Origin of the sequence: Pedococcus bigeumensis (assembly GCF_006438965.1) — a bacterium.
Lineage (GTDB): Bacteria > Actinomycetota > Actinomycetes > Actinomycetales > Dermatophilaceae > Pedococcus > Pedococcus bigeumensis_A.
On record NZ_RCZM01000001.1, the window covers coordinates 228,857 to 286,378 of the forward strand.

General features: G+C 70.7%; 48 protein-coding genes (2 of these 48 only partly in view). 23 read left to right on the plus strand and 25 right to left on the minus strand.

The genetic code is table 11. The features are described 5' to 3' along the window. On the minus strand, window positions 1–1,132 hold the 5' portion of the coding sequence (locus EAH86_RS01030) for a glycosyltransferase family 4 protein (RefSeq protein WP_206665694.1). The gene continues 26 nt to the left of window position 1, outside the view; only the first 1,132 of its 1,158 coding nucleotides appear in the window; the start codon lies at window positions 1,130–1,132; the stop codon falls past the left edge of the window. Window positions 1,133–1,232: 100 nt separating this feature from the next. Here EAH86_RS01030 and EAH86_RS01035 point away from each other — a divergent pair, with 100 nt between their 5' ends. Next, window positions 1,233–2,324, plus strand: a complete 1,092-nt coding sequence (locus EAH86_RS01035; RefSeq protein ID WP_140736774.1) for a mannose-1-phosphate guanylyltransferase — start codon at window positions 1,233–1,235, stop codon at window positions 2,322–2,324. A gap of 90 nt (window positions 2,325–2,414) precedes the next feature. On the opposite strand, the gene EAH86_RS01040 is transcribed toward EAH86_RS01035, so the two are convergent. Together EAH86_RS01040 and EAH86_RS01045 are read right to left on the minus strand one after the other, a co-directional pair. Beyond that, window positions 2,415–4,004, minus strand: coding sequence for an ABC transporter permease (locus EAH86_RS01040; protein ID WP_140736775.1), 1,590 nt, complete (start codon window positions 4,002–4,004; stop codon window positions 2,415–2,417). Beyond that, window positions 4,001–4,930, minus strand: a complete 930-nt coding sequence (locus EAH86_RS01045; protein WP_140736776.1) for an ABC transporter ATP-binding protein — start codon at window positions 4,928–4,930, stop codon at window positions 4,001–4,003. Before EAH86_RS01045 ends, EAH86_RS01040 begins: the two co-directional genes overlap by 4 nt. Window positions 4,931–4,983: 53 nt before the next feature. On the opposite strand from EAH86_RS01045, the gene EAH86_RS01050 reads away from it, so the two are divergent. The 10 genes from EAH86_RS01050 (at window position 4,984) to EAH86_RS01095 (ending at window position 16,774) form a co-directional block, all read left to right on the plus strand. Beyond that, complete coding sequence (locus EAH86_RS01050; protein WP_140736777.1) at window positions 4,984–5,484, plus strand: GbsR/MarR family transcriptional regulator; 501 nt, start codon at window positions 4,984–4,986, stop codon at window positions 5,482–5,484. Window positions 5,485–5,553: 69 nt separating this feature from the next. Beyond that, window positions 5,554–7,149 (plus strand): acyl-CoA mutase large subunit family protein, encoded by a 1,596-nt coding sequence (locus EAH86_RS01055; RefSeq protein WP_140736778.1) that lies wholly within the window; start codon window positions 5,554–5,556, stop codon window positions 7,147–7,149. A 109-nt stretch (window positions 7,150–7,258) separates the two neighbouring features. After that, entirely contained in the window at window positions 7,259–8,473 is a 1,215-nt protein-coding gene (locus tag EAH86_RS01060) for an amidohydrolase (protein WP_140736779.1), read from the plus strand. Window positions 8,474–8,620: 147 nt separating this feature from the next. Next, a complete protein-coding gene (locus tag EAH86_RS01065) occupies window positions 8,621–9,664 on the plus strand; it encodes a BMP family lipoprotein (protein WP_241668113.1) in 1,044 nt (347 codons plus the stop codon). Between the two features lie 294 nt (window positions 9,665–9,958). Next, window positions 9,959–11,425 carry an ABC transporter ATP-binding protein gene (locus EAH86_RS01070; RefSeq protein WP_241668114.1) on the plus strand — a complete coding sequence of 489 codons (1,467 nt, stop codon included), beginning with the start codon at window positions 9,959–9,961 and terminating at the stop codon, window positions 11,423–11,425. Beyond that, a complete protein-coding gene (locus EAH86_RS01075) occupies window positions 11,422–12,540 on the plus strand; it encodes an ABC transporter permease (protein ID WP_206665695.1) in 1,119 nt (372 codons plus the stop codon). The genes EAH86_RS01070 and EAH86_RS01075 overlap by 4 nt, the downstream gene beginning before the upstream one ends. Further along, a complete protein-coding gene (locus EAH86_RS01080; protein ID WP_140736782.1) occupies window positions 12,537–13,802 on the plus strand; it encodes an ABC transporter permease in 1,266 nt (421 codons plus the stop codon). The genes EAH86_RS01075 and EAH86_RS01080 overlap by 4 nt, the downstream gene beginning before the upstream one ends. Further along, window positions 13,803–14,306, plus strand: a complete 504-nt coding sequence (locus tag EAH86_RS01085) for a cytidine deaminase (protein ID WP_277752313.1) — start codon at window positions 13,803–13,805, stop codon at window positions 14,304–14,306. 158 nt (window positions 14,307–14,464) lie between these two features. Continuing rightward, complete coding sequence (locus EAH86_RS01090; RefSeq protein ID WP_241668115.1) at window positions 14,465–15,370, plus strand: hypothetical protein; 906 nt, start codon at window positions 14,465–14,467, stop codon at window positions 15,368–15,370. A 114-nt stretch (window positions 15,371–15,484) separates the two neighbouring features. Then, window positions 15,485–16,774, plus strand: a complete 1,290-nt coding sequence (locus tag EAH86_RS01095; protein WP_140736783.1) for a thymidine phosphorylase — start codon at window positions 15,485–15,487, stop codon at window positions 16,772–16,774. Here the strand turns inward: EAH86_RS01095 and EAH86_RS01100 are convergent. Both EAH86_RS01100 and EAH86_RS01105 read right to left on the minus strand, forming a co-directional pair. After that, complete coding sequence (locus tag EAH86_RS01100) at window positions 16,755–17,642, minus strand: alpha/beta hydrolase (protein ID WP_161988537.1); 888 nt, start codon at window positions 17,640–17,642, stop codon at window positions 16,755–16,757. The two genes, EAH86_RS01095 and EAH86_RS01100, sit on opposite strands and share 20 nt — an antisense overlap. 171 nt (window positions 17,643–17,813) lie before the next feature. Beyond that, window positions 17,814–18,413 carry a TetR/AcrR family transcriptional regulator gene (locus EAH86_RS01105; protein ID WP_140736785.1) on the minus strand — a complete coding sequence of 200 codons (600 nt, stop codon included), beginning with the start codon at window positions 18,411–18,413 and terminating at the stop codon, window positions 17,814–17,816. A 52-nt stretch (window positions 18,414–18,465) separates the two neighbouring features. Here EAH86_RS01105 and EAH86_RS01110 point away from each other — a divergent pair, with 52 nt between their 5' ends. The 4 genes from EAH86_RS01110 to EAH86_RS01125 all read left to right on the plus strand — a co-directional run bounded on the left by EAH86_RS01110 (window position 18,466) and on the right by EAH86_RS01125 (window position 24,579). After that, window positions 18,466–18,831: a cupin domain-containing protein gene (locus tag EAH86_RS01110; RefSeq protein WP_140736786.1), complete on the plus strand. Its 366-nt coding sequence runs from the start codon at window positions 18,466–18,468 to the stop codon at window positions 18,829–18,831. Then, complete coding sequence (locus EAH86_RS01115; RefSeq protein WP_170212754.1) at window positions 18,828–19,991, plus strand: adenosine deaminase; 1,164 nt, start codon at window positions 18,828–18,830, stop codon at window positions 19,989–19,991. The genes EAH86_RS01110 and EAH86_RS01115 overlap by 4 nt, the downstream gene beginning before the upstream one ends. A gap of 117 nt (window positions 19,992–20,108) precedes the next feature. Then, a complete protein-coding gene (locus EAH86_RS01120; RefSeq protein ID WP_140736788.1) occupies window positions 20,109–23,342 on the plus strand; it encodes a glycoside hydrolase in 3,234 nt (1,077 codons plus the stop codon). Window positions 23,343–23,385: 43 nt separating this feature from the next. Further along, window positions 23,386–24,579: an ROK family protein gene (locus EAH86_RS01125; protein WP_140736789.1), complete on the plus strand. Its 1,194-nt coding sequence runs from the start codon at window positions 23,386–23,388 to the stop codon at window positions 24,577–24,579. A gap of 75 nt (window positions 24,580–24,654) precedes the next feature. On the opposite strand, the gene EAH86_RS01130 is transcribed toward EAH86_RS01125, so the two are convergent. Continuing rightward, window positions 24,655–25,479, minus strand: a complete 825-nt coding sequence (locus EAH86_RS01130; RefSeq protein ID WP_140736790.1) for an RDD family protein — start codon at window positions 25,477–25,479, stop codon at window positions 24,655–24,657. Window positions 25,480–25,501: 22 nt separating this feature from the next. Between EAH86_RS01130 and EAH86_RS01135 the strand changes: the two genes are divergently transcribed. Beyond that, a complete protein-coding gene (locus EAH86_RS01135; protein ID WP_140736791.1) occupies window positions 25,502–26,497 on the plus strand; it encodes a stage II sporulation protein M in 996 nt (331 codons plus the stop codon). A 1-nt stretch (window position 26,498) separates the two neighbouring features. Here the strand turns inward: EAH86_RS01135 and EAH86_RS01140 are convergent, their stop codons facing one another. The 10 genes from EAH86_RS01140 to EAH86_RS01185 form a co-directional block, all read right to left on the minus strand. Beyond that, the gene (locus tag EAH86_RS01140) at window positions 26,499–27,791 is read right to left on the minus strand and encodes a DUF58 domain-containing protein (RefSeq protein ID WP_140736792.1); all 1,293 of its coding nucleotides are present in this window, start codon (window positions 27,789–27,791) and stop codon (window positions 26,499–26,501) included. Next, window positions 27,791–28,891 (minus strand): AAA family ATPase, encoded by a 1,101-nt coding sequence (locus tag EAH86_RS01145; RefSeq protein WP_140736793.1) that lies wholly within the window; start codon window positions 28,889–28,891, stop codon window positions 27,791–27,793. Before EAH86_RS01145 ends, EAH86_RS01140 begins: the two co-directional genes overlap by 1 nt. Further along, window positions 28,888–30,126 (minus strand): DUF4350 domain-containing protein, encoded by a 1,239-nt coding sequence (locus tag EAH86_RS01150; RefSeq protein WP_140736794.1) that lies wholly within the window; start codon window positions 30,124–30,126, stop codon window positions 28,888–28,890. Before EAH86_RS01150 ends, EAH86_RS01145 begins: the two co-directional genes overlap by 4 nt. Next, a complete protein-coding gene (locus EAH86_RS01155) occupies window positions 30,123–30,770 on the minus strand; it encodes a DUF4129 domain-containing protein (RefSeq protein WP_140736795.1) in 648 nt (215 codons plus the stop codon). Before EAH86_RS01155 ends, EAH86_RS01150 begins: the two co-directional genes overlap by 4 nt. Then, window positions 30,767–31,768 carry a hypothetical protein gene (locus EAH86_RS01160; RefSeq protein WP_140736796.1) on the minus strand — a complete coding sequence of 334 codons (1,002 nt, stop codon included), beginning with the start codon at window positions 31,766–31,768 and terminating at the stop codon, window positions 30,767–30,769. Before EAH86_RS01160 ends, EAH86_RS01155 begins: the two co-directional genes overlap by 4 nt. 328 nt (window positions 31,769–32,096) lie before the next feature. After that, window positions 32,097–32,702 (minus strand): uridine kinase family protein, encoded by a 606-nt coding sequence (locus EAH86_RS01165; protein WP_140736797.1) that lies wholly within the window; start codon window positions 32,700–32,702, stop codon window positions 32,097–32,099. A gap of 25 nt (window positions 32,703–32,727) precedes the next feature. Beyond that, window positions 32,728–33,645, minus strand: coding sequence for an aldehyde dehydrogenase family protein (locus tag EAH86_RS01170; RefSeq protein ID WP_140736798.1), 918 nt, complete (start codon window positions 33,643–33,645; stop codon window positions 32,728–32,730). Beyond that, the gene (locus tag EAH86_RS01175) at window positions 33,642–35,090 is read right to left on the minus strand and encodes an aldehyde dehydrogenase family protein (RefSeq protein WP_140736799.1); all 1,449 of its coding nucleotides are present in this window, start codon (window positions 35,088–35,090) and stop codon (window positions 33,642–33,644) included. Before EAH86_RS01175 ends, EAH86_RS01170 begins: the two co-directional genes overlap by 4 nt. 93 nt (window positions 35,091–35,183) lie before the next feature. Continuing rightward, window positions 35,184–36,200 carry a deoxyribose-phosphate aldolase gene (gene deoC / locus EAH86_RS01180; RefSeq protein ID WP_140736800.1) on the minus strand — a complete coding sequence of 339 codons (1,017 nt, stop codon included), beginning with the start codon at window positions 36,198–36,200 and terminating at the stop codon, window positions 35,184–35,186. A gap of 48 nt (window positions 36,201–36,248) precedes the next feature. Further along, on the minus strand, window positions 36,249–37,490 hold the full coding sequence (locus tag EAH86_RS01185) for a S1C family serine protease (RefSeq protein WP_161988538.1): 1,242 nt from the start codon (window positions 37,488–37,490) through the stop codon (window positions 36,249–36,251). Between the two features lie 228 nt (window positions 37,491–37,718). Here EAH86_RS01185 and EAH86_RS01190 point away from each other — a divergent pair, with 228 nt between their 5' ends. Further along, a complete protein-coding gene (locus tag EAH86_RS01190; protein WP_140736802.1) occupies window positions 37,719–39,092 on the plus strand; it encodes an HNH endonuclease signature motif containing protein in 1,374 nt (457 codons plus the stop codon). Between the two features lie 93 nt (window positions 39,093–39,185). On the opposite strand, the gene EAH86_RS01195 is transcribed toward EAH86_RS01190, so the two are convergent. After that, window positions 39,186–40,892: a phospho-sugar mutase gene (locus tag EAH86_RS01195; protein WP_140736803.1), complete on the minus strand. Its 1,707-nt coding sequence runs from the start codon at window positions 40,890–40,892 to the stop codon at window positions 39,186–39,188. Window positions 40,893–40,905: 13 nt separating this feature from the next. Continuing rightward, entirely contained in the window at window positions 40,906–41,757 is an 852-nt protein-coding gene (locus tag EAH86_RS01200) for a purine-nucleoside phosphorylase (protein WP_140736804.1), read from the minus strand. A 318-nt stretch (window positions 41,758–42,075) separates the two neighbouring features. Between EAH86_RS01200 and EAH86_RS01205 the strand changes: the two genes are divergently transcribed. Next, a complete protein-coding gene (locus EAH86_RS01205) occupies window positions 42,076–43,164 on the plus strand; it encodes a hypothetical protein (RefSeq protein ID WP_140736805.1) in 1,089 nt (362 codons plus the stop codon). A gap of 110 nt (window positions 43,165–43,274) precedes the next feature. On the opposite strand, the gene EAH86_RS01210 is transcribed toward EAH86_RS01205, so the two are convergent. The 4 genes from EAH86_RS01210 to EAH86_RS01225 are packed head-to-tail and all read right to left on the minus strand — an operon-like array spanning window position 43,275 to window position 47,203. Then, window positions 43,275–44,363 carry an ABC transporter ATP-binding protein gene (locus EAH86_RS01210; protein ID WP_140736806.1) on the minus strand — a complete coding sequence of 363 codons (1,089 nt, stop codon included), beginning with the start codon at window positions 44,361–44,363 and terminating at the stop codon, window positions 43,275–43,277. After that, entirely contained in the window at window positions 44,360–45,208 is an 849-nt protein-coding gene (locus EAH86_RS01215) for an ABC transporter permease (RefSeq protein WP_206665696.1), read from the minus strand. Before EAH86_RS01215 ends, EAH86_RS01210 begins: the two co-directional genes overlap by 4 nt. Next, a complete protein-coding gene (locus tag EAH86_RS01220; RefSeq protein ID WP_241668116.1) occupies window positions 45,205–46,074 on the minus strand; it encodes an ABC transporter permease in 870 nt (289 codons plus the stop codon). Before EAH86_RS01220 ends, EAH86_RS01215 begins: the two co-directional genes overlap by 4 nt. Then, a complete protein-coding gene (locus EAH86_RS01225) occupies window positions 46,067–47,203 on the minus strand; it encodes an ABC transporter substrate-binding protein (protein ID WP_140736807.1) in 1,137 nt (378 codons plus the stop codon). The genes EAH86_RS01220 and EAH86_RS01225 overlap by 8 nt, the downstream gene beginning before the upstream one ends. A 158-nt stretch (window positions 47,204–47,361) precedes the next feature. Between EAH86_RS01225 and EAH86_RS01230 the strand changes: the two genes are divergently transcribed. Further along, the gene (locus EAH86_RS01230; protein ID WP_241668117.1) at window positions 47,362–48,768 is read left to right on the plus strand and encodes an NAD(P)H-quinone dehydrogenase; all 1,407 of its coding nucleotides are present in this window, start codon (window positions 47,362–47,364) and stop codon (window positions 48,766–48,768) included. Between the two features lie 201 nt (window positions 48,769–48,969). Then, complete coding sequence (locus EAH86_RS20995; protein ID WP_140736809.1) at window positions 48,970–49,509, plus strand: antitoxin; 540 nt, start codon at window positions 48,970–48,972, stop codon at window positions 49,507–49,509. A 72-nt stretch (window positions 49,510–49,581) separates the two neighbouring features. On the opposite strand, the gene EAH86_RS01240 is transcribed toward EAH86_RS20995, so the two are convergent. Further along, window positions 49,582–51,375 (minus strand): acetyl/propionyl/methylcrotonyl-CoA carboxylase subunit alpha, encoded by a 1,794-nt coding sequence (locus EAH86_RS01240; RefSeq protein WP_140736810.1) that lies wholly within the window; start codon window positions 51,373–51,375, stop codon window positions 49,582–49,584. A gap of 144 nt (window positions 51,376–51,519) precedes the next feature. Between EAH86_RS01240 and EAH86_RS01245 the strand changes: the two genes are divergently transcribed. Further along, entirely contained in the window at window positions 51,520–52,371 is an 852-nt protein-coding gene (locus EAH86_RS01245) for an aldo/keto reductase (protein ID WP_140736811.1), read from the plus strand. 87 nt (window positions 52,372–52,458) lie between these two features. Here the strand turns inward: EAH86_RS01245 and EAH86_RS01250 are convergent, their stop codons facing one another. Further along, the gene (locus EAH86_RS01250; protein ID WP_140736812.1) at window positions 52,459–54,516 is read right to left on the minus strand and encodes a PQQ-dependent sugar dehydrogenase; all 2,058 of its coding nucleotides are present in this window, start codon (window positions 54,514–54,516) and stop codon (window positions 52,459–52,461) included. Window positions 54,517–54,602: 86 nt separating this feature from the next. Between EAH86_RS01250 and kynA the strand changes: the two genes are divergently transcribed. Continuing rightward, window positions 54,603–55,457: a tryptophan 2,3-dioxygenase gene (gene kynA / locus EAH86_RS01255; RefSeq protein ID WP_140736813.1), complete on the plus strand. Its 855-nt coding sequence runs from the start codon at window positions 54,603–54,605 to the stop codon at window positions 55,455–55,457. Between the two features lie 56 nt (window positions 55,458–55,513). On the opposite strand, the gene EAH86_RS01260 is transcribed toward kynA, so the two are convergent. Next, window positions 55,514–56,893: a glucose-6-phosphate dehydrogenase gene (locus tag EAH86_RS01260; protein WP_140736814.1), complete on the minus strand. Its 1,380-nt coding sequence runs from the start codon at window positions 56,891–56,893 to the stop codon at window positions 55,514–55,516. A gap of 73 nt (window positions 56,894–56,966) precedes the next feature. On the opposite strand from EAH86_RS01260, the gene EAH86_RS01265 reads away from it, so the two are divergent. Then, window positions 56,967–57,522 carry the 5' portion of a PfkB family carbohydrate kinase gene (locus EAH86_RS01265; protein WP_140736815.1) on the plus strand. 404 nt of this gene lie beyond the right edge of the window, so only the first 556 of its 960 coding nucleotides appear in the window; its start codon is at window positions 56,967–56,969; its stop codon lies off the right edge, out of view.

Below are 57,522 nucleotides of genomic sequence, written 5' to 3' on the forward strand. Positions count from 1 at the left end.
GCGAGCGTGCGCGCTGCGCGGTGGCGTAGTGGACGAGCAGCTGGTCGGTCAGCGATGCCCAGCTGCGGTCCGCGACCCGGCGCCGTCCCGCCTCGCCCAACGCCTCCCGTTTGACCCGGTCGCCGGCCAGGTGGGCGACCGCGTCGCGCAGGGCAGTCGGGTCGTCGGGGTCGAAGAGCAGCCCGGTCCGCGAGTGGTCCACGAGGTCGAGCGGGCCGCCGCGGGCGGGTGCTACGACAGGCAGCCCGGTCGCGGCGGCCTCCTGGAGGGTCTGGCCGAAGGTCTCCCGGGTGCCGGTGTGCACGAAGAGGTCGAACGCGGCATACGCCCTGGCGAGGTCGTCGCCCTCCCGGCTGCCCAGGAAGACGGCGTCGACGCCCGCTGCGGCGAGGGTGGCGGCGTCGTCGTGACGGGTGGGACCCTCGCCGACCAGGACCACGCGCAGGTTGGGCAGCCCGGCGAGGGCAGCCAGCCGGTGCAGCTCCTTCTCCGGCGCCAGCCTCCCGACGTAGCCCACCAGCAGCTCTCCCGCTGGCGCGAGCGACCACCGCAGGGCGCGGGTGCCGGCGTCGTCGCGCCAGCCGGGGTTGAACAGGGTCGCGTCCACCCCGCGAGCCCACAAGGCAGTGCGCGGTATGCCGTGCGCCTGCAGCTCGTCGAGGGTCGCCGACGACGGGGCCAGGGTCAGGTCGGCCATCTCGTGCATCCTGCGGATCCAGCGCCACGCGGCCCTGGCTGCTCCGCGTCCGACCGCTCCGGGGCCGTGCTGACGGATGTAGCTCGGCATGTCGGTCTGGTAGACCGCGACGGTCGGCAGGTCGAGCCGGGTCGCCGCCGACAGCGCACTGGCTCCGAGGACGAACGGCGACGCGACGTGCACGACGTCCGGCGCGAAGTCGGCCAGCACCGCCTCCACCTCGGCGCCCATCGGCAGCCCGACCGGGAACTGCCGCACAGGCACCGACGCGAGCCCGTGCACGGCATACCCGGCGTAGCTCGACGGCGCCGGACGCGGGGCGAGGATGACGGCTTCATGGCCGCGGTCGCGCAGGCACTCGGCCACGCGGCAGACGCTGGTCGTGACCCCGTTGAGGTGGGGGAGGAACGACTCGGTGACGATGGCGACGCGCACAGGACCAGAGTCCGCACCGCGGGTGAGGGGAGGGCCACGGCTGGGGGTGTGTCGGGTGAGCGGCAGGTGACGGGCTGGTGGGTGGGCTAGCGTTCCGGCCATGTCATCCGCGGCGACGAACGACCACTTCTGGGCGGTGATCCCCGCGGGGGGCGCCGGGACGAGGCTGTGGCCGCTGTCGCGGGCGGGGTCGCCCAAGTTCCTGCACGACCTCACCGGCACCGGGCGTTCGCTGCTCCAGGCCACGTGGGACCGACTGACGCCGCTGACGGGTTCGCGGGTCCTGGTCGTCACCGGGGTCGCGCACCGGGCGGCAGTGGGGGAGCAGCTGCCCGAGCTGCCCTCCGAGCAGCTGCTGGCCGAACCGGCTCCGCGCGACTCGATGGCCGCGATCGGGTGGGCCGCGGCGGTGCTCGAGGCGCGCGACCCGGACGCAGTGCTCGGGTCGTTCGCCGCCGACCACGTGATCGCGGACGAGGACGCGTTCCGCTCCTGTGTCGCGGAGGCAGTGGGTGCTGCGGAGCAGGGCTATGTCGTGACGATCGGCATCGAACCCACCTATCCCGCAACAGGTTTCGGCTACGTCGAGATGGGCTCGCCCCTCGGTGACGGCACCGTGCGGGCAGTCACCCAGTTCGTCGAGAAGCCCGACCGGGCGCGGGCCGAGGAGTACCTCGCCACGGGCCGGTTCCGCTGGAACGCAGGCATGTTCGTCGTGAAGGCGACCGTCCTGCTCGACCTGCTCGCGCAGTGGCACCCCGAGCTCGCGGCGGGGCTGCGGTCGCTCGCGGCCGACCCCTCGCGACTCGACGAGGTGTGGCCGGGGTTGGAGAAGATCGCGATCGACCACGCCGTCGCGGAGCCCGCGGCCACCGAGGGCCGGGTCGCGGTGGTGCCCGGGGGCTTCGGCTGGGACGACGTGGGCGACTTCGGGTCGCTCGGCGCGCTGCTGAGCGATGCCGACGGTATGCCGGGTGTGCGGGTCCTCGGCGACGCCTCCGCGGTGCGCGTGGTCGACTCGACCGGCATCGTCGTGCCGGGGACCGGCCGGGTCGTGGCGCTGGTCGGGCTCGACGACGTCGTCGTGGTCGACACCCCGGACGCACTCCTCGTCATGTCGCGCGAGCGGGCCCAGGACGTCAAGGCCGTCGTCGACGCGCTGCGGTCCGAGGGCCGCACCGACCTGCTCTGACCCGCCCCTGCCCGGGTCTTTGAAGGATCCGCCACGCCAGGACGTGGCAGATCCTTCAAAGACCCGCGGGAAGTGCGGGGGTGGGCGAGGTCAGGTGACCAGGTCGCGGCGGCGGAAGGTCGTGAACCCGGCCGCGCCGATGGCCAGCGCGACCAGGACGAGGGCCACCAGACCGGCGGCGTTGGCATCCCCTCCGGGCAGGCTGCCGAGGTGGTCGAACGGCGACAGGCCCATCGCCCAGTCGGGCAGGCCGAGCAGGGCGCCGAGCTCGCCCAGCAGGACGAACACCGCCAGCAGGCCCCACCCGAAGGTCGACCACCGGGGCAGCAGACCGAAGAGCAGGATCGTGAGTCCCACGCAGACCAGCACCGCGGGAGCCGTCGCGAGCGCCGCCGGGAGCAGGTCGCCCACCCCGGTGCTGCTGACCGCACCGGCGGACAGCCCCGCGCTGACCCCGACGACGACGAGCAGCCACAGCGTGCCCAGGACGGCGATGAGCGCGTGGCTGCCGAGCCACTGCCACCGACTCACCGGCGTCGCGAGCACGATCTCGGCCCGACCTGCACTCTCCTCGGAGCGCAGTCGCAGCGCCGTCGCGATGCCGTAGGCAGCCACCCCGATCGCGAGGAACCGCAGTTCGGTACCGAAGAAGACGTCCACCAGCGAGCCCTGCCCGCCGCTCATCTTCCGCAGCATGTCCTCGACGTCGGGGCTGCTCGCGATCTGGTCCACAGACTTGGCGATGTTGCCCACGGCCAGGCCCACGACGGCATACCCGATGGTCCAGCCGATCAGCGAGCCGCGCTGGAGGCGCCACGCGAGACCGAGCGGGCTTGCGAGCCCGACAGAGGCGTGCGCCGGTCCCGGGCGGGCGGCCCACAGACCCGAACCGACGTCCCGCCGGTGCAGCAGTAGGTCGGCGACGACGAGGAGGACCGCCGTCGCGGCGACTGCAGGCAGCAGCAGCCAGAGCCGGTTCGCGCCGAACGGGCTGACCTTCTGCGCCCAGCCGAGGAACGAGAACCACGCGAGGTCGCGGCCGCCGCCGGTGGAGGTGTCGGCCGCGGCGCGCACGACGAAGGCCAGTCCCAGCGCGCCGATCGCGATGCCGCCCGCGCCACGGGTGGTCGAGGTGAGCTGGACGGCGATGGCGGTGATGCCGGTCATCACGAGGCCGGCGACCACCTCCACGGCACCGAGGGCGAACGAACCGGTGGCGTCCACGCCGGTGCCGAGCAGGCTCAGGGCCGACAGCAGCCCGGTCATGAGCACGGTCAACGAGGCGAGGGCGACAGCGGCCGCGAGCGGGGCGCGGCGACCCACGACACCGGCGGCAACGAGCTCGAAACGGCCGTCCTCCTCCTCGGTGCGGGTGTGCCGCCGCACGATCGCGAAGGCGAGGAACGCCGTGAAGAGGCTGCCCATCATGACCGTCTTGAGGACGCCGATGCCGGCGGCAGTGGCGGAGGGGAGGGGCCCATAGAGGGCGGTCAGTGACGGGTTGTCGACCATCACGGCGGCCCCGGCCGCCGCCTCGGCGTCGGTCGGGTAGAGGTCGAGGGTGGCAGCCATCGACCCGTAGGCCGTGGCCACCAGTGCGAGCACGCTGGCCAGGATGATCCAGCGGTCGCGCCGCCAGGCCAGCCGGAGGAGGGGCCCGGTGCCGGCCAGGGACGTCATGCCGACACCTCCTCCTCGACCTTCTGGCCCGGATCGATCGCGTCGCGGTACTGCGAGAGGAACAGCTCCTCGAGGGTGGGCGGCTGGCAGATGAGCGCCTCGATCCCGTGGCTGCCCAGCCGCTGGAGGACGTCGCCCACCGCGCTGGATTCGACGGACAGGACCAGGCGCTCGCGGTCCTGTCGGGCCGCGTCCACGCCGGGCCACTGAGCGGCCTCGGTCTGGGCCACCGGCCGGGTGAGGGTCGCGGTCACGCTGGTGCGGGTGAGGTGGCGAAGGTCGGTGAGGGTGCCGGAGTCGACGATCCGCCCGGCGCGGACGATGCTCACCCGGTCGGCGGCCGTCTCGACCTCGGACAGGATGTGGCTGGACAGCAGGACGGTCCGCCCCTCCGCCCGCACCTGGGTGAGGTGCTCCTGGAAGACCTTCTCCATCAACGGGTCCAGCCCGGACGTCGGCTCGTCGAGGACGAGCAGCGGCACGTCCGAGGCCAGCGCCGCGACGAGCGCGACCTTCTGCCGGTTGCCCTTGGAGTAGGAGCGGCCCTGCTTGGTCGGGTCGAGCTCGAACGCCTCCAGCAGCTTGTCGCGCTTGCCGGCGTCGATCCCTCCACGCAGCCGGCCGAGCAGGTCGATGACCTCACCCCCGGTGAGGTTGGGCCACAGCACGACGTCGCCCGGCACGTAGGCCAGCTGTCGGTGCAGCTCCGTGGCGTGCTTCCACGGGTCCTGGCCCAGCAGGGTCACGGTGCCGCCATCGGACCGGATCAGGCCGAGCAGCACGCGGATGGTGGTGGACTTCCCCGCGCCGTTGGGTCCGAGGAAGCCGTGGACCTCACCCTCGTGGACGGTGAGGTCGAGCCCGTCGAGGGCGGTCGTGGCGCCGAACTTCTTGATGAGGCCGGTGGCCTCGATGACATGTGCCATGGCTCCGACGGTACACCATTTTCAGAAAATGCTGAATGTTCTAAACTCCAACCATGGTCGCCCCGCACCGCTCCGCCCCCGCACAGCCGCCCACCGCCCAGCACCGCTTCGTCGAGCGGTTCGGCTCGGCCTTGACCGAGGCAGGTCTGCAGCGGCTGCCCGCCCGGGTCTTCGCGGCACTGCTCGCCAAGGACGACGGCCGGATGACGGCCGCGGAGCTCGGCGACGTCCTCTCGGTCAGCCCCGCCTCCGTGTCGGGTGCGGTGCGCTACCTCCAGCAGATGCGGATGATCCACCGCGAGCGGGAACAAGGCAGCCGACGGGACGTCTTCGTCGTGGCCGACGACGCCTGGCACGACATGATGCTCAACACCCCCAACATCTACGCCCCGTTGACGTCGAGCCTGCGCGAGGGGGTCGCCATGGTCGGGGGACCGGGCACCCAGGCGGGGGACCGGCTGGCCGTGAGCGTGGCGTTCCTCGAGTTCGTCACCGAGGAGATGCAGCAGCTCTCCGACAAGTGGGACAAGCGCCGGGCCCAGCTCGGCTACTGACCACCGCTCGGGGTGAGGTGGGCCACGGGCGGTGACCACACGGCATACCGCGCCACTATCTTGGGCGGCATGGCCGCTGATGTCCCCGACGCACGTTCCGAGTCCGACCTGCCGATCAAGGCGGTCTACGACGCGGGTGACCTCGAGGGCTTCGACCCGCAGGAGCAGCTCGGTGAGCCCGGTCAGTTCCCCTACACGCGTGGCGTCTACCCGAACATGTACACCGGTCGGCCGTGGACGATGCGGCAGTACGCCGGCTTCGGGACCGCCAAGGAGTCCAACGAGCGCTACCACGAGCTGGTCGCCAACGGCACCGGCGGACTGTCCGTCGCCTTCGACCTGCCGACCCAGATGGGCTACGACTCCGACGAGGCGATCGCCAGCGGCGAGGTCGGCAAGGTCGGGGTCGCGATCGACTCGATCGACGACATGCGGACGCTGTTCGGCGGGCTGCCCCTGGGCGAGCTGTCGACGTCCATGACGATCAACGCACCCGCGGCCACGCTCCTGCTGATGTACCAGCTGGTCGCCGAGGAGAACGGCGCCGACCCCTCCAAGCTGGCGGGCACGATCCAGAACGACGTGCTCAAGGAGTACATCGCCCGCGGCACCTACATCTACCCGCCGAAGGAGTCGCTGCGACTCATCAGCGACATCTTTGCCTACTGCCACAAGGAACTTCCGCGCTGGAACACCATCTCCATCAGCGGCTACCACATGGCCGAGGCCGGGGCGACTCCCGCACAGGAGATCGCCTTCACGCTCGCCAACGCCAAGGAGTACGTGCGCGCGGCGCAGGCCGCGGGGCTCGACGTCGACGACTTCGCCCCGCGTCTGTCGTTCTTCTTCGTGGCGCGCACGACGCTGCTGGAAGAGGTCGCGAAGTTCCGGGCAGCGCGACGGATCTGGGCGCGGGTCATGCGCGACGAGTTCCGTGCCAAGAACCCCAAGAGCCAGATGCTGCGGTTCCACACGCAGACCGCCGGGGTGCAGCTGACGGCCCAGCAGCCCGAGGTCAACCTGGTCCGTGTCGCACTGCAGGGGCTCGGGGCCGTCCTCGGTGGCACCCAGTCGCTGCACACCAACTCGTTCGACGAGGCGATCGCCCTGCCGACGCAGAAGGCTGCGCGGCTCGCCCTGCGCACCCAGCAGATCATCGCCTACGAGACCGACGTGACGAAGACCGTTGACCCGTTTGCCGGTTCGTACGTCGTGGAGGCAATGACCGACGACGTCGAGGCCGCGGCTCTCGACCTGATCCAGGCCGTCGAGGACCGGGGCGGAGCGGTTGCCGCCATCGAGCAGGGATTCCAGAAGTCCGAGATCGAGCGCTCGGCCTACCGGATCGCCCTCGAGATCGACAACAAGGAACGCACCGTCGTCGGCCTCAACCGCTTCGCCCTCGACGAGGAGGAGCCCTACGAACCGCTGCGCGTCGACCCGCAGATCGAGCACGACCAGCGCGAGCGCCTCGCGGCGCTCCGTGCAGACCGTGACAACGAGGCGGTCGAGCGGGCCCTCGAAGCCGTGCGCGAGGCGGCGCGGGGGACCGACAACCTGCTCTACCCGATGCGCGAGGCGCTCCGTCTTCGTGCCACCGGTGGCGAGGTCAGCCACGCGCTGCGCGACGTCTGGGGCGTCTACATCCCCCACGAGACGTTCTAGTCGAGTCTTTGCAGGATCTGCCACGCAATGAGGTGGCAGATCCTTCAAAGACTCGGCGTGCGAAGGCGGACAGGATCGACCCCCGGCCGCGAGTAGAGTCGGCGCTGACATGAGCGACAACCACCTGCTGGCCGACCTGTGCACCAGCATCGACGCCCTCGCCCCTGAGCTCCTCGCCCTGCAGCACGACCTGCACGCCCATCCGGAGCTCTCCCGCGGCGAGACGCGGACGACCGCCAAGGTCGCCGAACGCCTGGCCGCCGCGGGGATCGCCATGCGCACCCTGCCCGTCAGCGGACTGATCGCCGACCTCGGTGCCGAGCAGCCGGCATACCGGGTGGCGTTGCGCGCCGACCTGGACGCGCTGCCGGTGGGGGAGCGCACGGGTCTGCCCTGGGCGTCGACGACCGCCGGGATCTGCCACGCCTGCGGCCACGACGTCCACGTCGCCGGGATGGTCGGCGCGGGTCTCGCCCTCAAGCTCCACGAGGAAGTCCTGCGGGAGCGCGGCATCGGGGTGCGCCTGCTCTTCCAGCCCGCCGAGGAGGTCATCCCCGGTGGCGCGGTCGACCTGCTCGCCGAGGGCGCCCTCGACGACGTCGACGCGATCTTCGCCGTGCACTGCGACCCGAGCCTCGACGTGGGCACCGTCGGACTGCGCGACGGAGCCATCACCGCAGCCGCCGACCGCATCACGGTGCACCTCGCGGGCCGCGGCGGCCACACGTCGCGCCCGCACCTCACCGAGGACCTCACCTTCGCGCTCGCCAAGGTGGTCACCGAGCTGCCGGCCGTGCTGTCCCGCCGCCTCGACCCGCGCACCGCCTTCGCGCTGGTCTGGGGTGAGGTGCACGCCGGCATGGCCGCCAACGTCATCCCGTCCAGCGGCACCATCGCGGGCACCCTGCGCATGCTCGACGCCACCGCGTGGACGACCATCGGCCCGCTCCTCGCCGAGGCGGTCGAGCACATCGTCGCCCCGTATGCCGTCACGGCAGTCCTCGAGCACGTCCAGGGAGTGCCTCCCGTGGTCAACGACGCGGAGGCGATCGAGGTCTTCCGGGCCGCGGCAGACGGGGCCGGCCTCACGTCCGTGGGTACCCAGCAGTCCCTCGGTGGGGAGGACTTCGCGTGGTACCTGCGCAAGGTTCCGGGCGCGATGGCACGGCTTGGGACGCGCACGCCGGGCGGCCATACCTACGACCTCCACCAGGGTGACCTGGTCGTCGATGACGACTCGGTCGTCCAGGGCGCCCGGCTGCTCGCCGGTGCCGTGGTGGCTGGAGTGGTCAAGGCTGCCGCCAAGGGTCCCGAGCACGGTTGAGCGACCATCGCGGATCGGTAACGGTTTGTGACCCAAGTGCCTCAAGGCTGACTTGCCCGCCAGTTCATCGGGCTATCCTCACGGCCTAGTGGCGCACCAGAGCGCCTCATGCATACCAAAGAACAGGAGACAGCCTTGCGTCACACGATGAAGGTTGCAGCGGTGATGTCGGTGGCAGCACTGACCCTCGCCGCGTGTGGTGACTCGGGCAACGACCCGGGGACCAGCGGTTCCAGCTCGAGCACGACCAAGAAGAGCGGCCTCAAGGTCGGCATGGCCTATGACGTCGGCGGTCGCGGTGACCAGTCGTTCAACGACTCCGCTGCGGCGGGTCTGGACAAGGCCAAGAGCGAGCTCGGGGTGGACACCAAGGAAGCCGCCGCGGTCAACGGTGAGAACGAGGCCGCCCGCGAGGAGCGCCTCCAGCAGCTCGTCGACGCCGACTACACCCACGTCGTCGCAGTGGGCTTCGCCTACGCGGCAGCGGTCGGCAAGGTCGCCAAGGCCAACCCTGACGTGCACTTCGCGATCGTCGACGACGCGTCGGACGACTCCAAGGGCCCCAACGTCGACCAAATCACCTTCGCCGAGAACGAGGGCTCGTTCCTCGTCGGTGCCGCGGCCGCAATGAAGTCCAAGACGGGCCACATCGGCTTCGTCGGTGGCGTCAACGTGCCGCTCATCAAGAAGTTCGAGGCTGGCTACATCGCCGGTGCGAAGGCCGTCAACCCGGCCATCAAGGTCGACTCCCAGTACCTCACCCAGCCGCCGGACTTCAGCGGCTTCGGTGACCCGGCCAAGGGAAAGACCGCCGCGGACGGCATGTACCAGAAGGGCGCCGACGTGGTTTACCACGCAGCGGGCGGCTCCGGTGGTGGCGTCTTCACGGCTGCCAAGGCGGCCGGCAAGCTGGCGATCGGTGTCGACTCCGACCAGGCCCTCACGGCCCCGGCCGACGTCCGCTCGGTCATCATGACGTCGATGATCAAGAAGGTCGACGTCGCGGTCTACGACTTCATCAAGTCGGCGGCTGATGGCAAGGAGAAGACCGGCAACAACATCTACGACCTGAAGGCTGGCGGCGTCGACTACTCCACCACCGGTGGTGCGATCGACGACATCAAGGCCAAGCTCGATGACTACAAGGCCAAGATCATCGCGGGCGAGATCAAGGTGCCTGTGACCCCCTGATCAACTTCTGTTGAAGGGCATGTCTGTTGAAGGGCATGTTGTACGGCATGTGGCCAACACACGGCCCGGGCGGCGCGGTAGCGTCAGACCCGGGCCGTGTGCTTGTCTGATCGCCCCCGCACCCGGCGCACCACGGCTGTCGGATGCGCCCCAATTTGCGCCACCCGCTCGCGACGTCGCGAGCCCGGACCTGGAGTGTGAGCCATCACTGCCTCCCCACCGCTGACGCAGACCACAGCCGACGGTGGTGCCCCAGCCGTCGAGCTCGAGGGGATCACCAAGCGCTTCCCCGGCGTGGTCGCCAACAAGGACATCACCTTCTCGGTCCGCCGCGGCACGGTCCACGCGATCGTCGGTGAGAACGGCGCGGGCAAGTCCACGCTCATGAAGATCCTCTACGGCGTGCAGCGTCCCGACGAGGGGACCATCAAGGTGGACGGGCAGCTGGTCAACCTGCACTCGCCGTCGGACGCGATCGCAGCCGGGATCGGCATGGTGTTCCAGCACTTCATGCTCGCTGACAACCTGACCGTCCTCGAGAACGTCGTCCTCGGCGCGGAGAAGCTGCACGGGATCGGCGACGGCGCGCGCCGCGAGATCAAGCGGATCTCCGACGCCTACAAGCTCGACGTCGACGCCGATGCGCTCGTCGCCGACCTCGGGGTGGGGGCCCGGCAGCGGATCGAGATCCTCAAGGTGCTGTTCCGCGGCGCCAAGACGCTCATCCTCGACGAGCCGACGGCCGTCCTGGTGCCGCAGGAGGTCGACGAGCTGTTCGACCAGCTCGCCGAGCTCAAGGACGAGGGCCTGACCGTCCTGTTCATCTCGCACAAGCTCGACGAGGTGCTCAAGGTCGCCGACTCGATCACGGTGATCCGCCGCGGCACCACCATCGACACCGTGGACCCCAAGTCGGTAAACGCCCGCCAGCTCGCCGAGCTGATGGTGGGCTCGGAGCTTCCCTCGCCGACGACGGAGGAGTCCACGGTCACCGACCGCGTCCTGCTCAAGCTCGACAACATCGCCCTCGGTAGTGGCACCGGCCGACCGGTACTCGACGACATCTCACTCACGATCCACGCGGGCGAGGTCCTGGGCATCGCGGGTGTCGAGGGCAACGGCCAGGCCGAGCTCGTCGAGGTGATCATGGGGATGCGTGAGCCCAGCTCGGGCGAGGTCTTCCTGGGCGACATCGACATCTCCGACTGGCACGTCCGCGAGATCCGGGAGGCCGGCGTCGGTTACATCCCGGAGGACCGGCACCGCCACGCCCTGCTGCTCGAAGCCCCCCTGTGGGAGAACCGCATCCTCGGGCACCAGACCGAGGCGCCCAACGTCAAGGGCCTGCTGATCGACGCCGCCGCGGCCAAGGCCGACACCGAGCGCATCGTCAAGGACTACGACGTCCGCACGCCCTCGATCTTCGTCACCGCCGGGTCGCTGTCCGGCGGCAACCAGCAGAAGCTCATCATCGGCCGCGAGATGAGCCACAAGCCCAAGGTGCTCATCGCCGCCCACCCCACCCGAGGGGTCGACGTCGGCGCCCAGTCGAGCATCTGGGACCACATCCGTGACGCCCGTCGCGAGGGCCTGGCGGTGCTGCTGATCTCGGCCGACCTCGATGAGCTGATCGGCCTGTCGGACACCATTCGCGTCATCCTGCGCGGCAAGCTCTCCGGGGAGTTCGACCCGGACAACGTGACGGCAGAAGACCTCGGCGCAGCGATGACCGGTGCCGGCGAGAAGGAGGCATCGCGGTGAAGTCGCTCAATGTCCGTCGGATCCTGATGAGCCTGGCCGCGCCGGTGCTGGCCCTCGTCGTGGCGTTCGTCGTCACGTCCTTGGTGCTGGTCGCCGTCGGTGACCCGGTGGGGGAGGTCTGGAAGACCATCCTCGCCGTCCCGAAACCGCGGCAGGGCGTCAACATCATCAACGCCGCCTCAGTGTTCTACATCTCCGCCATCGCCGTCGCGGTGGGCTTCCGGATGAACCTGTTCAACATCGGCGTCGACGGCCAGTACCGCGTCGCGGTCTTCGCGGCCGCGGTCTTCGCCGGCCAGGGCTGGCTGCCCGGCTGGCTCAACATCATCGTGTCGATCCTCATCGCGATGGTGGCCGGCGGGCTGTGGGCCAGCATCGCGGCATACCTCAAGGTGAAGCGCGGCGTCTCCGAGGTGATCTCGACGATCATGCTCAACGCCATCGCCACCGGGGTGGTGAGCTGGCTCCTGCTCAAGGTGGCCGACCGCAAGGAAGGCTCCAACAGCATCGAGACCAAGACGATCCCGGACTCCTCGCAGCTCGAGGGCTTCAAGCTCATCCCCGGTGCGACCAACCGCGTCTACACGCTGCTGATCCTGGCGGTCCTCGTCGGGCTCCTGTACTGGTTCGTGCTGGGCAAGACGCGGTTCGGCTTCGACCTGCGGGCGACCGGTCGCTCGGAAACCGCCGCAGTCGCCAGTGGCGTGAAGGTCCCGCGCATGGTGGTGACCGCGATGATCGCCTCCGGTGCCCTGGCCGGTCTCGTGGGCATGCCGCTGCTGTTCGGGCAGGACCACAACTACGGCACGACGTTCCAGTCCGGGCTCGGTTTCGCCGGCATCGGCATCGCGCTGCTCGGTCGCAACAACGCCGTCGGCATCGCTTTCGGAGCCCTCCTCTGGGCGTTCCTCGACGTGCAGTCCAACGCCCTGCAGATCCAGGCCGGCGTCGCCCAAGAGCTCGTCAACATCATCCAGGGCGTCATCCTGTTCGCGGTCGTCATCGCCTACGAGCTGATCCGCCGGGCCGACAAGCGGATCGAGCAGAGCCGCGTCGCGAGCGAGCTGGCCGCGCAACGACGAGCCGCCCCCGCCACGGAAGGAGCGCCGGCATGAGCGCCACCGGACTCGAAGTCGGCGCCAAGGCGATCCCGGACCGGCCCAAGCGTCGGCGCTTCGGCATCCGTGAGTGGTCGATCGTGGCCGTCGGCGCGATCGCCGTGATCTCGGTGCTGCGACTGGTCACCGGAGCTGACGACATCGCGTCGTCGGGTGCCCTGGCCGCCGCCATCGGCCTGGCCGTCCCGATCGGGCTGGCCGGCCTCGGCGGTCTGTGGTCGGAGCGGGCGGGCGTGGTCAACATCGGTCTCGAGGGCATGATGATCCTCGGCACGTGGGGGGCAGGCTTCTTCGGCTACCACATGGGCCCGTGGGCCGGAGTTCTCGGCGCCATCCTCATGGGCATGCTCGGCGGCCTCATCCACGCGGTCGCCACGGTGACCTTCGGGGTCGACCACATCGTCTCCGGTGTGGCGATCAACATCATCGGCCTGGGCGTGGCCAAGTACCTCGCGGCCCGCTTCTTCGACGGTCTGCCGGGCGGTGGTCCCACGCAGTCGCCCCAGATCAAGTCGCTGCCCGACTTCACCCTGCCAGGGGTCTCCAGCGGGCTGGGCACGATAGAGAAGAAGGACTGGTTCTTCGTCAGCGACGTCGCTGCGATCCTGCGCGCGGTGTGCACCAACCTGTCGATCCTGACCATCCTCGCGTTGCTGCTTTTCGTCGGGACCTGGTGGGTCCTGTGGCGCACCGCGTTCGGCCTGCGGCTGCGTTCCGTGGGTGAGTCCCCGGTCGCGGCCGAGTCGCTCGGCGTCAACGTGCTGCGCTACAAGTTCCTCGCCGTCATCATCTCCGGTGGCCTCGCGGGTCTCGGCGGTGGCTTCCTCGCCCTCGTCGCGGCCAGCATCTACCGAGACGGCCAGACCGGTGGCCGCGGCTACATCGGCCTCGCCGCCATGATCTTCGGCAACTGGCGTCCGGGCGGCCTGCTCACCGGTGCCGCGCTGTTCGGCTACACCGATGCCGTGCAGCTGCGCGGCGGTGCCACCGTGCACGCGTTCCTGCTCCTCTTCGCCGTGCTCCTCGTGGCCATCGGCGCGTGGCAGATCGTGCGGAACCAGCGGCTGGTCCAGGGCATCCTGGCCATCGCCGTCGGGGTCCTGGTCGGCTGGTGGTACTTCGCGGCCGACGCCGTGCCCGCCGAGCTCACCGGCACGACTCCCTACGTCACCACCCTGTTGGTGCTGGCGTTCGCGTCACAGCGGTTGCGAATGCCCGCCGCAGACGGACAGATCTACCGCAAGGGTGAGGGCCACTAGGTGGGCATCGACCCCACCGACCCGGGCCTCGCCCCCAGCGAGGGGGAGGGGTATGCCGCGCAGCCGACTGCGCGGCATACCGCACCTCCCGCTCCGGAGGACGTCGACTGGGAAGCCTTGCGCACCAAGGCGATCGAGATCATGGGCAGGGCCTACGCGCCGTACTCCCGCTTCCCGGTCGGCGTGGCCGGCATCGTCGACGACGGACGGATCGTCGTGGGCTGCAACGTCGAGAACGCCGCGTACGGCGTGGGCCTGTGCGCCGAGTGCGGCTTGGTCTCCGAGCTGCACGCGACGGGCGGCGGCAAGCTGGTCGCGGTGTCGTGCGTCGGGCGCGACGGCGAGCCGCTCATGCCGTGCGGTCGGTGCCGCCAGCTGTTGTGGGAGAACGGAACCCCCGAGACGCTGCTGCTGACGCCCGAGGGTGTGCTGCCGATGCGCGACGTGCTGCCGCAGGCGTTCGGTCCCGACAACCTCGCGATCGCAGGCCCGCTCCCCGGCTGAGGCCCGCGCCTGCCGTCACGTTCGTGGCTCGCGCGCCACGAATCGCACCTGTATGCCGCGCGGCGCGACCATTCGTGGCTCGTGCGCCACATGGTGCGCCCTAGATGCCCTGTGGATGACGGCCTCGGCGGGCGCGCCGTCTGCGGCAGTCTCGGAACGTGACTCCTGACAGGCTCCCTACGGTCTTCACGCGCACCGAGGCGCTGGCTGCCGGTGTGAGCGCCGGCGAGCTGCGCGGGCCGCGCTACCGAAAGGTGTTCCACAACGTGCACGCACGGTCCGAGGTGGCGCACGAGACCCACGTCCGGGCGCTCGCGGCACTGGTCATCGGCCCCGACGCGGCGCTGGTGGCACGGCAGACTGCTGCCGAGCTGCTGGGCGGAGTGGTGCCACCGGACGTTCGCGTCCACCTGGCCCTTCCCACCGGACGACTTCGGGCGCGTGGCATCCGCGCCGTGCGACGTCGCGTCACGCACGCGGCGGTCATTGGCGGGGTCCGGGTGACCACAGCCGAGGACACCTTCGTCGACTTGGCGGCGGACCTGTCGCTCGTCGATCTCGTAGTCCTCGGCGACTCACTGGTGAGCAAAGGACGTGCCACGTCGCACTCCATGGTCGCTGCGGCCGCCGAAGGTGCCGGGCCGGTTGGTGAGCTTGCCCGACGCGCCGCCGGACTGGTCCGCGCCGGCGTCGACTCGCCGATGGAGTCGCGGCTCAGGATGCTCCTGGTGCTGGCCGGGCTGCCCGAGCCGCTCGTGAACCACATCGAGTACGACGACTGGGGCAGGTGGGTGCGTCGGTACGACCTCTCGTTCCCGGAGCGGCGGCTCGCGATCGAGTACGACGGACGCCAGCACGCCGAGTCGCAGCGCCAGTGGGAGCGCGACGTCGACCCTCGCGAGGAGCTGGACCTTGATGGCTGGCGGATCGTCGTGGTGCTGGCAAAGGGGATCTACCGCGAGCCGGGGCGGACACTGGATCGAGTGGTGGCGGCGATGCGGGCAGCGGGCGTCCGGGGTTCGATCAGGTCGACCGAGTGGAGGCTGCACTTCCCGGGCCAGTGACACTGGTGGCGTCCGGGCCACGAATGGCACCTGCCGGGAGATATCGGGCGCGATTCGTGGAGATGTGGCCACGAGCGTCGCCAACGCGTTGTTCACCTCTGACACGATGAGGCCATGAGCGAGAACTTCGACGCGGTTGACGTCATCATCACGAAGCGGGGCAAGGGCGAGCTGTCGGACGGGCAGATCGACTGGGTCATCGACGCCTACACGCGCGGGGCCGTCGCCGACGAGCAGATGTCGAGCCTGGCCATGGCGATCCTGCTCAACGGGATGAACCGCCGCGAGATCTCCCGCTGGACCGGCGCGATGATCAAGTCCGGTGAGCGGATGGACTTCTCGTCGCTCTCGCGCCCGACTGCGGACAAGCACTCGACCGGCGGGGTGGGCGACAAGATCACCTTGCCGCTGGCCCCGCTTGTCGCGGCCTGCGGCGTCGCCGTGCCACAGCTGTCCGGTCGCGGGCTCGGTCACACCGGCGGCACCCTCGACAAGCTTGAGTCGATCCCCGGCTGGCGGGCGAACATGAGCAACGAGCAGATGATGCAGCAGCTCGAGGATGTCGGCGCCGTCATCTGCGCCGCGGGCGACGGACTCGCCCCGGCCGACAAGAAGCTCTACGCGCTCCGAGACGTCACCGGCACGGTCGAGGCCATCCCGCTGATCGCGTCCTCCATCATGAGCAAGAAGATCGCCGAGGGCACCGGTGCGCTGGTGCTCGACGTCAAGGTCGGCAGCGGCGCGTTCATGAAGAACGTCGAAGATGCCCGCGAGCTGGCCCGCACCATGGTCGATCTCGGCACCGACGCGGGCGTCAAGACCGTCGCCATGCTGACCAACATGCAGGTTCCCCTCGGCCTCACCGCCGGCAACGCCATCGAGGTGCGTGAGTCGGTGGAGGTGCTCGCCGGTGGTGGTCCCGAGGACGTCATCGAGCTGACCCTCGCCCTGGCCCGCGAGATGCTCGCGTGCGCCGGTCGTGGTGATGTCGACCCGGCCGACGCACTCAAGGACGGCCGGGCCATGGATGCCTGGAAGGCGATGATCCGGGCCCAGGGGGGCGACCCTGACGCGACCCTGCCGGTCGCCAAGGAGAGCCACGACGTCCTCGCCCCGGCCGATGGTGTGCTCACCGAGCTCGACGCCCTCAAGGTCGGCGTGGCCGCCTGGCGGCTCGGCGCCGGCCGGGCGCGCAAGGAGGACCCTGTGCAGGCCGGTGCCGGCGTGGTCATGCACTACAAGCCGGGTGCCACCGTCCGCGCGGGCGAGAAGCTGCTCACCCTGCACACCGACACCCCGGAGCGGTTCGAGCGTGCGCTGGAGTCGCTCGAGGGCTCCTTCACCATCGCCCCCGGGGGCTCGCGCCCGGATCTGCTGCCGCTGGTCATCGAGAAGATCTCCTGACCCGATCGGCCGCAGCGGCCGCGAACGACGCGACCCGGTCGACAACCGCGGGGTTCCACAGCACCCGACGGTGACCGAGCCCCTCGGTGACCATCAGGCGGGCGTCGTGCCACGCGTTGCTCACGCGCTCACCGGCGGCCAGGGGAGCTTCGCGGTCGTGTCGGTCGTGCACCACGAGCAGGTGCGGCAGGGACGGTTGCGCCGCGGCCATCGTGAGCAGGTCGAGCTCGGCCACCGGCGCGCCCACCCGGCGTTCGGCACGGCGAACCATCACCTGCTGCGATCGGGGACCGACACCGAGTGCCGCGGCGAAGACCGGGAGCATCGCCTCGACGCCGTCCGGTGGCGCGACGAGCACCAGGGAGTCGGGCCGCACGCCCAGCCCGAGGGCGTGGACTGCTGCGAGCCCGCCGGCTGAGTGGGCTACCACCAGCGTGGGCCGGCCGAACTCGGCCACCACCGCCGACAGCGCCTCGCCCATCTCCGGGAAGGTGGTCGACCGAGCGCCGTGGGCGCCTGGCCCGGAGTCGCCGTGGCTCGGTGCGTCGAACGCCACGACACACAGGCCGCGGGCGACCAGTGGCTCCACGTGTGCACCGAGCTGCTGCCACCAGCCGCCCCAGCCGTGCACGAGGTATGCCGTGGGGTTGCCCCAGTCGCCATAGACCCGACCCCGCACGGTGCCTTCTGCCCACTGAACCTCGAAGGCCTCACCGCCGCGGGGGGTCCGAGCCCCGCGAACCGTGGCGGTCGGAGCCGCCGGCAACCTGAACCACAGCCGCTCGGCGAGCAGCCCGCCGAGTGCGGGGGACCGGCGTTCCAACAGCGCGAACAGCCGCCGCACGGTGGGTGAGACCGGCAGGCCCATGGCTGGAGCACCAGCGTCGGTGGAGATGGCTTCCGGCCGGGTCGGCGCAACGGGGTTGGCTCTCGTGGAGGGAGGGGGCGTGAGGGTGCGAGAGCGGCCTGGCTGAACCATTAAACGATCGATCGTGCTTTTTTCAACGGACATGAGTGGTACCTCCTGGTGGGATGGGGATCAGCTGCGGATGTGGTCGAGCAGGCGGTCGAAGGCGTCGTGCGCCCGACCCGTGGCGGCCGGGTCGCGCAGGAGGCGGGCCGAGAAGTTGTAGCCGAGGACGATGGCGAGCAGGTCGTGGGCGAAGGCCGCCGGATCGGTCGACTCGCGGAACTGCCCTTCGGTGATGCCGCCGCGGACGATCGTCTCGATGGTGTCGAGCAGGTCCCGCTCGAGCTGGACGACCTTGGTGCGGACCGGGCCTTCGGGCGCGTCGTCGAACTCGCTTGCGACGGAGACGAAGATGCAGCCGCCGGGCAGTGCGTAGTCGGCATACCCGCCCCACCCGAGCCAGCGGTCGAAGAGGGTGCGGATCCGCGGCTCGCCCCTGGGTGCTTTGAGTGCGGGGCGGATGACGAGCTGGGTGAAGGCCTCGGCCGCGTAGTCCATCACAGCGGACTGCAGCCCTTCCTTGGACCCGAAGTGGGAGAACAGCCCGCTCTTGGACATCTCCATGGCGTCGGCGAGGCCACCGATCGTGATGCCCCGGAGGCCGACCTGGCTCGACTGCGCCAGCGCCTCGCGAAGCACCGAGTCGCGTGTCTCGTCTCCCTTGGTCACCCTCCAATAAAAGCACGACCGTTCGAATCAGGCAACACACTAGGCTTTACTCGTGCCTGACCTCATCGCAACCCCCACGACCATTCCCGTCCCCGGCGGCAAGATCATCGACGAACACGTCGGCCGGGTGAACACCGGCAGCGAAGCCGTCTCCGTCGCCCACATGAAGGCGCCGGCCGACTGGACCGAGCCCTTCCAGGCTCCCGCCTTCGACGAGATCACCCTGGTCATCGCCGGGACGGTGCTGCTGGACCACGACGGCGGCCAGCTGCGCGTCGAGGCCGGCCAGAGCGTTGTCACCCGCGCGGGCGAGCGGATCCGCTACTCAACGGGCTCCGAGGGTGCCGAGTACGTCGCGGTCTGCCTGCCCGCCTTCAGCCCCGAGACCGTCAACCGCGACGAGGAGGAGGGCGCGTGATCTTCGGTCGCAAGGGGCCCGACGAATCGGACACGAGCGGAGTCATCGACGAGCAGGTCCGGCGGGCGCCCAAGGCGCTCCTGCACGACCACCTCGACGGTGGGCTGCGTCCGCAGACGATCGTCGAGATCGCCGACCAGATCGGGTATGCCGCGTTGCCGGCCAAGGACGCCGAGAGCCTCGGCGCCTGGTTCCGCGAGAGCGCCGACTCCGGCTCGCTGGTGCGCTACCTCGAGACGTTCGACCACACCCTGGCCGTCATGCAGACCGCCGAGGGCCTGAAGCGGGTAGCGCGCGAGAGCGTCCTCGACCTGGCCGCTGACGGCGTCGTCTATGCCGAGAGCCGCTACGCCCCCGAGCAGCACCTCTCCGAGGGGCTCTCGCTCGAGGACGTCGTCGAGGCCGTGAACGCAGGCTTCCGTGAGGGGGAGGAGCAGGCCGCCAAGGCCGGCACGCCGATCCGGGTCACTGCCCTGCTGACGGCGATGCGGCACGCGGCCAAGAGCACCGAGATCGCCGAGCTGGCGGTCCGCTACCGCGACCAGGGTGTCGCCGGGTTCGACATCGCGGGCGCCGAGGCGGGCTTCCCGCCCACCCGGCACCTCGACGCCTTCGAGTACCTCCGTCGCGAGAACGCCCACTTCACGATCCACGCCGGTGAGGCGTTCGGCCTTCCCAGCATCTGGGAGGCGATCCAGTGGTGCGGCGCCGACCGGCTCGGCCACGGGGTGCGGATCGTCGACGACATCGTCGTCAACGACAAGGCCTTCGGTGACGACGTCGCGGCGGCGGTCGTCGCGGACACGGACGACGTGCACCTCGGCCGCCTCGCGGCATACGTGCGGGACACCCGCATCCCGCTGGAGATGTGCCCCAGCAGCAATGTCCAGACCGGTGCAGCGGAATCCGTTGCGCTGCATCCGATCTCGTTGCTCAAGCGGCTTCGGTTCCGGGTGACGGTCAACACCGACAACCGGCTGATGAGCGGCACCTCGATGTCCCGCGAGATGGGGCTGCTCGTCCAGGACGCCGGGTGGACGATGGAGGACCTGCGTTGGGTCACCATCAACGCAATGAAGTCTGCGTTCATCCCGTTCGAGGAGCGGCTGGCCATCATCGAGGGCGTCGTCAAGCCGGGATACGCGGCCCTCGAAGGCTGACCACGCGAAGGGTCCGCAGACACTCACCATGCGAGCCGACTATTTACAGGGGTCGGAATAACTGCTTTCATCCTTTGACGAACGGGTCGACGACGACCCGGTGACAAGGGAGAGCAGATGTCCACCACCGCTCATCGCAGTCGGCTCACGCCGGCCATCGCAGCCGTGGTGGCTGCGACCGTCCTGCCGCTCGCGGCCCTCATGGCCACCACCTCGGCGGCCGCAGCAGTCGACTCGGCCGCGGACGCCAGCACGGCGTCACGCGTCGGGCCGGGCGCCGGCGCCGGCCCGGGGGTCGACATCCGGCTCGACCCGAGCTACCAGCAACCCGAGTTCCAGGGCTGGGGGACCGCCCTGACCTGGTTCGCCAACGTCACCGGCGGCTGGCCGCAGGCCAAGAAGGCCGAGCTGGCCGACGCGCTGTTCGGCGAGGACGGCCTGCAGTTCACCATCGCGCGGTACAACATCGGCGGTGGCGACAGCCCTGAGACACCCGCCTACATGCGGCCCGGCGCGGCCATACCGGGGTTCTGGAATCGGCCCGCCTCGGTGGGTCCCGTGCCGGGCTCGACCCCCGACACCCCGCGCGACACCCGCGGCTGGTGGGACCCGGCGAACCCGGCGGACTGGAACTGGGATGCCGACGCCAACCAGCGCTGGTGGCTCAAGGCTGCCAAGGCGCGCGGGGCGACCACTTTTGAGGCGTTCAGCAACTCCGCGCCGTACTTCATGACCGAGAGCGGCTACGCCTCCGGCAACGTGGACGGCAACAAGGACAACCTCCGGGCCGACCAGTACGACGAGTTCGCCGCCTACCTGGCCACGGTCGTCGACCACGTCGAGAAGGCCGACGGCATCAACTTCGACACCGTGTCGCCGGTCAACGAGCCGAACACCAACTACTGGCATGCAAAGGGCGGCCAGGAGGGCAGCCACTGGGACCCGGCGAGCCAGGGGAAGATGGCCGTCGCGACCCGCGCGGCCCTCGACGCCGTGGGCTCCGACGCGGTCGTTGCCTCGCCGGACGAGACCAACCCCGGCACGTTCGTCAAGGACTGGGCCGGGTGGAACGCCGCCGCCCGAGAGGCCGTCGGTCGGCTCAACGTGCACACCTACGGCACGGACGGCCGACTCGCGCCGCGTGACCTGTCCAAGCTCAGCGGCAAAGACCTGTGGATGTCGGAGGTCGACCTCGGCCCCGGCGGCATCCCGCAGAACTTCGAGGACATGCGTCCCGGCCTCGCCCTTGCCGAGCACATCAACGAGGACGTCGCCCAGCTCGAACCCCGCGCCTGGGTGACCTGGCAGTCGGTGGAGAACTACCGCAACATGCTCCCCAGCGCGGAGAACCAGAACTGGGGCCTGATCCAGGTCGACTTCCTCACCGACACACCCGGTGCCGAGCCGATCCGCAAGAACAAGAAGTACTGGACCATGGCGCAGTACTCGCGCTTCATCAAGCCCGGCGACCACGTGATCCACACCGACAACGCCGACACCGTTGCCGCGATCCGTCCCGGCGACTCCAGCGCCACGGTCGTGTACACCAACGACTCCGACCAGGCCGTGCCGGTGCGCGTCGACCTGGGCGGGTTCGCCCAGGCACGAAACGGGATGGCGCAGACCGTCTCCACCACGGCCGCCCACAACCTCGCCAAGGGCCGCCCGGCGCAGGTCCGCGACGGCGTCCTCACCGCGATGGTCGAACCGGGCTCGGTCACGACCTTCTCCCTCGATGGCGTCTCCGGGGTCGACCCGGCGGCAGCCCTGCACGCCTCCACGGCCGACAGCCTCGTCGTCAACCAGAACAGCGGCAAGGCCCTCGCCCTCGCGGCCGACGGCACCTCCCTCGTCCAGCGGACGCCCAGCTCTACCGACCCCGCCCAGCGCTGGCGGATCAGCAAGGCCACCGACGGCTGGACGAACCGCGAGCAGTACACCCTGGTCAACACGGCCACCGGCAAGGAGCTGACCACCACCTCCTCCGGTGCCCTGCGCGCCATACCGTCCGCGGCCTCGCCCGGTGACCGCTGGACCCTCTCGGTCACCCCGGACGGCCGCACCACCCTCCTGAGCGGCACGACGGAGTCCGTCCTCGACGTCGGTGGCCAGTCCACGGCCGACGGTGCGTCGGTGGGGCTCTGGACCCCGACAGCGGGCACCAACCAGCAGTGGTTCGTCCGCGGGGCCGACGTCACCCGCGTCGCTGCAGACCCGGTGCTCACCTCGCCGGGCACGGCGCCGGTGCTTCCGGACTCCGTGGCCGTGACGTACGGGGACGGGCGGACCGAGTCGCGCGCCGTCACGTGGGCGCCGGTGCCCAAGGCTGCCTACTCGAACTCCGGACGGTTCAGCGTCACCGGTGTGGTGGCGGGGCTCACCGAACGCGCCACGGCAACGGTGTTCGTCTCGGCGGTGACCGGCACGTCGGTGCCCCCGGTCAAGACCGCCGTGGGCGTCCTGCCCACACTGCCGGCCACGGTGACCGGAAGGCTCGCCATCGGTGGCACGCTGCCGCTCGACGTGGTGTGGGACGCGGTGTCGGCCTCGTCGGTCGCGGCGCCGGGGAAGTTCTCGGTCCGCGGGGTGCTGCCCGCCACGGGTGACACGACGACCGTGCTCGTCCAGGTCAACCCGCCGGCGCCGGTGAACCTCGCGCTCAACACGAGCGGTGCCGCCTTCCCGAAGGCAACAGCGACGTTCACCGGTCAGTACGACAGCACCGCGGCCGTCCTCGACGGGGTGGTCTCCTCCCGGCGCTGGACGAACTGGGACCCGAACACCTGGCGCCCCGCCGACACGCTGACGGTGGACCTCGGATCCGCCAGGACGGTCTCCTCGGTGCGGCTCGACTTCTTCGACGACCAGGGCGGCACGCGTCCGCCGGCCACCGCTGACCTGCAGCGACAGGACCCGGCGACCAGCGAGTGGGTCTCACTGACCGGCGGGCCCACGGCCGTCGCGGACGGCCAGGTGGTGCTCCAGAGGGCGTATGCCGGACAGCTCCAGCGGGTGCGGGTCGTCATGACCGCCCGTCCCGGGACCTGCATCGCCGTCGCGGAGTTCTCGGTCTTCGGGCCGGGGGCCTCGACGGTCCCGTCCCGGGGCACCGATGCCACCCTGGATTCGCTCTCGGTGGGCGGGAAGCCTGTCGCGGGCTTCGAACCGGCCACGCTGGCGTACGCGGTGGACGTCGCGGGTGACGAGGTTCCGTTGGTCTCCGCCGTGGCCAGCGACCCCTTCGCTACGGTGACAGTGACCGCCCCGAAGACTCTCCCCGGCGATGCCCTCGTGGTCGTCACCGCGGAGGACACCTCTGCGACCTCCACCTACCGTGTCGCCCTCAGCTGAAGTCCTGAGGTGACCGGGCCGACACGGGACTGACAGGAGACCGATGGCGCCTCGCACGGCAGCCGACATCCGGCGCAGCAACCTCTTCCAGGTGCTGCGCCGGGTGTTCGCCGCGGCGCCCACCAGCCGCCACGAGATCGTGGCCGAGAGTGGGCTGTCGATGGCCACGGTCGCGAGCATCGCCACCGAGCTGCTCGCGGCCGGGGTGCTGCTCGAGGTCGCGCCCGCGACCCGGAGCAAGGGGCGGCCGCTGACGCGTCTGGCCCTCGACCCCGCATACGGCAGCTTCGTGGGTGTGGACGTCGCCGAGACCTACCTGCACGTCGCCAGGTACGACGCGTCGCTCACCGAGGTCGCCTCGACCCGCCGCGAGGTCGACGGCGAGGTTCGCACGCCCGAGGACCTCGAGCGGCACCTCACCGACCTGCTCGCCCAGGTCACCGCCGACCGGTCGACCGTCCGGGCGGTCGGCATCTCGGTGCCCGGCCTGGTCGATGACGAGAGCGGGGTGTCGGTCTACGCCCCGAACTGGGACTGGCGCGGCGTACCACTGCGCGCCAGGTTGTCGGGGCGCTGGCAGCTCCCGGTCCACCTCGACAACCCGCTCAAGGCCCTCATGGTGAGCGAGCTGTGGCACGATCCCGATGCGGCTGAGGCCAACTGGGCCGTGGTCAACCTCGGCACCGGTGTCGGTGCCGCGATCGCCGTCGCAGGTGAGCTCTACCGCGGGGCGTCCAACAGCGCTGGCGAGTGGGGCCACACGACCGTGGCAGTGGGGGGTCGCGAATGTCGTTGCGGCGGAACAGGGTGCGTAGAGGCCTACATCGGGGCCCCCGGACTCGTCGCCTTCATCGAACAGGTCGCTCCCGGCCACCCGTGGACCACCCTCGGCGAGACGGCAGCGGTGCAGGCGCTCGCGGAGGCACTCGCCGCTGGCGACGACGTGGCGCGGCAGGTGGTGGCCGCCGCCGGCGCCTACCTCGGTGCCGGGCTTGCCAACCTGGTCAACACCGTCAACCCCGAGCGCATCGTGCTGGCCGGCTGGGTCAGTGACCTGCTCGGCGACGCCCTCCTCGAGGCAGCTCGACCCGGTGTCGAGCACCAGGCGTTGGCCCGTCCGTTGCAGTCGGTGACGATGAGCCGGCTCACCCGGCCCGGGAACGCTGTCGCGTTCGGTGCGGCCACCTTCGCCCTGGAGGCGTCCCTGTCGCAGGCGCACACCGAGGGCTCGCGCTAGGGGACTCGCGGGGATGCCGGACGGTCCCGCCGCGCGAGCAGCCGCGGAGGCGTCCCAGGCCTGACCCGACGCGCGTCAGCGGTCGAGCGGGTCCGCCGGCAGCAGCTGCTGGCGGCGGTGGTCCTCGCGGGCGAGTCGTTCGGCGTCCCGGCGCCGGCGGTCCGCGATGACTGCGGCGAGGATGTACTCGGCATGGACGCCGGCCGGCGGTGGCGGCGAGACGTGCGGCAGGACCGAGCGCAGCAGGCTCTGACCGAGCTCGTGGCGTGAGGCGGGCGTGAGCCCCGCCGCGCGACCGAGGAACTGCCGGACGGCGATCGCCAGACCAGGGGGGAGGGCGGCCAGGTCTGCCCCGGCCGCCCACGGGGCAAGAGCTGGGGGCATGACGGGTGCAGGCAGCAGCCGCATCGAGGCGCGCTGCGACACGACGTAGGTGCCGGCCGCCATGTCACCGAGGCGCTTGGCCCTCGGGCTGATGAGCGAGGAGACCAGCGCGCCGGCTCCCGCCAGCAGATAGATCTCGGGCCACCCGACGAGCGCTCGCGTCAGCGCGTGCCGGGCCGTGATCGGACCGCCGTCGTCGCGTACCACCCGCAGACCCAGGGCCAGCTTGCCCAGGGTCCGACCGCGGGTGACCGTCTCGAACACCGTCGGCACTCCGACGGTGACCCCGACGACCATCAGGATCACGATCGTCTGGCCGACCGCGTCGGAGGTGCCCGAGAACACCGCGCCCACGGCGATCCCGCCTGCGATCAGGAGCGCCCCGGCAACGAGCAGGTCGATGATGCCGGACGCAGCACGCGACGGGACGCCGGCGATGGGCAGCTCGACGGCGACCCCTTCGCCGGTGACCATGTCGTCCCCGGCATAGCTGCGATAACCGGCCCCCGTGCTCATGGCCGAAGCATAGAGTGGCGCGGTGGACCTGGATGCGTATGTCGCAGCACGCAGCTGGTACTGGGGGCGTCTGGACGAGCTGGCCGGCCGACGTCGCCTGTCCGGTGCCGAGGGCGACGAGCTGCTCGACCTCTACCAGCGGGTCTCCACTGACCTGTCCGTCGTCCGCTCCGCCACGCCGGACCCGTCGGTGGTGGCCTACCTCTCGATGCTGCTGACCCGCGCACGGGTGAGCATGGTCGGCACCCGGACCAGCACGTGGTCGGACATCCTGGGCTTCTTCACCCGCACCTTCCCCGCGGCGTTGTACCGCACCCGGTGGTGGTGGGTGACGACCGCGCTCGGCAGCCTCCTGGTGATCGTCCTCGTCGCGGCCTGGACCCTGCGGCACCCCGAGGTCTACACGAGCCAGCTGACACCGGCCGAGATCCAGGCCTACGTCGGGACCGACTTCGAGCACTACTACAGCGAGTTCCCGCACCACGAGTTCGCGACCCTCGTGTGGGTCAACAACGCCTGGGTGGCAGCCCAGTGCATCGCCTTCGGGGTCCTGGGTCTGCCCGTCCTCTACGTGCTGTTCCAGAACGTGCAGGGCGTCGGCGTCGTGGCCGCCCTGATGATTGCCAACGACCGGACCAGCCTCTTCTTCGGCCTGATTCTGCCGCACGGACTGCTCGAGCTCACGGCGGTCTTCGTCGCCGCCGCCGTCGGTCTGCGGCTGTTCTGGTCCTGGCTCGAGCCAGGACCGCGCACCAGGCTGCAGGCGTTCGCCGCCGAGGGACGCACGGCGGTCGCGATCGCGATCGGCCTCGTCTTCGTGCTGCTCGTGAGCGGGGCGATCGAAGGGTTCGTCACCCCCTCGGCTCTGCCCACCTGGGCACGGATCGGGATCGGGGTCGTCGCGGAGTCGGTCTTCCTCGCCTACGTCTTCGTGATCGGGCGGAAGGCCCACCACGCCGGAGTGACCGGCGACCTCGATGCGCGTGACGTCGGCGACCAGCCACTGGTCGCTGCCTGAGTCAGAGCAGTCCCTGCCGCTTGAGCATGAGGTAGTGGTCCGCCAGCCGGACGGGTAGCACCTCCGGTGGCTCGTCGAGCACGTCCACCCCGAGGCTCGCCAGCGCGGCGGCAGTGCGTCGCCGCAGGGAGATCGTCCGCTCGGCTGCCGCGGCGTCATACACGTCGGCGACGGTGTCGCGGGCACTGCGCATCCGGGCGACCGCCGGATCGGCCACCGACGCGACCACGACGCGGTGGTGCGCGCTGAGCGCCGGCAGCACGGGGAGCAGGCCCTGCTCGATGGCGGAGGACTCCAGCGGGGTGAGCAGCACGACCAGGGCTCGCTGGGTGCCCAGCCGGCTGATCTCGGTGGCCAGCAGTCCCCAGTCGGCTTCGAGCAGCCGGGACTCGATCGGTGCGAGGGCGCTGATGGTGTCGTGGAGCAGCTTGGCGCGGTCGGTTCCGCCGACCCTGGCCAGCACCAACCGGTCTCCGGCGAGCACTTGCACACGGTCGCGCGCGTGCCCGGCCAGGGCGGTGAGCAGGAGGGCTGCATCCATGGCCGCGTCAAGCCGCGGCGCGTCGTCCACGCGACCGGCCGAGGTCCGCGAGGTGTCGACGACGATGACGATCCGCCGGTGCTGCTCGGGTTGCCAGGTGCGGACGACCAGGTGCTGGCGCCGGGCCGTGGCGCGCCAGTCGATGCTCCGGACGTCGTCGCCGTCGACGTACTCGCGCAGGCTGTCGAACTCGGTGCCCTGCCCGCGGGTGCGCAGCGCGGCCCGGCCGTCCAGCTGCCGCAGCACGGCGAGCCGGCTCGGCAGGTGCTTGCGCGCCGGGAACGGGTGGAGCGTCCGCAACCGCCCAGGCACCTCGAACGAGCGTTGTCTCGCAGCGAGACCGAGCGGCCCCGTGGAGCGGACGGTGACCCGGTGCGCGGCGCGGTCGCCGCGGCGGGTGGGCGTCAGCGTGGTCGTCACCCGGGTGCGCTCCCCGGCCGCGACGGCGAGGGTATGCCGGGTTGTTGCGGCCCCGGCCGACGGTGGCCACGCGTCGCGGATCGCCCCGCGCAGCCGACGCCCTCCGGTGTTGGTGACCAGGATCGAGGTCGAGGTCTGCTCGCCCAGGCGGACCTGTGGCGGTTCTTCGCGCACGAGGGTGAGCGAGCGGGGTGAGCAGGCGAGGAGGACGTCGAGGCCGACGAGCATCAGGATGACGACCCACCACCACCGGACCGTGCTGCCGTGCGGCCACAGGACAACCGGCACCAGCCCGAGCAGGGCCAGCGCGACGGCGCGGTAGGTCAGGGTCATCAGCGGGGGACCGGCACCGCTCCGAGCGCGCTCTCGAGGACGGCCGTGACGCTGACGCCCTCGAGCTCGGCCTCCGGCCGCAGCGACAGCCGGTGGGCCAGGGTCGCGTGGGCGAGCGCCTTGACGTCGTCGGGCGTGACGAAGCCACGGCCGTTGATCCAGGCCCACGCCCGCGACGTCGCCATCAGCGCCGTGGCGCCACGGGGGCTGACCCCCAGGGCGAGCGACGGGGAGCTCCGGGTCGCCCTCGCGATGTCGACGATGTAGGCGGTGACCTCGTCAGAGATCTCGACGGTGCGGACGGCTTCGGCGCCGGCGGCCAGGTCTGCAGCCGAGGCAACGGGACGCAGTCCCGCGGCGTGCAGGTCGCGCGGGTCGAAGCCGGTCGCATGCCTGCGCAACACCGCGATCTCGTCGTCCCTGGGCGGGATCGGCAGGGTGACCTTGAGCAGGAACCGGTCGAGCTGCGCCTCCGGCAGGGGATAGGTGCCTTCGTACTCGACGGGGTTCTGGGTGGCGGCGACCATGAACGGCTGGGGCAGGGGGTGCGCACGGCCGTCGACGCTGACCTGACGCTCTTCCATGGCTTCAAGCAGGGCTGACTGGGTCTTTGGTGGGGTGCGGTTGATCTCGTCAGCGAGCAGGAGGTTGGTGAAGACCGGACCCTGGCGGAAGGTGAAGTCGCTGCTCGACGCGTCGTAGACCAGCGAGCCGGTGAGGTCGCCCGGCATCAGGTCCGGCGTGAACTGGACCCGCTTGGTCTCCACGTCGAGGGCGGCCGCGAGGCTGCGGACGAGCAGCGTCTTGGCGACGCCCGGCACGCCTTCGAGCAGGATGTGGCCGCGTGCCAGGAGGGCAACGAGCAGCCCGGCCACGGCGGCATCCTGGCCGACGACGGCCTTGGCGACCTCGGCGCGGACGGCCAGGAGCGCGGCGCGCGCGTCGGGGGCTGCAGCAGTGGGACGCCCCGGCGTGCCGGACTGGTCGCTGAGGTCCCAGCCGTCGGCGGGCTGCTGGGCCGGACCAACCCCACGGTCGGGCTGATCGTCCGGGTGGGGCTGGGCAGGCTGGTGCTGGGTGGGGTGGGGCTGGTCGGTCATGTGCGGCGGACCCTCTCCTCGAGATCGGTCAGTGCGGTGGCAAGGGTGTGCAGTTCGGCATCGGTGGTGGGAGGTGGCCCGGCGAGCAGCGCCGCGACCTGTGCCGGCGGCATACCGGAGGCGGCAGCCGCAGCAGCCTGGACGGCCTCCGCGGCCTGGGGTGGCAGGGCGAGGCGTCGGGCCAGCCGCTCGGTGCTGCCGAGGCGCAGGATCGCCGCTGCGCGGCCGCGGTCGCGGGCCTGTCGGTAGATCCGGCCGCGGCTCTCGGTGGTCTCGACCGCGCGCACGACGACTGGCAGCGGCTCGGTGACCAGCGCGCCCATCCGCCGCCCCCGGACGAAGGCGAGGACCAGGATGGCGGTGGCGACCACGGCCGCCCCTGGAGCGAGCCACACGGGCCAGGCGCCGTCGGTCGGCGCACCGTCGAAGTTGGCCAGGTCGCCGATTCCCGGCTGGTACCAGAGCAGTCGGGGGGAGCGACCCAGTGCGCGGATGGCGAGGCCCGCGTGCGACTCCTCGTCGACCCACCGGTTGGTGAAGCCGCCCGAGACTCCCAGCGCCACCACCTCGGGGTGGTCCGCAGCCGCGGGAACCGTCGCCATCGCCGCGCCGAAGCCGAAGGCGTTCGGCCCCGAGCCCGACTCGCGCTGGGTGTCACCGCTCGGGTCGGGCAGCGCGAAGCAGAGCGTCGCTGCCGTCCCGCTGCCGCGCTTGAGGGGAATCAGCCGCACGTCGACCAGGGCCGCGGTGTCATCGGCTCTGGTCACCGTGGACGTGCACCGCGCCGTGACCTTCACCATCGTGCCGAGCTCTCCCGACGTCAGCGGCAGGTCGAGGGCAGCAAGCTGGGTGGCCGACGGCGAGAGCAGCACGAGGCGATCGGCTCCCGCGGACACCTCACCCATGAGCTGAGCGCTGTCGTGACCGACGTAGGCCGAGTTGGCCATCACGACCGTGGTGCCCGATCCGGGATCGGCCTCGGCGAGCGCGTCGACCGAACGCACGACCTGGACGTCGACGCCGTGGGCGCGCAGCACCTGGACGACGGCCTTGCCCCCGGTGGGGCCGGTGTCGTCGGGGTCGAGGACCTGGTCGGGAGCCGTCGTGGCCAGCGCCATGGTGACGAGGGCGCCGATGCCCACCGTCACCGCGAGCGCCCACACGCCGCGCCGCCGGATCCGCGTCGCACGGCTGCCCCGGGCATCGATGTCGGCAGCCCTCGTCGCGGTCGTCACCGGGCGACCACCTGTCCGAGCCGGGGCTTGGTCTGCAGCAGCTCCGCGTCGAGCTCGGTCGTCGCCGCGGCCTGCGCCCTCGTGGTGCGACGGTGCCCGTAGCGGACGTCGTCGAAGGACGACGCAGCGCTCGCCAGCGCCTCGGCATGGTCGGGGAACACCGGGCCGAGGGAGACCGCGACCTCGTGGGCGGTGCGGCCCGGCAGCTCGGTGAGCAGCGTGCGTTCCACCGCCGAGGCCGCCAGCGCGCGGTAGCTGTCCAGCAGGGCTGTGTCCCAGTCGCCGCGGTCGCTCGATGCGCGGGCGCGGCGCCGGTAGTCCGCGGCGCTGAGTCCCTCGTCGTCCACCGCGGCCACCGCTGTGGGGCGCCGTCGGGTCACTGACTCGGGCCGCACCAGCCGCAGCACGACCAGGGCGACGACTGCCACCACCACCACCACGACGAGCACCGCGACCCAGGAGGGCAACAGGCTGGGGCTGGAGCCGCCACCGAACAGGTGGCTGAGCCATTCGACGAACCGCTGCCACCACGATGGCTCGGTGAGGTACTGGCCGTTCGCGAGCTCGTCACGGACCCACTGCTGGGCTTCGGGAGAGCTCGGGTCGAGGGGTGGGCCGTCGAACGGGGCGGTCAGGCAAGTCATCGACGCAGGGCTGCTCCCGGCCACTGCCGCGTCGCGTCATCCTGCGCGGCGGTGATCAGCTGCACGTCGAACCCTTCACGCCGGATGCGCTGGTCGACATAGAGCAGGGCGTCGACACCGGCTGTGAACGGCGTCGTCAGGGCTCCGGTGATGAGGCCGGTGACTCCGGCGATCACGGACTGCCAGACGAACATGTCGGAGGGGTCACCGGTGCCGATCACGCCGAAGGTGCCGATGATCGACAGGGGCACCGTCAGGATCTGGGCGGCGATCCCGACGATGATGCCGGTGAGGATCCGGATCCCGAGGACCCGCCAGAACTGGCTACCCGACGTCAGTCGCCACGACCTCGCGATGCCCTGACCGACGCTTGCCTTCTCCAGCACGACAGCGACGCCGACGAAGGCCAGCCGGGTCGAGAGGAACAGGGCGAGGGCGATGGCGACCAGGGCTGCGCCCAGCGTCAGCACGACGGCGCCGGCGATGCCGGAGTCGTTCCCACCCGTCGTGGCCGCGACGAGCGCGAGGACGGGCAGGACGAGCACTGCGGCGAGCGCGAGGGTGATGGCCAGACCGGTCACGATCGTGGCGCCGACGAGGGCGGGCAGCCGACCGCGAGTGCCCTCCCAGGTCTGGCCGGCGGTGACCTTGCGGCCCATCACGGCCTGGCTGATGACGAACGCGACGAACCCGGTCAGCAGGATCGCCGACAGGGACGTCCCGAGGGACGGCACCACGGAGCCGATGGTGCCGGCCACCGGGAAGACGTCCTCGGTCGACTCGAAGTCCAGCGACTCCTGGGAGGCGATCCAGGCGCCCAGGGCCGTCGTGGGCACCAGGAAGATCAGGGTGGTGACGAAGGCCAGTCCCATGGTGGCGGCGACATTGCCGCGGATGGCCTTGATCACGGCGCCGTAGAGGTCGCTGAGGTTCAGCGGCCGCAACGGGATCACGCCGGGACGGAACTCCATCGCCGGGTGCGCGTAGCCCGGGGACATGGGCGCGAAGCCCTGCCCTGGCGGCGGCCCCATCGGTGGCCCGGATTGCTGGCCGGGTTGGTGTCCGGGAGGTGCAGCAGGGTATGCCGCCTGCCCACCTGCCGGGGTGGCCACCGGTTCTGCCGGCCCACTGGTCCCAGGAGCCACCCACTGCGGGTCGGTCATGTGCGCACATCCCCCTCGCTGACGTGGTGGAACCCTAACAAGCCGAGGTGCCCTCTGGGCCCCGAGCCACGAGATTCGGCGCGCGTCGCGCGGTTGGTGCGCCCGCGGCATACCCGGTCACGCCGTGGCACAGGGCGGCTGGTGTGGGCTCGCGTGGACGCGGTCAGCGGGCGAGGGCGGACAGGAGGGGTTCGAGGTCCTTGGCCCGGGCGGACGCCGCGCCGAGGGACTCCTGGCGCGCCACGACCCTGGGCTCGTCCCGCATCAGGGCCAGGCCGCGGCGGACCAGCGTCCACGGCGGCTTGCGGTGCTCGGTCAGGTCGCGCAGTAGCCGCCAGACGAAGGTGACCAGGCGGTGGTGGTGCACGCAGTAGGCGCCGGCGAGCAGGCCGCGCGCCCGGAGGTCGGCGATGATCTCGGCGGCGAAGATGCCCTCGGCAAGGATGAGGTCGTGTGGAGCGGCGTGCACCGTCGTGGTGTCGACGGCCCGGCTGCGAGAGATGTCGTAGACAGGGGTCTTCACCTCACCGGTCTGGACCAGGGTGGCGAGCGCGGCGACGGCGGCGTCGCGGTTCCACGAGTCGGGGTGGTCCCAGTCGACGATGCCCAGCTCCTTGCTGCGCGGCATCGCCGGGTCGTCCTCGTCGCCGTAGAAGTCGTCGAGGCGGATGATCGGCCAGCCGTGTGCGGTCTGGAGCCGGGCGGCGAGCCGGGACTTCCCGGCGCCGCTGGGACCGGCAAGGACCACCACCCGGGCGGTGGTGTCCACGTCCGGTGACGGTGCGGTCAAGGGGTCAGCGGCCCTTGGGGTGCCAGACCGTCTTGGTCTCGAGGAAGGGGGTGATCCGCGACAGGTCAGGGGTGCGCGACCAGTCGGGCTCGACGGCGTCGGCGCCCTCACCGGCCGGACGGACCACGCGCTTGAGGTTCTCGGCGGCAGCGAGCTCGAGGTCGCCCCACTTGAGTCCCTCGGCGTCGGCCGCACCGGTCAGGTCGATCGCGTTGACGTCGCGGTGCGAGGCGAGCCACGGCGCGACCTCGGCAGTGCGACCGGTGATCAGGTTGATCACCCCGCCGGGGACGTCGGAGGTGGCCAGCGCCTCGGAGAGCGTGATGGCCGGCAGCGGGCGCAGCTCACTCGTCAGGACGACGGCGGTGTTGCCGGAGCAGATCACCGGAGCGAGGACCGAGACGAGGCCGAGCAGCGAACTCCGTTGCGGCGCAAGGACAGCCACGACACCGGTCGGCTCGGGTGCCGAGATGTCGAAGTAGGGTCCGGCGACGGGGTTGAGCCCACCGAGGATCTGCGCGAGCTTGTCGGTCCACCCGGCATACCAGACCCAGCGGTCGATGGCCTGGGAGACGATGGTCTCGGCACGACGCTCGGCCACGCCCTCACTGGCGCGCACCTCGTCGACGAACTGGGACCGACGTCCCTCCATCACCTCGGCAACGCGATAGAGCACCTGACCACGGTTGTATGCCGTGGCGCCGGCCCAGCCCGCGAACGCGCCACGGGCGGCGACCACGGCGTCCCGGGCGTCCTTGCGTGAGCCCTGGGCGGCGTTGGCCAGGAACCTGCCGCGGCCGTCGACGACCTCGTAGGAACGGCCCGACTCGGAGCGGGGGAACTTGCCGCCGATGTAGAGCTTGTAGGTCTTGCGCACATCGACGCGCGTGCCTGTGCCTGCGGACTGCGCCGTGGGGCTCACTTGCTGTCTCCCGTCGTGACGTAGGCGGAGAGGCCGTGGCGGCCACCCTCCCGGCCGTAGCCGGACTCCTTGTAGCCACCGAAGGGGCTGGTCGGGTCGAACTTGTTGAACGTGTTGGCCCAGACGACGCCGGCGCGGAGCTGGTCGGCCATCCAGAGGATGCGCGAGCCCTTCTCGGTCCAGATGCCGGCGGACAGGCCGTAGGGGGTGTTGTTGGCCTTGGCGACGGCCTCGTGCGGCGTGCGGAAGGTCAGCACCGACAGGACCGGTCCGAAGATCTCCTCCTGGGCGATCCGGTGGCCCTGGCTGACGCCGGTGAACACCGTCGGCCGGAACCAGAAGCCCTTGCTGGGCAGCTCGCAGCCGTTGTCCCAGCGCTCGGCGCCCTCGGCCTCGCCGGCCGCGGTCAGCTCGACGATCCGCTGGAGCTGGGCCTTGGAGTTGATCGCGCCGACGTCGGTGTTCTTGTCGAGCGGGTCGCCCACGCGCAGCGTCTCGAGGCGGCGCTTGAGCCGCTTCTCGACGTCGGCCGCGATGTTCTCCTGCACGAGCAGGCGCGACCCGGCGCAGCAGACGTGGCCCTGGTTGAAGAAGATGCCGTTGACGATGCCCTCGACGGCCTGGTCGAGCGGTGCGTCGTCGAAGACGATGTTGGCCGCCTTGCCGCCGAGCTCGAGGGTGGCCTTCTTGCGGGTGCCGGCGATCGAGCGAGCGATCATCTTGCCGACGCCCGTGGAGCCGGTGAACGCGAGCTTGTCGATGTCGGGGTGGTCGACGATGGCCTGGCCGGTCGCACCAGCGCCGGTGATGATGTTGACGACACCCGGGGGCAGGTCGGCCTGCTGGACCACCTCGGCGAAGAGCAGCGCGGTGAGCGGGGTGGTCTCGGCCGGCTTGAGGACCACGGTGTTGCCGGTGGCGAGCGCCGGGGCGATTTTCCACGCGAGCATGAGGATCGGGAAGTTCCACGGGATGACCTGGCCCACGACTCCGTGCGGGCGGGGGTTGGTGCCCAGGCCGGCGTAGTCGAGCTTGTCGGCCCAGCCTGCGTGGTAGAAGAAGTGCGCCGCGGCCAGGGGCACGTCGACGTCGCGGCTCTCCTTGATCGGCTTGCCGTTGTCGAGGCTCTCCAGCACGGCGAACTCGCGGGCGCGCTCCTGGAGGATGCGGGCAATGCGGAAGAGGTACTTGCCGCGGTCGGCGCCGGACATCCGGCCCCAGACGCCGTTGTAGGCCCGGCGAGCGGCAGCCACGGCGCGGTCGACGTCCGCGTCGCTCGCTGAGGTGATCTCCGCGAGGACCTCCTCGGTGGCGGGGCTGATCGACTTGAAGGCCGAGCCGCCCTGCGACTCGGTGAACTCACCGTTGATGAACAACCCGTAGGAGGGCTTGATGTCGACGACCGCGCGGGACTCCGGTGCCGGTGCGTACTCGAACTTGGCCATGGCTTCAGGTTCCTCAGGATCCGTCGGGTGCGGTGGGCTGATGGGGGGTGCGGACGGTGCGGACGGCGTGGACGGTCATGGGGGCTCGCCTGCTCAGTAGAGGCTGGGCGAGTCGTCGGTGACGTAGTCAGCGCCGGAGTAGGCACCGATCGCCATCCGCTGGCGTTGCAGGATGAGGTCGTTGAGCAGGCTCGAGGCGCCGAAGCGGAACCAGTGCGGGTCGAGCCAGTCGTCGCCGGCGATCTCGCTGACGGTCACGAGGAACTTGAGGGCGTCCTTGCTGGTGCGGATGCCACCGGCCGGCTTGACCCCGACCATCTCGCCGGTGAGGTCGCGCCAGTCGCGGACGGCCTCGAGCATGACCAGCGTGACGGGCAGCGTCGCGGCGGGGGACACCTTGCCCGTGGAGGTCTTGATGAAGTCACCGCCGGCCAGCATCGACAGCCAGGCCGCGCGTCGGACGTTGTCGTAGGTGACGAGCTCGCCGGTCTCCATGATCACCTTGAGCCGCGCTCGCGAACCGTCCTTGCGGACGCACGCCTCGGCGACCTCGGCGATCTCGCGGAACACCGTGAGGTAGTCACCGGACAGGAAGGCCCCGCGGTCGATGACCATGTCGATCTCGTCGGCCCCGGCACTGACGGCGTCGCGAGTGTCGGCCAGCTTGACCGGCATCAGCGCTCGACCGCTGGGGAACGCGGTGGCCACGGAGGCGACCTTGACGCCGCTCTGGCCGAGCGCGTCCTTGGCAGTGGCGACCATGTCTCCGTAGACGCAGACGGCTGCGGGGCGCGGGGTGTCGGGGAGGGTGGGGTCGGGGTGGATGGCCTTGGCGCACAGACCGCGGACCTTGCCCGCGGTATCGGCACCCTCGAGGGTCGTCAGGTCGATCATCGAGATCGCCAGGTCGATGCCCCAGGCCTTGGCGGTGGTCTTGATCGACCGGGTGCCGAGGCCCGCCGCTCGGGCCTCGCAGCCGACCTGGTCGACTCCGGGCAGTGCGTGCAACCAGCTCGTGAGGGCCGCGTTGCTGAGCCGGGAGACGCCGAGGAGATCGCGGGCCCTGGCCGTCGCGTCGACGGAAGGGACCGCAGCTGTGGGGGTGCTCACCGAGCAATCCTAGCCGTGTCCCACCCACTGGTCAGACCCCGTGGCCCCTCAGTCTGCGGGGCCTGATCCGAGGGTGACGGTCGCGGTGTGGGCCGTGCCGGACGCATCGGTCCAGGTGACCGAGACCCGGTCGCCCGCGTCATGGGTAGCCAGGGCTGCGGTGAGGTCGGCTGAGCTGCCGATCGCCTTGCCACCCACCCCGGTGATGGTCGAGCCGGCCGTGATGCCTGCCTTCTGCGCGGCGGACCCGCTGACCACTCCGTCGACCGCAGCGCCTGTCGACCCGCTGCTGGAGGCGCCGAGGCCGCTGTCCTGCTGGCCGAAGCCGTTCGCGGAGGCCGACGCGGTCTGGATGCCGAGGAACGCGGGGACGCCCTGGTGGATCGTCGCGTTGTCGACTCCTGACGTGATCTGGTCGGCCACCGCCAGGGCCGTGTCGATGGGGATGGCGTAACCGGCCACGGTCTGCCCGCTGCGTCCGCTGGTCTGCGCTGCGGTGTCGATCCCGACGACCTGGCCCTGCGCGTCGTGGAGGGGGCCGCCGGAGTCGCCGGCCTCGATGGCTGCGTTCGTCATGATGAGTCCGGTGAGGTCCTCGCTGTCGGTCCCCGTGCCGTCACTGGCGGTGATGTCCTGGTTGAGGGCGGTCACCTGACCCGTGGCCGCGGACGTCCCGTCCTCGTTGCCGGCGTTGCCGACCCCCGTGATCGCGTCACCTACCTGCAGGGAGGTGGACTCACCGACGTCCACCGTTGCGAGCCCGGTCGCGCCCGAGAGCTGCAGGACCGCCACGTCGTTCGTCGGGCTCGTGCCCACCACCTTCGCGGAGTAGCTGCGACCGGTCGACAGGACGGTGACCTCGATGCTGGTTGCGCCGTCGACCACGTGGTTGTTGGTCAGCACCTCGCCCGCGGACGTGAGCACCATCCCGGTCCCGGCCGCCTCGCCCTGGTCGTACCCCACCGTCGTGACGATGTCGACCACGCCCACGAGCTGACTCGCAGTGGCCTCCGTGGTCGTCCCGGTCGTGGTCGTCCCATCCGTGGTTGCCGGGGCCGTCCCGGACGCTCCGGTGTCCCCGGAGCCGGGAACCGCACCCCAAGTGCGCCCGCCCCGCGTCCCGTAGCCGTCGGCATACGGGTTGGTCACACTGCTGATGCTCGTGCCCGCGGCCGAGCCGGCTGCGCTGGCGTTGCTCGCGAGTTGCGCGCCGCCGATGGCGATCGCTGCGGCGGAGGCGATGCCGGCTGCGCCGAGGAGGAGGGGGAGGGGGCGTCTGCTCAGCTTCATGGTGCTCACCTTCGAGGTGCTGTGGGTCGTGGTCTCAGGACCTACGACACGCCCCCGAGGTGGTGCCGCGCTGTGCCGCACCTTTGGGTTTCCTGTGACCGGGTGTGGGTAGCTGGACGGCTCGTCCGTTGGTTGTGGACAACTGACGCCGTATCTGCGCGAAATCTGTTGCAGCCCAGTGGATTTCGACATGATTGGGTTGTCAGACCCTGTTGCTAGGTTTGTTTCATGGATGGGGGCATGTCGTTCGAGCAGCGCAGCGCGGCGGTGGAGCAGGCGTGCCGTGCCCTGGCCGGAGTCGATGGCGACCTGTGGGCCGCCAGCGGCGCGGAGCTGGGCCGGTTCGCGTCCCAGCTCGACGAGCTGGGAACGCGCGTCGACGCGGCGCGGGTGGACCTGCTTCGCGAAGCGGTGGACCGCGCGGAAGCCGGGTCGGGCCGCTCAGGCGCGCACGCATGGCTCCTCGACCACTCGCCGTCGCTGCGTGCCGGCGGCTCGGCACGCGTCGTGCGGCTGGCCGAGACCGCCCACGACGAGCGGTATGCGGCGCTGGTCGCGGCCGTTCGCCAGGCGCGGGTGCCGCTGGTCACGGCGGCGGTGGTGGTCGAGGAGTTCGAGCGGCTCGGTCCTCGACTCGCGGAGGGCGCGGAGGGTCCGGTGCTGGACGGGCTCATCGACGTGGCGTCGTGGGGTCGGCCAAAGGACGTGCGCGGCCTTCGGGACCGGCTGGTCGCCAAGTACGGGGCGGCGGGTGAGTTCCAGGGGGAGCATGACCGGCTGTGCGAGCGGCGGTCCTTGTCACAGGCGTTCTCCGACGGCTTCGGTCTGTTCGAGTACACGATGGTCGTCGATGCCGAGGCCAGGGCGACGATCGAGGCTGCCGTGCAAGGACTCTCGGCGCCTCGACCGGCAGACGAGGAGCCGGACCGTCGGGCGTCGGGGCAGCGGCGGATGGACGCGCTGCTGGAGGTGGTGCGCCGCGGGGTGGGGTCCGCCGACGGGGTGGCGACCACGCCGAAGGCTGAGCTGTTCGTGACCGTGTCGCTGCAGGACCTGGTGGCCCGGTCGAACGCCGCGACGGTGTTCGGGTCGGGTGAGGCGGGCACCCTCATCGGCCCGGAGACGGCCCGGCGGATCGCCTGCGACGCCGGGATCGTGCCCGTGGTGCTGGGCAAGGACGGCCAGGTCCTCGACCTGGGCCGACGGTTCCGGCTCTTCACCTCCGCCCAGCTCCGCGCCCTGTGGCTGCGCGACGGCGGGTGCACGTTCCCGAACTGCACCGTGCCGGCGTCCTGGTGCGACGGGCACCACCTGAGGCATTGGGTCGACGGCGGCGCCACCGATCTTGGCAATGCTGCGCTGCTGTGCGGGCGGCACCACACGATCGTGCACCGCAAGGGCTACTACGGGGAGCTGATCGACGGTCACGTCAGGTGGCTGCTCGTTCCTGGCTCCTATGACCGATGGCTCGCCGACCGACAGGCGGCATCGGCGGGCCGTGCGGCGGTGGTGGGAGAGCGGCCAGCGGTCAGGACCTACGACGTGTGGGGCGAGCTCGAGATCGCCTCTGGTTCGCAGCCATCGCCACCGTGGCGACCATGACCCAGCCCCACAGCCCGCCACACCCGACGGGCCTGCTGGCACGCCCTGGGGCGCCCATCGAGTTCGCGGAATGTGTGCCGTCGAGTCAACCGCTCAGAGCTGGGTGAGGGCCTCCATGGCGGTGCGGATCGCGGTAAGCCTCTCTGCGGCGATCTTGCGTGCTGTCTTCAGGTCGGAGGACACCGGCTCGATGACTTCGAGGTAGACCTTGAGCTTGGGCTCGGTGCCGGAGGGCCGCACGATGATCCGCGAGTCGTCGTCGAGGTAGTAGCGCAGTCCGTCGGTGGGCGGCAGGGTGTCGCTGCCCTTGGCCAGGTCGTCGGCCCGCGAGACCGCAATCCCCGCAACGTCTGTCGGCGGGGTGTCGCGCAACCGCGTCATCACCGTGCCGATCAAGGAGAGGTCCGCCACCCGCACGGCGAACGAGTCGGTCGCGTGCACTCCGTGCTCCCCCGCCAGGTCGTCGAGGACATCGGTCAGCGACCGTCCCTCCGCCTTGAGGGTCGCCGTCATCTCGGCCACGACCAGGGCAGCGCTCACGCCGTCCTTGTCGCGCACGTGGGGCGGGTCGACGCAGTAGCCGAGCGCCTCCTCGTATCCGTAGCGAAGACCGTCCACCCGCGAGATCCACTTGAACCCGGTGAGCGTCTCCTCGTGTCGCACGCCGGCGGCCTTGGCCATCGCCGCGAGCAGTCGCGACGAGACGATCGAGTTGGCGAAGACCGCATCGCCGTCCACGCCGCGAGCCAGGATGTGCGACCCGAGGAGAGCCCCCACCTCGTCACCTCGAAGCATCCGCCAGCCGCCCGGACCGGGCACCGCGACAGCGCATCGGTCGGCGTCGGGGTCGTTGGCGATGACGACGTCCGGCCCGGTCTGCTCGGCCAGCTCGAGCGCGGCGTCCATCGCGCCGGGCTCCTCCGGGTTGGGGAAGTGCACCGTCGGGAACATCGGGTCCGGCTCGGCCTGGCTCGCGACGGGGATCGGCGCGGCATACCCCGCTCGGACGAAGGCCTTGGCGACTGTCTCGGAGCCGACCCCGTGGAGCGCGGTGTGCACGACGGTGACGTCGCGCGGGGTGTCCGTCGCGACGACCGTGATGGCGTCCTCGAGGTAGGCCGTGAGCACGTCGTCACCGAGCGTCTCCCACCCGTCGTCGGCCAACGGGACGTCCGCGACGGCGGCGACCCGCGCGATCTGGGTGGCGATGTCGGCGTCGGACGGTGACACGATCTGCGAACCGTCACCGAGGTAGACCTTGTAGCCGTTGTCCTCAGGTGGGTTGTGGCTGGCCGTCACCATCACGCCGGCGTCGGCGCCGAGGAAGCGAATTGCATACGCCAGCACCGGTGTCGGCAGCGCCGAAGGCAGGATCGCCGCGCGCCCACCGGCACCCACGACCACGGCCGCGGTGTCGCGCGCGAAGACGTCGGAGTTCTTGCGGGCGTCGAAGCCCACCACCACGAACGGCTCGGGCTTGCTCGCCTTGAGGTATGCCGTGAGGCCGGCTGCCGCCCGGATGACCACCGAGCGGTTCATCCGGTTGGGACCGGCGCCGATGGCGCCGCGCAGACCCGCGGTGCCGAACTCGAGCATTCCGGAGAACCGGTCAGCGAGGTCGTCGATGGAGTCCTGGTCGCCCGCCTTGGCCTTGGCGAGGATGTCGCCGAGCTCCACCCGGGTCTCGTGGTCGAGGTCGTCGTCGACCCACGCCTGGGCGGCGTCGATCAGCTCCTGCGCGTGGGCGTCGGCAGCGGACGGTGAGGCGGCACTGCGGCCGTGCCGCGCGGCATACGTCATGGTGGGCGTCCTCTCAGATGGTGGCGACGACGGCGGCGAGCAGCTTGCCGCACCGCTCTGCGGCGGCCTGGCCGGCTTCGATGACCTCCTCGTGCGAGAGCGGCTGGTCACTGATCCCGGCGGCGAGGTTGGTGACGAGCGAGATACCGAGGACCTCGAGGCCGGCCTGGCGGGCGGCGATGGCTTCGAGGGTCGTGGACATGCCGACCAGGTCACCGCCGAGCACCTTGGCCATCTGCACCTCGGCCGGGGTCTCGTAGTGCGGGCCGCGGAACTGGACGTAGACGCCCTCGTCGAGCCCGGGGTCGACGGCGCGGGCCAGGTCGCGCAGCCGCGGAGAGTAGAGATCGGTGAGGTCGACGAAGTTGGCGCCCTCGATGGGGGAGTGTGCGGTGAGGTTGATGTGGTCGCTGATCAGGACCGGCGTGCCCGGCGTCCACGCGGGGTTGAGGCCGCCGCAGCCGTTGGTGAGCACGATGGTCCTGCAGCCGGCGGCAGCTGCGGTGCGGACCGCATGGACGACTGCGCGCACGCCCTTGCCCTCGTAGAAGTGGGTGCGGGTGCCGTAGACGAGGGCACGGCGGCCCGTGTCGGCGATCGCGACCGAGCGCATCGTGCCGCTGTGCCCGGCGACAGCGGCCTTGGCGAAGCCCGGTACGTCGGCGTTGTCGATCGTGGCGAGCGTCTCGCCGATCAGGTCACCGGTCTGGCCCCAGCCCGAGCCGAGGACGAGGGCCACGTCGTGCGTGGCGGCGCCGCTGCGCCCGGCGATGACGGCCGCTGCGGACCGGGCCACCTCGAACGGATCCGTGGCGGGGTCGGCGAGGTCGGAAGGGCCCGTAGAGGCGCTGCGCTGCTCAGTCACTCCCGAAGACTATCCATGCGCGGACGCGGCGGCTCGTCGGTGGCACGGATCGCCCGCTTTGCGCTGGTTGGGGACGGTCGGCGGCCGGTTGCGGCAGGTTGCGGCCTCTCGCGTATTGCCTCTGACCTGCACTGTTGGGCCAAAAATGTCCTTTCTTGACCAAGACCATAACTATCCGGAAAGACCGTCGTTGTGCCTCCCGAGAGTGCCGCAACAGGGCCTCGGGGCCGGGGGGTCTTGGGGAGCTGACAGGCACGCTCTGTCATGGCAACCAATCCCACTTACCCGTGGGCGCAGGGGGTTTTTCAGTTGAAGAGAATGCTCAGTACAGCCGCGACGCTGATCGCAGTCGGCGGCTTGGCACTGGCTGGTGCCGGATCGGCGTCAGCCCACTCGGCCATGGTCGCCGGCACCGCACAGTGCCGACCGGATGGCACCGTCGGCGTCACGTGGACGGTCACGAACGACTACCAGCTGCCGGTGCAGGTCACCCAGGCCAGCTCCACGGGTGGCGGTTCGGTCACCGGCCTCCCGGTCACCATCGATGCCGCGTCGTCAGCGGCCACCACGCGGGCGACCGTGCGACAGGAGGGGATCTCCCCGGGCACGCCGACGGCCACCCTGGGGGTCCACGGTGCCTGGTCGGACGGGTTCACCGCCGACAGCAACGGCACGGTCACCCTGCCTCAGGCCTGCGGACCGACGACGACCAAGGTCACGCCGGTGGCGCCGACTGTTTCCCAGGCGTCGGAGTGCGACACGACCGGGTTCCTCACGGTGCCGGTCACCGAGGGCGTGGGCTACTTCTTCAACGGCGAGCCGATCGCGGCGGGCAAGCACCCGGGTCCGTTGTCGGGCACCGTCACGGCCAAGGCGCTCAAGGGTTTTGAGCTGACGGGTACGTCTTCGTGGCCGGTCTCGATCGCTGCTGCGGACACCTGCTCGACCACGGTGACGCCGGTGGCGCCGACTGTTTCCCAGGCGTCGGAGTGCGACACGACGGGGTTCCTCACGGTGCCGGTCACCGAGGGTGTTGGCTACTTCTTCAACGGCGAGCCGATCGCGGCGGGCAAGCACCCGGGTCCGTTGTCGGGCACCGTCACGGCCAAGGCGCTCAAGGGTTTTGAGCTGACCGGCACCTCTTCGTGGGACGTGCAGATCGCCGCGGTGGTGGCCTGCGAGACCGGCGGTGGTGAGACCGGCGGCGGTGAGTCGGGTGGCGGCGTGACCGTCGAGACCACCCCGCCCGCTTCGCCGATCCCGGCCGAGGTGTCCACTCCGACGACCAGCGAGCTGGCCTTCACCGGTGTCAGCCCGCAGACCTGGACCTACGGGGTCGGGGGCGGGCTCGCCCTCCTCCTGCTCGGTGGTGCACTGTCGGTCACGGCTGCGCGACTGCGCCGCTGACCCACAGACCACTGCCCCAATGACAGAGGGCGCTACGTCGGCTGACGTGGCGCCCTCTGTCAGGGCCATGCGGATTCTCAGGACTGGCTCCGGTGCTCGCCGCTGGGGGATCAGGTCCTCGCCGACACCGCCAGGGCGGCTTCGCCGGTGGGACGCACGGTCACCCGGGTGCCCGGAGGATAGTTGGACACGGCGCTGCTCGGCACCTGGACGATGGCCTGCCCGCCGGCCGCGAGCCCGACGATGACCCGGCCGTGCGCGCCGAGGAAGCTGACGCTCGTCACTGCATCGGGTCCGTTCGGATCCGCGTGCACCACAAGGTGTTCCGGGCGCACCAACACCGTGACCGGGCCTGACGTGGCCGACCCGACGAGCAGGGGCACGGAGCCACCGAGCACCGTCGCTGATTTTGCGTCGGCGTCGCCCGGGAGGCGGTTCGTCACCCCCACGAAGTCGGCGACGAAGTCGTTGACGGGTCGCGAGTAGAGCTCCTCGGGAGCCGCGATCTGCTCGAGCCGGCCGCTGCGCATCACGCCCACCCGGTCGGCGACGGCCAGCGCCTCCTCCTGGTCATGCGTGACGAACAGCGTGGTCGTGCCGACCTCGAGCTGGATCCGCCGGATCTCGTCGCGCAACTGGACCCGGACCTTGGCGTCCAGGGCCGAGAGCGGTTCGTCGAGCAGGAGTACCTGAGGTTCGATGGCCAGGGCGCGGGCGAGGGCGACGCGCTGCTGCTGCCCACCAGACATCTGGTGGGCGAACCGGTCCGCCTGGGTCGACAGGCCCACGAGGTCGAGCATCTCGGCTGCCCGGGCGCGCCGCTGCTGGCTGGACTGTCGCCGCAGCTGCAGCCCGAACTCGACGTTCTGCCGGGCCGTCATGTGCGGGAAGAGGCTGTAGGCCTGGAACACCATCCCGAGGTCACGCTTGTTGGTCGGCACCCGGGTCAGGTCCAAGCCGCCGACCTCGATGCGGCCGGAGTCGGGGTCCTCCAGCCCGGCGAGGCAGCGCAGCGCGGTCGTCTTGCCGCAGCCCGAGGGGCCGAGCAGCGCCACGAGCTCGCCCGGCGCGAGCCGCAGGTTGAGGTCGTCGAGCGCCTGCACCGGGCCGTAGCTGCGGTGCAGCCCGGTGAGCTCGACGGCCACCCCACGGGTGGCGTCGGTGGCGGCCTTGTCGTATGCCGTGGGCGCGGCGGTCATGTGAGCTCCTTGCGGTTGCGCCGCAGTCGGGCGAGCGGCGAGGTGGCGCTGCGGGCGCCGCCGACGAAGGACATCGCGAACAGGATCACGAACGCGAAGACGAGGGAGGCGAGCCCGACCGCGATGGAGATCTGCGCGTCCGACTTGCCGATGAGGTACATCGCGACCTGGAGGTTGGTGCGGCTGAACAGGCTCGCGATGGTGAACTCACCGAGGGTCAGGGCGACCGCGAGGAAGGACGCCGACAGCACGGCGGTGCGCAGGTTGGGCAGGATCACCTTGAGCATCACCGTGGTCCAGCTGGCGCCGAGCGAGCGTGCGGCCTCACTGAGCGTGCGGACGTCGATGGCCCGCAGGCCCGCGTCGAGGGAGCGGTAGGCGTAGGGGAGGACGAGCACGACGTAGGCGAACGACAGCCAGATCGCGTTGCCGCCCAGGAAGTAGGTGACCCAGGCGTAGACCGGGGTGAGCCCGACGACGAGCACGATCGCGGGGACGGTGAGCGGGAGCAGGCAGATGAACTCGACGGTCCGGCCCAGCCCGGGCAGCCGCAGCCGGACCCAGGTCATCGTCGGCACCAGCAGCACGAGCATGACCACGACGGTGAGGACCGCAAGGCCCACGGAGGCAAGGAACCCGGCGCGCAGGTCGGGGTAGCGGGTCGAGATCACCCCGAAGTCGGCCAACGCCGACCACGTCGCGGCGGTGCGGTGACCCGCGGAGTCGCGGGTGGTGAACTCGAGCATGCTGAACAGCGGCAGCCCGAAGAAGACCAGGGTGAGGGTGACCACGACCCAGCGGAAGAGGTCCTGGCGTCGCCGCATCGACGCCCGCTGGCCGCTCACCGGACCAGCCACTTCGAGGCGCGCCGGTCCAGCACGGCATACGCGGTCATCACGATGGCGACGACCACGACCATGGCCAGTGCCATCGCCTTGCCGACACCCTCCTGGCCGAGCACCACCTCGGAGGTGAACGTGCCGCCGATCTGCAGGGGCAGCAACGGTGCGCCCTGGGAGACCAGGGCCGCGGCAGTGGCGTAGGCCGAGAAGGCGTTGGTGAACAACAGCAGCAGCGCACCGATGAACGACGGCAACAGGATCGGGCCGGCGACCTTGCGCCAGTAGAGCGCCGTGCTGCCACCGAGCGTCTCGGTGGCCTCACGCCACTGCGGCCGCAGCCCTTCGACTGCCGGGAGGAAGACGATGAGCATCAACGGGACCTGGAAGTAGAGGTAGACCAGCATCAGGCCCTTGTCCCACTCGTACAGCCACAACCCGCCGCCACCGACTCCCAGCAGCCGGGTGAGGAACCCCTGCGCCGAGAAGGTGGCAAGGAACGCGAAGGCCAGGATGACGCCACCGAACTGGGCCAACACCCCGCAGAGCGAGGTGACGAACCGCTTGAGCACGCCGTTCGGGCGAGCCGTCGAGACGGCATACGCCAGGATCGCGCCGAGCACCGCGCCGACCACCGCCGTCACGACGGACAGGACCACGGAGTGCCACAGAGCCGAGGTGACGGCCGGTTCGCCGAGCGCACGGATGTTGCCCAACGTCGGGCGGCCGCCGCTGACGAAGGCGCCGATGACGACGACCAGCGCCGGGATGAGGAGGAAGACGGTGACGTAGGCGAAGAACGGGACGACACCCAGCAGGGCGCCCGATGGCCGCAAGCCACCGAGCGCCCTGCTGCGACGGGCGTCAGCCAACGGCGTTGGCCCATTCCTTGGTGAGGTAGGCCTTGGCGGTGTCCGAGTCGGCCGCGGTGGGCACGACGGGGGTCCCGGTCACGGCGGGCAGCGCCGCCGCTGCCGTGGCGTCCAGGGTGCCGGCCGTCTTCATGTCGTCGAAGCGGACCGGACGGGCGCCACCCTTGAGCCAGAGGTTCTGGCCGTCGTCGGAGTAGAGGAACTCCTGCCAGAGCCGCGCGGCGGCCGGGTGCGGGGCGTCCTTGCTGACCGCCTGGACGTAGTAGCCGGCGACGACCGCGTTGTCCGGGACGAAGACCTTCCACGTCGGGACCTTGGCGGTCTGGGCGGCGTTGAGGTAGTCCCAGTCGATGACGACCGGAGTCTGACCCGAGGCGATCGTGGCGGGGGTCGGGTCGACCGGGATGAAGTTGCCGGCCTTCTTGAGCTGCTTGAAGAAGTCGACGCCCTTGGTGACGTCGCCCGCGCTGCCACCACTGGCGAGCGAGGCCATCTGGACACCCGCGAAGGCGGCGCCGGCTTTCGTCGGGTCACCGTTGAGGGCGACCTTGCCCTTGAAGGCCGGCTTGAGCAGGTCGGCGAACGCTGTCGGGGCCGGGACCTTCGAGGAGTCGTAGCCCACCGACATGTAGCCGCCGTAGTCGTTGATCCAGGTCCCGTTCGCGTCCTTGAAGTCCGTCGGGACGGAGGCGAACGTGGCGACCTTGTAGGGCGCGAACATGGCGGTGTTCGCGGACGCGACCGCGGCACCGAGGTCGAAGACGTCGGGAGCGCTCGCCTGGCCCTTGAGACGGGTGGCGGCAGAGATCTCGTCGGCGCTGCTGGCATCGGGCTGGGCACTGGTGACCTTGATGCCGTACTTGGTGGTGAAGGCGGTGATCATGGCGCCGTAGTTGGCCCAGTCCGGGGGCAGTGCGATGACGTTGAGCGTGCCCTCCTTCTTGGCGGCGGCAACCAAGGCGTCCATGCCGCCCAGGTCTGCGGCCGAGGTGGCCGTCTTGGCCTTGCTGGCTGCGTCGCCCGAGCTCGCGGAGTCGGTCTTGGCCGGGGGAGAGCATGCGGCGACGGCGAGGGAGGTGGCTGCAGCGACCACGGCGACGAAGGCCGTGTGTCGGGGACGAACTGTCATGTGTTCCATCCTGACTGTGGTGCCCGTCCTGCGGGCGGCGGTGGTGCCGTCGCGGAACCCTAATGTTTGTTCTTGGACCATAGGCCCCACGGAGCGTGGCGGGAAGGCAAAGAACACGTGGCGAAGAGGCGCCGTCTGCGGGGTGGTTGGATGGGCGCGTGAATGCGCCACAGTCCTCAGTAGTCATCCTCGGGGGCGGCCCCGGGGGCTATGAGGCCGCGCTCGTGGCCGCCCACCTCGGTGCCACCGTGACCGTCGTCGACCGGGACGGCGTGGGCGGGGCCGCGGTGCTGACCGACTGCGTGCCGTCCAAGACGCTCATCTCGACGGCCGACTTCATGAGCCAGTTCGAGACGGCCTCGGACCTCGGGGTGCACCTGGAGGACCACGAGGGCGACGAGGTCTCGGACTCGGTGGCCGAGCTCACCGCTGTGAACCGCCGCATCCTCGCGCTCGCCGCCGCGCAGTCCCGCGACATCGGCTCGCGCCTGGCAGCCGACGGGGTCACCGTGCTGGCCGGGTCCGGGCGGATGGTGGCGCCCGGTCAGATCGAGGCGACCCTCGCCGATGGGACGACCCAGACGCTGTCCGCCGACGTGGTGCTGATCGCGACCGGTGCGACTCCGCGCGTGGTGCCGACCGCTCAGCCCGACGGCGAGCGCATCCTCACCTGGCAGCAGATCTACACCCTCGACGAGCTCCCCGAGCACCTGGTCGTGGTCGGCTCGGGTGTGACCGGTGCCGAGCTGGCGCAGGCCTACCTCGGGCTCGGCTCACGGGTCACCCTCGTGTCGTCGCGGGATCGGGTCCTTCCCGGGGAGGATGCGGACGCCGCCGCGGTCATCGAGGACGTGTTCCGCAAGCGGGGCATGGACGTCCTCGGGCGCTCGCGGATGGCGTCGGTGTCGCGCACCGAGGCGGGCGTCGTCGTGCGGCTCGAGGACGGCCGCGAGGTCGAGGGCAGCCACGCGCTGCTCGCGGTCGGGTCGATCCCGCAGACGTCCGGCATCGGGCTCGAGGACGTCGGGGTCACGGTGAGCGAGTCCGGACACGTGGTCGTCGACAAGGTCTCGCGCACCTCCGTGCGAGGTGTGTATGCCGCGGGCGACTGCACCGGGGTGTTGCCGCTTGCGTCGGTGGCCGCCATGCAGGGGCGGATCGCCATGGCGCACGCCCTGGGTGACGCGGTGGCCCCGCTCAACCTGCGGGCCGTCTCGGCCAACATCTTCACCGACCCCGAGATCGCGACGGTCGGGTTCTCCCAGAAGGACCTCGACGAGGGCAAGGTCGACGCCACGTCGATCATGCTGCCGCTCGCCACCAACCCGCGCGCCAAGATGCAGGGCATCACGGACGGCTTCGTCAAGCTGTTCGCGCGCAAGGGCGGCGGCACGGTCGTGGGTGGCGTGGTCGTCGCTCCGCGGGCATCCGAGCTGATCTACCCGGTGACCCTGGCGGTCCAGCACGGGCTGACCGTCGACCAGCTGGCCGGGACCTTCACGGTCTACCCGTCGCTGTCCGGCTCGGTGGCCGAAGCCGCTCGCCAGCTGCACCAACGCGACTGACCGCTGCCCGCCGCCAGCTCGCACTTCTGGCCACCGATGCTGGATGCGGGACCAGATCCCGGTCATCGTGCGACACCGGTGGCCAGAAGTCGGAGGTCGTTGGTCGGCAATTCCCACTCGTTCGTGGGTAATGTCCACGATGAGCGTGCCAGTGCACGCACACCGACGTTCCGACACTGAACTTCCAACGAAAGGCATGACATGGCTGGCGGTTGGCTGGACAAGATCAAGGACCTCGCCAAGGGGAACCCGACGCAGGCGGACTCTGCCATCGACAAGGTCGAGGACCTCGTCGACAAGCAGACCGGTGGCAAGTACGCCGACCAGGTCGACAAGGGCGGCGACGCCCTGCGTGACCAGCTGGGCCTGCCGGAGGAGACGCCGGCGCCTGAGCCGGCACCTGCACCCGTCCCCGAGCCGGCACCTGCACCCGTCCCCGAGCCGGCGCCTGAGCCCGTCCCCGAGCCAGCACCTGCGCCCGAGCCGACGCCCGCTCCCAATCCGTCGCCGTCCACCGATGACCCGCAGCAGCCAGCCTCGGGAGACGGCCCGCTCACGCCGGGCGAGCCCCAGCAGCCGGGGCAGCCAGGTGGCCCGCTCGACCCCTCGCAGGTTCCCGACAGCGGACCGGCCCAGGTCCCCGGCGACGAGCCCGGGACCGGCAACATCCCCGAGCCGGGTCCCGAGGCCGGCGGGACCGACGAGGGCACCAAGGAGCTCCCGCCGTTCGGGCAGAGCTGAACGAAGACCGGCATACGAGAAGCGGCGCCGTCTCCCGGCTGGGAGGCGGCGCCGCAGTCGTGCGTGGTGGAATCAGTCCTTGATCTCGGCGATGACCGCACCGTTGGTCACGGTCTGGCCGACCTCCGCCAGCAGCCCGGTGATGGTGCCGGCCTTGTGGGCGTTGATGGGCTGCTCCATCTTCATCGCCTCGAGGACGACGACGAGCTCGCCGGCGGCGACCTGCTGACCCTCCTCGACGGCGATCTTCACGATGGTGCCCTGCATTGGGGCGGTGAGCGAGTCGCCCGAGGCCGCAGCGCCGGTCTTGGAACCACCGGAGCGGCGGGGGGCCTTCTTCTTCGCAGCGCCGGAGCCGCCGCCCAGCGACAGCCCGCCGGGCAGGACGACCTCGAGCCGCTTGCCGCCGACCTCGACGACCACGCTCTGGCGTTCACCGGACTCCTCCGGAGCCTCGGCAACGACGCCCGAGTAGGCCTCGATCTGGTTGTCGAACTCGGTCTCGATCCAGCGGGTGTGCACGGTGAACGGCTGGTCACCCTCAGGCGCGAAGGCGGGGTCGGAGACGATGACGCGGTGGAACGGCAGCACCGTTGGCATGCCGTCGACGGTGAACTCGGCCAGCGCCCGACGGGAGCGCTCCAGCGCCTGCCGCCGGTCGTGACCGGTCACGATGAGCTTGGCCAGCATCGAGTCGAAGGCGCCGCCGATGACGTCGCCGGCGACCACTCCGGAGTCGAGCCGGACACCCGGTCCCGACGGCGGCTCGAAGACGGCCACGACGCCGGGGGCGGGCAGGAAGCCACGGCCGGCGTCCTCGCCGTTGATCCGGAACTCGAACGAGTGCCCCGTCGGTGCGGGGTCGTCGTACCCGAGCTCCTCGCCGTTGGCGATGCGGAACTGTTCACGTACCAGGTCGACGCCGGTGACCTCCTCGGTAACCGGGTGCTCGACCTGGAGGCGGGTGTTGACCTCGAGGAAGGAGATGGTGCCGTCCTGGCCGACGAGGAACTCACACGTCCCGGCGCCGGTGTAGCCGGCCTCGGTCAGGATCGCCTTGGAGGCCCGGCGCAGCTCGGCGTTCTGCTCGTCGGACAGGAACGGCGCGGGCGCCTCCTCGACGAGCTTCTGGTGACGGCGCTGCAGCGAGCAGTCGCGGGTGGAGACGACGACGACGTTGCCGTGGGTGTCGGCCAGGCACTGCGTCTCGACGTGGCGCGGCTTGTCGAGGTAGCGCTCGACGAAGCACTCGCCGCGACCGAACGCGGCGACTGCCTCGCGGGTGGCCGAGTCGAACAGCTCGGGGATCTCCTCGATGGTGCGCGCGACCTTGAGGCCGCGGCCGCCGCCGCCGAAGGCCGCCTTGATGGCGACCGGGAGCCCGTGCTCCTTGGCGAACGCGACGATCTCGTCCGCCGTTTCCACCGGGTCGGCGGTGCCGGGCACCAGCGGGGCGTTGGCCTTGGCGGCGATGTGTCGTGCCTTGACCTTGTCGCCGAGGGAGTCGATGGCGGCAGGGGAGGGGCCGATCCAGGTCAGCCCGGCGTCCATCACGGCCTGGGCGAAGGAGGCGTTCTCGGCGAGGAAGCCGTATCCCGGGTGGACCGCGTCGGCACCCGACTTGCGGGCCACGGCGAGCAGCTTCTCCTGCACGAGGTAGGAGTCGCCGGGGGTAGCGCCGCCCAGGGCGTAGGCCTCGTCGGCGACCTTGACGTGAAGGGCGTCACGGTCCGGATCGGCATAGACCGCAACGGAACCGATGCCACTGTCTGCGCACGCCCGCGCGATCCGCACGGCGATCTCGCCACGGTTGGCAATGAGGACCTTGGAGATCGGCTTCGTCGTCGACTCGGAGTTGGGCGCCATGCGCGGGAGCCTAGCTCGTTTCCGCGACGGCACTGCCACCCACCGGGTGTGGCCTGGCCAACACTCCCGCCGCCCACGTTGTTCCCACTCGTCCGTCAGGTGACCCTCGGAGAAAAAGTTGCACACGCGGCATACAGTCGAAGCATGAACTCTGCATCGACCAGCACGGTCCCGAACCTCGCCCTGTCCACCGGCGCCGACTCCATCGCCATCCCGCAGCTCGGGTTCGGCGTGTGGCAGGTGCCGGACGCCGAGGTCGACGCTGCCATCGCCACCGCGCTCGAGACGGGCTACCGCAGCATCGACACCGCCCGCCTCTACGGCAACGAGGAGGGCGTCGGCCGCGCCCTCAGGGCGACCGACCTCTCCCGCGACGAGCTGTTCGTCACCACCAAGGTGTGGAACGACGACCACGGCTTCGACTCGACGCTGGCCGCCTTCGACGCTTCCATTGGCCGCCTGGGCATCGACGTCCTCGACCTCTTCCTGATCCACTGGCCCACGCCGGAGCGGGACAACTACGTCGACACGTGGAAGGCGCTGCTCAAGCTCCGCGAGGACGGCCGGGTCCGCGCCGTTGGCGTCTGCAACTTCGAGATCGACCACCTGTTGCGCCTCCAGGACGAGACCGGCGAGCTCCCCGCCATCAACCAGGTGGAGCTGCACCCCTACCTCCAGCAGGCGGCGCTGCGCGAGTTCCACGCCGCCAACGGGATCCTGACCGAGGCCTGGAGCCCGCTCGCGTCCGGCGGCTCGGTCCTCGAAGACGACGTCATCCGCGGCATCGCCGACAAGCACGGCGTCACCCCTGCACAGGCGATCCTGCGCTGGCACACCCAGGTCGGCAACGTGGTGATCCCCAAGTCGGTCACCCCCAGCCGGATCGCCGAGAACTTCGACATCTTCGGCTTCGAGCTCGACAGCGACGACCTCGCCGCCTTCGAGCCGCTCGACCGGTCGGAGCGCACCGGCCCCGACCCGGTCGAGTTCAACTGACCGACCAGCACCGCCGGTATGCCGCGGGGTCGCCGCACCGAGGCGGCCTCGCTGTCGTGCCTGCCCTCCTCGTCGTGCCGGGAAGCGTCAGGTGAGGATCCCACCGACCTTCGACCAGGTCTGCTTGCCCGGCCTGCCGTCATAGACCCACAGGGCGTTGTCGAGGCTGCGTCCGGTGATCAGCCAGCTGCCGTCGGGACGCTGGGCCACGGCTGGTGCCCCAGTGAGGTCACCGCCCAGCGCCTGGCCGCTCGACCCCGTGACGAGGACGGGGATCTGGCCGTTGCGGGTGACGAGGAGTGGCGCCGTTCCGGCTCCGACCGCGGGCGCGGACCACGTGTGTCGCTGCATCTTCTGCCACGCGCGGACGACACCGGTTGAGTCCAGGACGATGTCGTGGACGTACCCATCCCTGCCGCGGGCGGTTGCCGTCACCCGGCCCGTGGCCCGGTCAGCGCGCAACGAGGCGGCCGACGTGATGATCCCACCGGCACTTCGCCAGCTGCCCCAGGTCCCGTTGACGAGCCGGCGGTGCATCAGGGCGTCGCCGGGGCCGCGTGCCACGACGTCGACCGTACCGACGCTCGTCGCGGCCGCTGTGGGGGCGCTGGTCAGCGTGCCGCCGACATCGCGCCAGGGCTGCCAGCCTGCACCGGTGGACCAGGTGTGCATCAGGTGACCGTTCGAGCCGCGGGCGACCAGGTCGATCCGGTTGCCGTCCCACGTCGTCGCGCTCGGCGCGGACGCCACGACTCCGGGGATGGTGGTGAACGGCGTCCACGGCCCGCCCGGGACCGACTGCCGTGAGTAGTGGATGTGCCCCGCGGTGCCGCGCACGAAGACCGTCACCGCCGTGCCCTGCACGACGGCCGAGACCCCACTGGGCGACACGTCCAGACCCGGCGAGTAGGGCTGTGGGGTGGTCGTGGGGCTGACCCGCAGCACCCGGTCGTTGCTGCCGTTGGAGGTCGTGACGTAGATGGCGCCGCCGGGTCCGGTCTGCACCGTGCGGATCCGTCCGTAGCTGTCGTCGAGTGCGGCGAGCTGCGCCTGGGCACGTACCCGGCCGTCCTCGGTCAACATCAGGATGCGGACGCCGGCGTTCTTGAGCTCGGCTACCGCGAGGGCGCCCTCCCACAGGCCCCACCCGCTACCGGTGAGGAAGCTCGCGCCGCTCGTGGCGACCGTCGGGTCGCCGCTGGACCAGCGGGCCGGGATCGCGCTGGGGAACTTGGTCAGGTCCGTCATGGGGACCGACTCGTCGTAGCCGGGCACGGGGTCCCAGCCGTAGTTGGCACCGGCGGAGAGGACGTTGACCTCGTCGTCGCGGGTGGAGCCGTGCTCGACGTTCCACATCTGTGACGTCCCGGGCCGCAGCGCGAGTCCCTGGACGTTCCGGTGCCCGTAGGTCCAGACGTAGGCCGCCCGGCCGCCCCGCGAGAAGAACGGGTTGTCGGAGGGGGCCGTGCCGTCGGTGTTGAGGCGCAGCGTCTTGCCCCCGAGCGAGTCGAGGTTCTGCGGGTTGGTGCCGACCGCCGCGTCGCCGGTGCCCACGTGCAGGTGCCCGGTCGTGTCGAAGCGCAGGCGGCAGCCGCCGTGGCGGCCGGTGCTGATGGGCAGACCACTGATGACAGGGTTGCCGACGCGAGTGGCCGACGTCGCACCGCTCGCCAGCGACCAGCGGATCACGCGGATGTCGATCGGACTGGTCCCCGTACCGCGGTAGGCCTGGCAGGTGTAGTACTGCCGGTTCGTGGCGAACGCAGGGTCGACGACGATCCCCATGAGCCCGGACTCGCTGCCGACGAACAGGTCCTGCTGGGCAGTGGTGACGGTGCGGATGGTCCCGTCCGGCAGGCGGGCCAGCGTCCGCCCCGCCCGCTCGGTGACCAGCATCGTGCCGTCGGGCGTGAAGGTCAGGTCCCAGGGGATGGCGAGCCCGGTCATCAGGGTCGAGACCTGGACCGCGGGCGGGCCGCCGGGCTTGGCTGCGGCCGACGCGACCGAGGGCGCGGCACCTGATGGAGCGGCCGAGGGTGCGGCACCGGATGGCGACGCGGACCAGGCTCCCGCCCCGGCAAGCAGGGCGCCCAGGGCGACGGAGACGGTCGTGCGGGCGGCAGCGGTCCGGCGAAACCTCGACATGTTCCGAGGGTACGGTCGGTGAGCCCAGACCGCCCGGGCGAGGAGCCGGTCAGGTGGCCGTCGTGGGGGCCTCTAGGGTGGGCGCCATGAGCGGTGACGACGCGCGATCAGTGCGGGAGATCGAAGAAGGCGTGCAGCGGGACTTCTCCGCGGCGATGTCCTACGGGGACTACCTGGGCCTTGAGCAGCTGCTGTCGGCGCAGCACCCACGCAGCGAACCGGCCCAGCACGACGAGCTGCTCTTCATCATCCAGCACCAGACGTCCGAGCTGTGGCTCAAGCTGATGCTGCACGAGCTGCGCTCGGCTCGGGCCCTGCTGACCACCGACGAGCTCGCACCCGCCCTCAAGCGGCTGGCGCGGGTCAAGCGGATCCAGGAGGTCCTCACCGACCAGTGGTCGGTGCTGGCCACCCTGACGCCCAGCGAGTACGCCGAGATCAGGCCGTTCCTCGCGACCAGCTCGGGGTTCCAGTCCTGGCAGTACCGCGCCGTCGAGTTCCTGCTCGGCAACAAGAACGCCGACATGGTCAAGGTCTTCGACCACGACGAGGAAGCGCGCACCCTCCTCGCCGGCCTGCTCGTCGAGCCGAGCCTCTATGACGAGTTCCTGCGTTACCTCGCACGCCGTGGGTATGCCGTACCCGCCGAGCTGCTCGACCGCGACTTCACCCAGCCCTACCGCGAGAACGACGAGCTGGTCGACACCTTCGCCTCGGTCTACGCGCAGCCGAGCGAGCACTGGGGCGTCTACGAGACCTGTGAGGAGCTCGTCGACCTCGAGGACAACTTCCAGCAGTGGCGGTTCCGGCACCTGCAGGTGGTCACCCGCACCATCGGCCACAAGAAGGGGACCGGCGGCTCCTCCGGCGTCGACTTCCTGCGCCGCGCCCTCGACCTGACCTTCTTCCCCGAGCTCTACTCGGTGCGCGCTCGCGTCTGACCCCGCTGGCTAGCCGCGCGGCTGTCGCCCGCCCTGGCGCGCCATGCGCTGTCCGCCTACTGCGCGAGCCAGCCCTCGGGACCGCTGGACCCAGCGGCATACGTCTCCAGCGGCACCTTGTCGTCGGCCCATGCCTTGATGACGGGCGCCATCACCCGCCAGCACTCCTCGGCCGCGTCACCGCGGACGGTGAGCAGTTGGCTGCCGTCGAGGATCTGGGCCAGCACCTCGCCGTAGGGCTGCATGCGCGGGGCGGCGAGGGTGGCGGTCAGCGTCTTCTGCTCCAGGTCGACCGGGTCGCCCTCGGCGTTCATCGTCAGCGTGAGTGACACCGCGCCGGGCTTGAGGTCGATGGTCAGCATGTCCCCGTCGGAGCCGCCGACGAAGCCGGTGGGCAGGTGCGGGACGTCGCGGAAGTGGGCCACGATCTGCTTGCGCGGCACGCCCAGTGCCTTGCCGCTGCGCAGGATGAACGGCACTCCGGCCCACCGGGTGTTGGCCACCTCGAGGGTGACCTGGGCGAGCGTCTCGGTGGACCGCTTCGGGTCGACTCCGTCCTCCTTGGCGTAGTCCGGCACCTGCTTGCGGCCCAGCGTCCCGGCCGTGTAGCGAGCCCGCCGCGACGAGCGCTTGGGCGATCCGCCCCAGACCTTGGTGGCGCGCAGCACCTGCGCCTTCTGGTCCTGCAGCTCGCGGGCGTCGAGGGCGGCGATCGACTCCATCGCGAACAGGGCGAGCACCTGGAGCAGGTGGCTCTGCAGCATGTCCTTGAGCGCGCCGGCACCGTCGTAGTAGCCCGCCCGCCCCTCGAGCGCGAGGTCCTCGTCGTAGACGATCTCGACGCGCTCGATGTGCTCGGCACTCCAGATCGGGGCGAGCATCCGGTTGGCGAAACGCAGCCCCACCAGGTTGAAAACCGTTGCCACGCCCAGGAAGTGGTCGATCCGGAAGATGTCCTCTTCAGGCACCACCTTGTGCAGGAGCTTGTTGAACTGCACCGCGGACGCGTGGTCGGTGCCGAACGGCTTCTCCAGCGCGAGCCGAGTGACCTCGGGCAGGTCGACGTGCTGCAGCAGGTCGCAGACCTTCATGGTCACCTGAGGGGGCAGCGCGAAGAAGATGACCAGTGGGCCGTCGCCGCAGCCATCGACCAGCTCGCGCAGCGCGGCCTCGTCGAGCAGGTCCGTCTTGACGTATGCCGTGTGCTTGGTGATCGCGCTGGTCACCCTCGTGGGCGGCTTGGCCTCGGAGAAGGAATCCTTGACGCGGGCCTTCCACTGCGCCGGCGTGAAGTCGACGCGGTCGGCGCCGACCACGCGGACCCGGCGGTCGGGCTCCACCGCGAGCAGGCTGGCCAGCCCGGGCAGAAGCAACCGGTGGGTCAGGTCACCCCCGGCGCCGAGGATGAGCAGGGTCGTCTCCGGATCAGTCGCCATGTCGTGCAGCATTCCACGGCCACGCAGGACGCGCGGGGGCACCGTCCCCGAGTGCGCGGCATACTCCTGCTCCATGACGTCCCACGAGGGTGAGCCGGCTCGGGTGCAGGCACCGCGGGTCATCCACACGGCGCAGGCCCTGGTCGACGAGGTGGTCGTCGTCGACGCGCTGCCGGTGCGTGGCGGCAACGCCGTGGCGCAGACCTACGCGCGGTATGCCGGGGGAGCCGTCAACATCCTCGTGGCCGCCGCGCGGTCGGGAGCGCAGGCGGTGCTGGCCGGAGCAGTGGGTACCGGCGCCAACGGCGACCTGGTCCGGTCGGCGCTCGCGGCCGAGGGCGTGACGGTGAGCAGCCCACCCGTGGCCGACAGTGACACCGGGATCTGCTTCGTGATGGTGGAGCCGAGCGCCGAACGCACCTTCGTGACCACTCAGGGCGCGGAGCGACGGATCAGCATCGAGTCCCTGCAGACCTCGCTGCCGGTAGCCGGGGACCTCGTCTGCGTGAGCGGTTTCTCCCTGGTCGGCCTGACCAGTGACCCGCTCCTTGAGTGGCTCGACGGCCTCGCAGCGGGGGTCGTGGTGGTGCTGGACCCGGGTGCCGCGTTCGCCGACCTGTCCGAGGACC

What these genes read in the sequence shown, in the direction of transcription:
- EAH86_RS01190 (WP_140736802.1), top strand. Translation starts at nt 37,719, where the DNA reads ATGGATGGGGGCATGTCGTTCGAGCAGCGCAGCGCGGCGGTGGAGCAG.
- EAH86_RS01125 (WP_140736789.1), top strand. Translation starts at nt 23,386, where the DNA reads ATGGCGCCTCGCACGGCAGCCGACATCCGGCGCAGCAACCTCTTCCAG.
- EAH86_RS01195 (WP_140736803.1), bottom strand. Translation starts at nt 40,892, where the DNA reads ATGACGTATGCCGCGCGGCACGGCCGCAGTGCCGCCTCACCGTCCGCT.
- EAH86_RS01155 (WP_140736795.1), bottom strand. Translation starts at nt 30,770, where the DNA reads ATGACTTGCCTGACCGCCCCGTTCGACGGCCCACCCCTCGACCCGAGC.
- EAH86_RS01185 (WP_161988538.1), bottom strand. Translation starts at nt 37,490, where the DNA reads ATGAAGCTGAGCAGACGCCCCCTCCCCCTCCTCCTCGGCGCAGCCGGC.
- kynA (WP_140736813.1), top strand. Translation starts at nt 54,603, where the DNA reads ATGAGCGGTGACGACGCGCGATCAGTGCGGGAGATCGAAGAAGGCGTG.
- EAH86_RS01160 (WP_140736796.1), bottom strand. Translation starts at nt 31,768, where the DNA reads ATGTCCCCGGGCTACGCGCACCCGGCGATGGAGTTCCGTCCCGGCGTG.
- EAH86_RS01260 (WP_140736814.1), bottom strand. Translation starts at nt 56,893, where the DNA reads ATGGCGACTGATCCGGAGACGACCCTGCTCATCCTCGGCGCCGGGGGT.
- EAH86_RS20995 (WP_140736809.1), top strand. Translation starts at nt 48,970, where the DNA reads ATGGCTGGCGGTTGGCTGGACAAGATCAAGGACCTCGCCAAGGGGAAC.
- EAH86_RS01130 (WP_140736790.1), bottom strand. Translation starts at nt 25,479, where the DNA reads ATGAGCACGGGGGCCGGTTATCGCAGCTATGCCGGGGACGACATGGTC.
- EAH86_RS01065 (WP_241668113.1), top strand. Translation starts at nt 8,621, where the DNA reads ATGAAGGTTGCAGCGGTGATGTCGGTGGCAGCACTGACCCTCGCCGCG.
- EAH86_RS01240 (WP_140736810.1), bottom strand. Translation starts at nt 51,375, where the DNA reads ATGGCGCCCAACTCCGAGTCGACGACGAAGCCGATCTCCAAGGTCCTC.
- EAH86_RS01055 (WP_140736778.1), top strand. Translation starts at nt 5,554, where the DNA reads ATGGCCGCTGATGTCCCCGACGCACGTTCCGAGTCCGACCTGCCGATC.
- EAH86_RS01040 (WP_140736775.1), bottom strand. Translation starts at nt 4,004, where the DNA reads ATGACGTCCCTGGCCGGCACCGGGCCCCTCCTCCGGCTGGCCTGGCGG.
- EAH86_RS01250 (WP_140736812.1), bottom strand. Translation starts at nt 54,516, where the DNA reads ATGTCGAGGTTTCGCCGGACCGCTGCCGCCCGCACGACCGTCTCCGTC.
- EAH86_RS01060 (WP_140736779.1), top strand. Translation starts at nt 7,259, where the DNA reads ATGAGCGACAACCACCTGCTGGCCGACCTGTGCACCAGCATCGACGCC.
- EAH86_RS01175 (WP_140736799.1), bottom strand. Translation starts at nt 35,090, where the DNA reads ATGGCCAAGTTCGAGTACGCACCGGCACCGGAGTCCCGCGCGGTCGTC.
- EAH86_RS01035 (WP_140736774.1), top strand. Translation starts at nt 1,233, where the DNA reads ATGTCATCCGCGGCGACGAACGACCACTTCTGGGCGGTGATCCCCGCG.
- EAH86_RS01100 (WP_161988537.1), bottom strand. Translation starts at nt 17,642, where the DNA reads ATGGGCCTGCCGGTCTCACCCACCGTGCGGCGGCTGTTCGCGCTGTTG.
- EAH86_RS01050 (WP_140736777.1), top strand. Translation starts at nt 4,984, where the DNA reads ATGGTCGCCCCGCACCGCTCCGCCCCCGCACAGCCGCCCACCGCCCAG.
- EAH86_RS01225 (WP_140736807.1), bottom strand. Translation starts at nt 47,203, where the DNA reads ATGACAGTTCGTCCCCGACACACGGCCTTCGTCGCCGTGGTCGCTGCA.
- EAH86_RS01145 (WP_140736793.1), bottom strand. Translation starts at nt 28,891, where the DNA reads ATGACCGACCAGCCCCACCCCACCCAGCACCAGCCTGCCCAGCCCCAC.
- EAH86_RS01210 (WP_140736806.1), bottom strand. Translation starts at nt 44,363, where the DNA reads ATGACCGCCGCGCCCACGGCATACGACAAGGCCGCCACCGACGCCACC.
- EAH86_RS01120 (WP_140736788.1), top strand. Translation starts at nt 20,109, where the DNA reads ATGTCCACCACCGCTCATCGCAGTCGGCTCACGCCGGCCATCGCAGCC.
- EAH86_RS01045 (WP_140736776.1), bottom strand. Translation starts at nt 4,930, where the DNA reads ATGGCACATGTCATCGAGGCCACCGGCCTCATCAAGAAGTTCGGCGCC.
- EAH86_RS01080 (WP_140736782.1), top strand. Translation starts at nt 12,537, where the DNA reads ATGAGCGCCACCGGACTCGAAGTCGGCGCCAAGGCGATCCCGGACCGG.
- EAH86_RS01140 (WP_140736792.1), bottom strand. Translation starts at nt 27,791, where the DNA reads ATGACCCTGACCTACCGCGCCGTCGCGCTGGCCCTGCTCGGGCTGGTG.
- EAH86_RS01095 (WP_140736783.1), top strand. Translation starts at nt 15,485, where the DNA reads ATGAGCGAGAACTTCGACGCGGTTGACGTCATCATCACGAAGCGGGGC.
- EAH86_RS01205 (WP_140736805.1), top strand. Translation starts at nt 42,076, where the DNA reads ATGCTCAGTACAGCCGCGACGCTGATCGCAGTCGGCGGCTTGGCACTG.
- EAH86_RS01245 (WP_140736811.1), top strand. Translation starts at nt 51,520, where the DNA reads ATGAACTCTGCATCGACCAGCACGGTCCCGAACCTCGCCCTGTCCACC.